At 70.0% G+C, this 55,252-nt stretch carries 54 protein-coding genes and 2 pseudogenes (2 of these 56 running past the window's edge); 27 read left to right on the forward strand and 29 right to left on the reverse strand.

Going from position 1 to position 55,252, the window contains the following annotated elements:
- Positions 1-431, reverse strand: partial view of an ABC transporter permease gene (locus tag QQY66_RS20990; protein ID WP_301981887.1) — the 5' portion only. The gene continues 391 nt to the left of window position 1, outside the view; only the first 431 of its 822 coding nucleotides appear in the window; the start codon lies at positions 429-431; its stop codon lies beyond the left edge, outside the window.
- Complete coding sequence (locus QQY66_RS20995; RefSeq protein WP_301981888.1) at positions 428-1,399, reverse strand: ATP-binding cassette domain-containing protein; 972 nt, start codon at positions 1,397-1,399, stop codon at positions 428-430. Before QQY66_RS20995 ends, QQY66_RS20990 begins: the two co-directional genes overlap by 4 nt.
- A gap of 89 nt (positions 1,400-1,488) precedes the next feature.
- Between QQY66_RS20995 and QQY66_RS21000 the strand changes: the two genes are divergently transcribed.
- Entirely contained in the window at positions 1,489-2,265 is a 777-nt protein-coding gene (locus QQY66_RS21000) for a TetR/AcrR family transcriptional regulator (RefSeq protein WP_301981889.1), read from the forward strand.
- A 140-nt stretch (positions 2,266-2,405) separates the two neighbouring features.
- Here the strand turns inward: QQY66_RS21000 and QQY66_RS21005 are convergent, their stop codons facing one another.
- On the reverse strand, positions 2,406-3,374 hold the full coding sequence (locus tag QQY66_RS21005; protein WP_301981891.1) for a WD40 repeat domain-containing protein: 969 nt from the start codon (positions 3,372-3,374) through the stop codon (positions 2,406-2,408).
- 88 nt (positions 3,375-3,462) lie between these two features.
- On the opposite strand from QQY66_RS21005, the gene QQY66_RS21010 reads away from it, so the two are divergent.
- On the forward strand, positions 3,463-4,137 hold the full coding sequence (locus tag QQY66_RS21010; RefSeq protein ID WP_301981892.1) for a GDSL-type esterase/lipase family protein: 675 nt from the start codon (positions 3,463-3,465) through the stop codon (positions 4,135-4,137).
- On the opposite strand, the gene QQY66_RS21015 is transcribed toward QQY66_RS21010, so the two are convergent.
- The gene (locus QQY66_RS21015; protein ID WP_301981893.1) at positions 4,019-4,870 is read right to left on the reverse strand and encodes an aminoglycoside adenylyltransferase family protein; all 852 of its coding nucleotides are present in this window, start codon (positions 4,868-4,870) and stop codon (positions 4,019-4,021) included. The genes QQY66_RS21010 and QQY66_RS21015 overlap by 119 nt on opposite strands.
- A gap of 90 nt (positions 4,871-4,960) precedes the next feature.
- Here QQY66_RS21015 and QQY66_RS21020 point away from each other — a divergent pair, with 90 nt between their 5' ends.
- Positions 4,961-5,551, forward strand: coding sequence for a Uma2 family endonuclease (locus QQY66_RS21020; protein ID WP_301981894.1), 591 nt, complete (start codon positions 4,961-4,963; stop codon positions 5,549-5,551).
- Between the two features lie 15 nt (positions 5,552-5,566).
- The gene (locus QQY66_RS21025) at positions 5,567-6,196 is read left to right on the forward strand and encodes a 1,4-alpha-glucan branching protein (RefSeq protein WP_301981895.1); all 630 of its coding nucleotides are present in this window, start codon (positions 5,567-5,569) and stop codon (positions 6,194-6,196) included.
- 1,308 nt (positions 6,197-7,504) lie between these two features.
- Here the strand turns inward: QQY66_RS21025 and QQY66_RS21030 are convergent.
- Complete coding sequence (locus QQY66_RS21030; RefSeq protein ID WP_301981896.1) at positions 7,505-7,924, reverse strand: hypothetical protein; 420 nt, start codon at positions 7,922-7,924, stop codon at positions 7,505-7,507.
- A 167-nt stretch (positions 7,925-8,091) separates the two neighbouring features.
- On the opposite strand from QQY66_RS21030, the gene QQY66_RS21035 reads away from it, so the two are divergent.
- Positions 8,092-8,814: a DUF5753 domain-containing protein gene (locus tag QQY66_RS21035; protein ID WP_301981897.1), complete on the forward strand. Its 723-nt coding sequence runs from the start codon at positions 8,092-8,094 to the stop codon at positions 8,812-8,814.
- A complete protein-coding gene (locus QQY66_RS21040; RefSeq protein ID WP_301981898.1) occupies positions 8,811-9,059 on the forward strand; it encodes a DUF397 domain-containing protein in 249 nt (82 codons plus the stop codon). Before QQY66_RS21035 ends, QQY66_RS21040 begins: the two co-directional genes overlap by 4 nt.
- On the opposite strand, the gene QQY66_RS21045 is transcribed toward QQY66_RS21040, so the two are convergent.
- A complete protein-coding gene (locus QQY66_RS21045; RefSeq protein ID WP_301981899.1) occupies positions 9,056-9,985 on the reverse strand; it encodes a nuclear transport factor 2 family protein in 930 nt (309 codons plus the stop codon). The genes QQY66_RS21040 and QQY66_RS21045 overlap by 4 nt on opposite strands.
- Positions 9,986-10,110: 125 nt before the next feature.
- Between QQY66_RS21045 and QQY66_RS21050 the strand changes: the two genes are divergently transcribed.
- Positions 10,111-11,106 (forward strand): aldo/keto reductase, encoded by a 996-nt coding sequence (locus QQY66_RS21050; protein WP_301981900.1) that lies wholly within the window; start codon positions 10,111-10,113, stop codon positions 11,104-11,106.
- A 121-nt stretch (positions 11,107-11,227) separates the two neighbouring features.
- On the opposite strand, the gene thpR is transcribed toward QQY66_RS21050, so the two are convergent.
- Positions 11,228-11,800 (reverse strand): RNA 2',3'-cyclic phosphodiesterase, encoded by a 573-nt coding sequence (thpR, locus tag QQY66_RS21055; protein ID WP_301981901.1) that lies wholly within the window; start codon positions 11,798-11,800, stop codon positions 11,228-11,230.
- A gap of 58 nt (positions 11,801-11,858) precedes the next feature.
- A complete protein-coding gene (locus QQY66_RS21060; protein WP_301981902.1) occupies positions 11,859-12,611 on the reverse strand; it encodes a hypothetical protein in 753 nt (250 codons plus the stop codon).
- A gap of 77 nt (positions 12,612-12,688) precedes the next feature.
- On the opposite strand from QQY66_RS21060, the gene QQY66_RS21065 reads away from it, so the two are divergent.
- Together QQY66_RS21065 and QQY66_RS21070 are read left to right on the forward strand one after the other, a co-directional pair.
- A complete protein-coding gene (locus QQY66_RS21065) occupies positions 12,689-13,219 on the forward strand; it encodes a GNAT family N-acetyltransferase (RefSeq protein ID WP_301981903.1) in 531 nt (176 codons plus the stop codon).
- 49 nt (positions 13,220-13,268) lie between these two features.
- Positions 13,269-13,432: pseudogene (locus tag QQY66_RS21070) on the forward strand (Uma2 family endonuclease); the annotation flags it as partial.
- A 5-nt stretch (positions 13,433-13,437) separates the two neighbouring features.
- On the opposite strand, the gene QQY66_RS21075 reads toward QQY66_RS21070, so the two are convergent.
- On the reverse strand, positions 13,438-14,802 hold the full coding sequence (locus QQY66_RS21075; protein WP_301981904.1) for an MFS transporter: 1,365 nt from the start codon (positions 14,800-14,802) through the stop codon (positions 13,438-13,440).
- Positions 14,803-14,830: 28 nt separating this feature from the next.
- Entirely contained in the window at positions 14,831-15,268 is a 438-nt protein-coding gene (locus QQY66_RS21080; RefSeq protein WP_301981905.1) for a MarR family winged helix-turn-helix transcriptional regulator, read from the reverse strand.
- A 154-nt stretch (positions 15,269-15,422) separates the two neighbouring features.
- On the opposite strand from QQY66_RS21080, the gene QQY66_RS21085 reads away from it, so the two are divergent.
- Entirely contained in the window at positions 15,423-15,605 is a 183-nt protein-coding gene (locus QQY66_RS21085) for a ribbon-helix-helix protein, CopG family (RefSeq protein WP_155059008.1), read from the forward strand.
- Between the two features lie 30 nt (positions 15,606-15,635).
- Here QQY66_RS21085 and QQY66_RS21090 read toward each other — a convergent pair whose 3' ends face one another.
- The 4 genes from QQY66_RS21090 to QQY66_RS21105 form a co-directional block, all read right to left on the reverse strand.
- The gene (locus QQY66_RS21090; protein WP_301981906.1) at positions 15,636-16,124 is read right to left on the reverse strand and encodes a hypothetical protein; all 489 of its coding nucleotides are present in this window, start codon (positions 16,122-16,124) and stop codon (positions 15,636-15,638) included.
- A gap of 99 nt (positions 16,125-16,223) precedes the next feature.
- A complete protein-coding gene (locus QQY66_RS21095) occupies positions 16,224-17,609 on the reverse strand; it encodes an RICIN domain-containing protein (RefSeq protein ID WP_301981907.1) in 1,386 nt (461 codons plus the stop codon).
- Positions 17,610-17,668: 59 nt separating this feature from the next.
- Positions 17,669-18,403 (reverse strand): Crp/Fnr family transcriptional regulator, encoded by a 735-nt coding sequence (locus QQY66_RS21100; protein WP_301981908.1) that lies wholly within the window; start codon positions 18,401-18,403, stop codon positions 17,669-17,671.
- A gap of 118 nt (positions 18,404-18,521) precedes the next feature.
- Entirely contained in the window at positions 18,522-19,973 is a 1,452-nt protein-coding gene (locus tag QQY66_RS21105; protein WP_301981909.1) for an NCS2 family permease, read from the reverse strand.
- A 138-nt stretch (positions 19,974-20,111) separates the two neighbouring features.
- Here QQY66_RS21105 and QQY66_RS21110 point away from each other — a divergent pair, with 138 nt between their 5' ends.
- The gene (locus QQY66_RS21110; RefSeq protein WP_301981910.1) at positions 20,112-20,396 is read left to right on the forward strand and encodes a DUF2530 domain-containing protein; all 285 of its coding nucleotides are present in this window, start codon (positions 20,112-20,114) and stop codon (positions 20,394-20,396) included.
- 104 nt (positions 20,397-20,500) lie between these two features.
- Positions 20,501-22,900 (forward strand): cation-translocating P-type ATPase, encoded by a 2,400-nt coding sequence (locus QQY66_RS21115; protein WP_301981911.1) that lies wholly within the window; start codon positions 20,501-20,503, stop codon positions 22,898-22,900.
- A gap of 9 nt (positions 22,901-22,909) precedes the next feature.
- Here the strand turns inward: QQY66_RS21115 and QQY66_RS21120 are convergent, their stop codons facing one another.
- The 3 genes from QQY66_RS21120 to QQY66_RS21130 form a co-directional block, all read right to left on the reverse strand.
- Positions 22,910-23,755 (reverse strand): hypothetical protein, encoded by an 846-nt coding sequence (locus tag QQY66_RS21120; protein ID WP_301981912.1) that lies wholly within the window; start codon positions 23,753-23,755, stop codon positions 22,910-22,912.
- 96 nt (positions 23,756-23,851) lie between these two features.
- On the reverse strand, positions 23,852-24,760 hold the full coding sequence (locus QQY66_RS21125) for a hypothetical protein (RefSeq protein ID WP_301981913.1): 909 nt from the start codon (positions 24,758-24,760) through the stop codon (positions 23,852-23,854).
- A 191-nt stretch (positions 24,761-24,951) separates the two neighbouring features.
- Positions 24,952-25,821, reverse strand: a complete 870-nt coding sequence (locus tag QQY66_RS21130; RefSeq protein ID WP_301981914.1) for a calcium-binding protein — start codon at positions 25,819-25,821, stop codon at positions 24,952-24,954.
- A gap of 407 nt (positions 25,822-26,228) precedes the next feature.
- Here QQY66_RS21130 and QQY66_RS21135 point away from each other — a divergent pair, with 407 nt between their 5' ends.
- Positions 26,229-26,609, forward strand: a complete 381-nt coding sequence (locus QQY66_RS21135; RefSeq protein ID WP_301981915.1) for a DUF6086 family protein — start codon at positions 26,229-26,231, stop codon at positions 26,607-26,609.
- A gap of 62 nt (positions 26,610-26,671) precedes the next feature.
- Here the strand turns inward: QQY66_RS21135 and QQY66_RS21140 are convergent, their stop codons facing one another.
- The 5 genes and pseudogenes from QQY66_RS21140 to QQY66_RS21160 all read right to left on the reverse strand — a co-directional run bounded on the left by QQY66_RS21140 (position 26,672) and on the right by QQY66_RS21160 (position 32,577).
- On the reverse strand, positions 26,672-29,791 hold the full coding sequence (locus QQY66_RS21140; protein ID WP_301981916.1) for a molecular chaperone Hsp90: 3,120 nt from the start codon (positions 29,789-29,791) through the stop codon (positions 26,672-26,674).
- A 133-nt stretch (positions 29,792-29,924) separates the two neighbouring features.
- Complete coding sequence (locus QQY66_RS21145; RefSeq protein ID WP_301981917.1) at positions 29,925-30,455, reverse strand: GNAT family N-acetyltransferase; 531 nt, start codon at positions 30,453-30,455, stop codon at positions 29,925-29,927.
- A 10-nt stretch (positions 30,456-30,465) separates the two neighbouring features.
- The gene (locus tag QQY66_RS21150) at positions 30,466-30,684 is read right to left on the reverse strand and encodes a DUF397 domain-containing protein (RefSeq protein WP_301981918.1); all 219 of its coding nucleotides are present in this window, start codon (positions 30,682-30,684) and stop codon (positions 30,466-30,468) included.
- A pseudogene (locus QQY66_RS21155) lies at positions 30,681-30,878 on the reverse strand (transcriptional regulator); the annotation flags it as partial. The gene QQY66_RS21150 and the pseudogene QQY66_RS21155, both read right to left, overlap by 4 nt.
- Before the next feature lie 772 nt (positions 30,879-31,650).
- A complete protein-coding gene (locus QQY66_RS21160; RefSeq protein ID WP_301981919.1) occupies positions 31,651-32,577 on the reverse strand; it encodes a DUF3027 domain-containing protein in 927 nt (308 codons plus the stop codon).
- 464 nt (positions 32,578-33,041) lie between these two features.
- Here QQY66_RS21160 and QQY66_RS21165 point away from each other — a divergent pair, with 464 nt between their 5' ends.
- From QQY66_RS21165 to QQY66_RS21180, 4 genes are all read left to right on the forward strand, one after another.
- Positions 33,042-34,466: an MFS transporter gene (locus QQY66_RS21165; protein WP_301981920.1), complete on the forward strand. Its 1,425-nt coding sequence runs from the start codon at positions 33,042-33,044 to the stop codon at positions 34,464-34,466.
- A gap of 181 nt (positions 34,467-34,647) precedes the next feature.
- Positions 34,648-35,127, forward strand: a complete 480-nt coding sequence (locus tag QQY66_RS21170; protein WP_301987436.1) for a DUF2771 domain-containing protein — start codon at positions 34,648-34,650, stop codon at positions 35,125-35,127.
- Positions 35,097-35,774, forward strand: coding sequence for a futalosine hydrolase (locus QQY66_RS21175; protein WP_301981921.1), 678 nt, complete (start codon positions 35,097-35,099; stop codon positions 35,772-35,774). Before QQY66_RS21170 ends, QQY66_RS21175 begins: the two co-directional genes overlap by 31 nt.
- The gene (locus tag QQY66_RS21180; protein WP_301981922.1) at positions 35,764-36,612 is read left to right on the forward strand and encodes a 1,4-dihydroxy-6-naphthoate synthase; all 849 of its coding nucleotides are present in this window, start codon (positions 35,764-35,766) and stop codon (positions 36,610-36,612) included. Before QQY66_RS21175 ends, QQY66_RS21180 begins: the two co-directional genes overlap by 11 nt.
- Positions 36,613-36,812: 200 nt before the next feature.
- Here the strand turns inward: QQY66_RS21180 and QQY66_RS21185 are convergent, their stop codons facing one another.
- Positions 36,813-37,196, reverse strand: a complete 384-nt coding sequence (locus QQY66_RS21185; RefSeq protein WP_301981923.1) for a cold-shock protein — start codon at positions 37,194-37,196, stop codon at positions 36,813-36,815.
- Positions 37,197-37,370: 174 nt separating this feature from the next.
- Between QQY66_RS21185 and QQY66_RS21190 the strand changes: the two genes are divergently transcribed.
- Positions 37,371-37,619 carry a hypothetical protein gene (locus QQY66_RS21190; RefSeq protein WP_301981924.1) on the forward strand — a complete coding sequence of 83 codons (249 nt, stop codon included), beginning with the start codon at positions 37,371-37,373 and terminating at the stop codon, positions 37,617-37,619.
- Here the strand turns inward: QQY66_RS21190 and QQY66_RS21195 are convergent.
- A complete protein-coding gene (locus QQY66_RS21195; protein ID WP_301981925.1) occupies positions 37,598-38,248 on the reverse strand; it encodes an HAD family hydrolase in 651 nt (216 codons plus the stop codon). The two genes, QQY66_RS21190 and QQY66_RS21195, sit on opposite strands and share 22 nt — an antisense overlap.
- A 40-nt stretch (positions 38,249-38,288) precedes the next feature.
- The gene (locus QQY66_RS21200) at positions 38,289-39,272 is read right to left on the reverse strand and encodes a hypothetical protein (RefSeq protein ID WP_301981926.1); all 984 of its coding nucleotides are present in this window, start codon (positions 39,270-39,272) and stop codon (positions 38,289-38,291) included.
- A 200-nt stretch (positions 39,273-39,472) separates the two neighbouring features.
- Here QQY66_RS21200 and QQY66_RS21205 point away from each other — a divergent pair, with 200 nt between their 5' ends.
- The 3 genes from QQY66_RS21205 to QQY66_RS21215 all read left to right on the forward strand — a co-directional run bounded on the left by QQY66_RS21205 (position 39,473) and on the right by QQY66_RS21215 (position 42,709).
- Positions 39,473-41,998, forward strand: coding sequence for a helicase C-terminal domain-containing protein (locus tag QQY66_RS21205; protein ID WP_301981927.1), 2,526 nt, complete (start codon positions 39,473-39,475; stop codon positions 41,996-41,998).
- 256 nt (positions 41,999-42,254) lie between these two features.
- On the forward strand, positions 42,255-42,386 hold the full coding sequence (locus QQY66_RS21210) for a hypothetical protein (RefSeq protein WP_301981928.1): 132 nt from the start codon (positions 42,255-42,257) through the stop codon (positions 42,384-42,386).
- 92 nt (positions 42,387-42,478) lie between these two features.
- A complete protein-coding gene (locus QQY66_RS21215) occupies positions 42,479-42,709 on the forward strand; it encodes a hypothetical protein (protein ID WP_301981929.1) in 231 nt (76 codons plus the stop codon).
- Here the strand turns inward: QQY66_RS21215 and istB are convergent.
- The gene (istB, locus tag QQY66_RS21220; protein WP_301981930.1) at positions 42,678-43,907 is read right to left on the reverse strand and encodes an IS21-like element helper ATPase IstB; all 1,230 of its coding nucleotides are present in this window, start codon (positions 43,905-43,907) and stop codon (positions 42,678-42,680) included. The genes QQY66_RS21215 and istB overlap by 32 nt on opposite strands.
- Before the next feature lie 164 nt (positions 43,908-44,071).
- Here istB and QQY66_RS21225 point away from each other — a divergent pair, with 164 nt between their 5' ends.
- Positions 44,072-45,715: a DNA repair helicase XPB gene (locus QQY66_RS21225; RefSeq protein WP_301981931.1), complete on the forward strand. Its 1,644-nt coding sequence runs from the start codon at positions 44,072-44,074 to the stop codon at positions 45,713-45,715.
- Positions 45,716-45,731: 16 nt separating this feature from the next.
- Here the strand turns inward: QQY66_RS21225 and QQY66_RS21230 are convergent, their stop codons facing one another.
- Positions 45,732-45,914 (reverse strand): hypothetical protein, encoded by a 183-nt coding sequence (locus QQY66_RS21230; protein ID WP_301981932.1) that lies wholly within the window; start codon positions 45,912-45,914, stop codon positions 45,732-45,734.
- 282 nt (positions 45,915-46,196) lie between these two features.
- Between QQY66_RS21230 and QQY66_RS21235 the strand changes: the two genes are divergently transcribed.
- Positions 46,197-48,236, forward strand: a complete 2,040-nt coding sequence (locus tag QQY66_RS21235; protein WP_301981933.1) for a UvrD-helicase domain-containing protein — start codon at positions 46,197-46,199, stop codon at positions 48,234-48,236.
- Positions 48,237-48,342: 106 nt separating this feature from the next.
- On the opposite strand, the gene QQY66_RS21240 is transcribed toward QQY66_RS21235, so the two are convergent.
- Both QQY66_RS21240 and QQY66_RS21245 read right to left on the reverse strand, forming a co-directional pair.
- Positions 48,343-49,035, reverse strand: a complete 693-nt coding sequence (locus tag QQY66_RS21240; protein WP_301981934.1) for a copper homeostasis protein CutC — start codon at positions 49,033-49,035, stop codon at positions 48,343-48,345.
- Positions 49,036-49,127: 92 nt separating this feature from the next.
- Entirely contained in the window at positions 49,128-49,793 is a 666-nt protein-coding gene (locus QQY66_RS21245; protein WP_301981935.1) for a maleylpyruvate isomerase family mycothiol-dependent enzyme, read from the reverse strand.
- A gap of 48 nt (positions 49,794-49,841) precedes the next feature.
- Between QQY66_RS21245 and QQY66_RS21250 the strand changes: the two genes are divergently transcribed.
- The 4 genes from QQY66_RS21250 to QQY66_RS21265 all read left to right on the forward strand — a co-directional run.
- Entirely contained in the window at positions 49,842-50,504 is a 663-nt protein-coding gene (locus tag QQY66_RS21250; protein WP_301981936.1) for a hypothetical protein, read from the forward strand.
- A 162-nt stretch (positions 50,505-50,666) separates the two neighbouring features.
- The gene (locus tag QQY66_RS21255; protein ID WP_301981937.1) at positions 50,667-51,581 is read left to right on the forward strand and encodes a GNAT family N-acetyltransferase; all 915 of its coding nucleotides are present in this window, start codon (positions 50,667-50,669) and stop codon (positions 51,579-51,581) included.
- Between the two features lie 158 nt (positions 51,582-51,739).
- Positions 51,740-52,144, forward strand: a complete 405-nt coding sequence (locus QQY66_RS21260; protein WP_301981938.1) for a hypothetical protein — start codon at positions 51,740-51,742, stop codon at positions 52,142-52,144.
- Positions 52,145-52,157: 13 nt separating this feature from the next.
- A protein-coding gene (locus tag QQY66_RS21265; protein ID WP_301981939.1) for a caspase family protein crosses the window boundary here: on the forward strand, positions 52,158-55,252 show its 5' portion. It continues 1,717 nt past the right edge of the window; the window shows 3,095 of its 4,812 coding nt (coding positions 1-3,095); its start codon is at positions 52,158-52,160; its stop codon lies off the right edge, out of view.

The following is a 55,252-nucleotide window of genomic DNA, read 5'->3' on the forward strand; positions in this document are numbered from 1 at the left end:
CAGCCCATCGCGAACGCCGTCAGCATCATGATGCCGAGTTCCGCGCAGGCCACGACGAGGTCGGTCACCCCGCGCCCGGCGACGACCGCGGACGAGGCCATCGGCATGGAGCGGAACCGGTCGATGACGCCCTTGGTGGAGTCGTACACCACGACGGTCGCCGTGTTGATGAAGCCGAAGGCCATGGTCATCACGAACATGCCCGGCATCAGGAAGTCCTGGTAGTTCCCGCCGCCGGGCACCTTCATGGCGCTGCCGAAGACATAGGCGTACAGGAACACGGACAGGATCGGGAAGCCGAGCTGCCAGGCGATGTTGACGGGCTGGCGCTGATAGTGGGTGAGGCCGCGGCGGACGATGTTCCAGCAGTCGGCGAGCGCCCAGTAGGTGCGGCTGCGGGCGGGGTGCCCGGTCAGGTCCAGAGCGCTCACTTCGCGGTCTCCTTCTCGGTCTTCTCCGTACGGTGTCCGGTCAGCCGCAGGAACACGTCGTCCAGGCTGGGCCTGCGCAGCCCTATGTCCTCGACCGGCACCCCTTCGTCCTGGAGCGTGCGGGCGACCTCGGTGAGCGCGGAGACCCGGTCGGTCACCGGCGCGTGCACGCGCAGTTCGCTCTCGTCGGTCTCGGGTTCGCCGTCGGAGACGCGGGCGACGACCTTCACCGCGCGCGGGATGTCGGCGCGTTCGCTGAGCACGACCTCGATACGGTCGCCGCCGACGCGGTTCTTCAGGCCGTCCGGGGAGTCGTCGGCGATGGACCGGCCCTGGTCGATGACGGTGATATGGGAGGCCAGCTTGTCGGCCTCCTCCAGATACTGCGTGGTCAGCAGCACGGTGGTGCCGCTCGCCACCAACGCCCGTACGGATTCCCAGACTTCACCCCGGCTACGGGGATCGAGTCCCGTCGTCGGCTCGTCCAGGAAGAGGACCGCCGGGGCGAGGATCATCGACGCGGCGAGGTCGAGGCGGCGCCGCATGCCGCCGCTGTAGTCGCCTACGCCCTTGTCGGCGGCGTCGGCCAGGTCGAACTGGTCCAGCAGTTCGGTGGCCCGCAGCCGCGCCCGCTTTCCGCCGAGGTGGAACAGCCGGCCGAACATCTCCAGGTTCTGCCGCCCGGTGAGCACCTCGTCCACGGCGGCGTACTGCCCGGTCAGCCCGATCCTCGCGCGCACGTCGCGCGGCTGTCGTACGACGTCGAGGCCGGCCACCGTCGCGCTCCCGCCGTCCAGTCGCAGAAGCGTGGACAGGATGCGGACGGCGGTGGTCTTGCCGGCGCCGTTCGGCCCGAGCAGGCCGTGCACGGTGCCCTCGCGCACGGTGAGATCGAAGCCGTCGAGGGCGTGCTTCTCGCCGTACCGCTTCTCCAGCCCTTCCGCCCGGACCGCGTAACCGTCATTCATGGGGTCCCCCTTCTTCTCAACTGAGTACACCGTACCCTATTACGCGTACACCGTACCCAATTTTTCCGCGAGGATCTAAGCTGAATGGCATGACGAGCGGCAAGGGCGGTACCGGCAGTACGGAGACCAGTGGCAGCGGCGACATCGCGCGCACGCTCGAACTGCTGTGGGACACCGGCCGACGCCCCAGCCGCGGCCCGAAGCCGGGGCTGAACCTGGAGCAGATCGTGGAGGCGGCCGTCCGGATCGCGGACGCGGACGGCCTGGAGGCGCTCTCCATGCGCCGCGTCGCCACCGAACTCGGCACCGGCACCATGTCCCTCTACCGCTATGTCCCCGGCAAGGGCGAGCTGCTCGACCTGATGCTGGACCGCGTCCAGCAGCCGTCCGAGAACCCGGCCGACCTCGGCGAGGGCGACTGGCGCTCGGCGCTGGAGGCCCTGGGCCGCGCCACCCTCGACCTCTACCGGCGCCACCCCTGGCTGCTCCAGGTCAACCAGGCCCGCCCGATCCTCGGCCCGAGCGCGCTCGACGGCATGGAGAAGGTGCTCACGCTCATCCGGCCGATGGGACTGACCGACCCCGAGCTGGTCTCGGCGATCATCATGATCGACGGGTACGTCGTCGGCGCCGCCCGCACGCAGCTGTACCAGCAGGAGGCGGAGCGCCGGACCGGCCTCACGGACGCGGAGTTCTGGCAGGCCCAGGTGCCGACGCTGGAGAAGGTCCTCGCGTCGGGCCGCTACCCGGTGATGGCCTCCCTCTCCGAGGACACCTTCGGCCCCGACTTCGACCACTTCGAGTTCGGACTCCAGCGAATCCTGGACGGCCTGGAGGTGTTCGTCGCCCGGCGCGGCGAAGGGTGACACAGCAGGCGATCGGTGCCTGTATGCAGCTCGGAGGACAAGCACACGGCCCGGCTGCTGCGGAAGAAGTACCCCTTCCTGCAAGGCGTGTTCGTGCCGCTGACCCACAAGGAGAAGCCGAAGGACTGAGGCAGGCGGGCCTACGACCGCCGCAGCAGCCGCCTGAACCAGAGGCCGACGCCGAGTGTCGCGACGACGGCGATGGCGCCGATCTTCAAGCCTTCGCTGTCGCCGTCACCGTCCCCACCCGCCGCCGAACTCCCGTTCCCGGAGGGCGACTCGGCCCCGTCCGGACGGTCGGGCGCGTCCCTGGCCTCCACCTCGCTGTTCACGCCCTCGCTCCCGAGCATCAGCTTCGTCCCGTCGACGCTGTAGCTGACGGACTCCCCCTGGCCGATCGGCACGCTGATCCGTCCCTGCCGCTTGATCTTCCCGTCGTTCCAGTCGTAGGAGATCCCGCCGAAGTATCCGCGTACGGCGAGCTGCCTGCCGTCGGGTGAGAAGGCGGCGTTGGTGGCCCACAGGTCGACGGCGGCGGCGGGCTTGAAGACGTTGCTCCCGGAGGCGGAGAGCTTGGCGGGCCCCTCGTACAGATGCCCGCCGTCCTCCTGCTTGTCGATGATGTAGACGCGCCCGGTCTTGGGGTGGACGACCATCGACTCCGCGTCCCGTGAACCGTTCGAGTACTTCACGACGTACTGCGTGGCCCGGACGGTCTGGTCGGTGAGGTTCTTGGGCTCGGGCAGCTGGTAGATCCACACATAGGGCCAGGAGACCCCGTCGTTGTCGCCGATGTCGCCGACCCAGATCTGGTTGTCCGGCCCGATGGCGATCGCCTCGACGTCGCGCGGCATGCCCACGCCGGTCATGGTGATCCGGGCGACGGTCTTGCCGGTGCTGCTGTCGACGGCGTAGAGGTAGGCGCCGTCGTCCTGGTCGTTGTGCGTCCAGTAGATGCCCGGGTGCTGGCGTGAGGCGGCGAGGCCGCTGGACTCGGTGATGCGGGGGTCATTGATGGTGAAGCTCTCGTCGCCGTCGGCGGCGGAGGCGGGCAGGGCGAAGACACCTACGAGGAGGACCCCGGCAAGAAACGCGAGCGATCGGCGCATGCCCCAAGACTGCCATCCCGAGCCCGCGTTCACGGAGCGTGTCGGGCTTCACATCCCACCGCGCCCGCTGATCGTCCATCATGAGCGGATGCTCAGGTTCATGCCCGTCGGCGACTCCCAGACGATCGGAAGCGCGGGCGAACACACATGGCGTTACCGGCTGTGGCAGCACCTGCGCGAGACATACGGCGGCCCGTTCAAGCTGGTCGGCCCGCGCGAGACGCTGTACGACCAGGCCACGGGCACCCCCACGTCGTACGAGTACGCCGACCCCGACTTCCCCCGCGCCCATCTCGCCGGCTGGGGCGAGGGCTGGCTGCACATGGCCCCGCTGATCGGCGAGGCGGTGCGGTCGTGCCGGGCGGATGTGCTCTTGGTCTCCCTGGGCCTGATCGACCTGGGCTTCTACACGAACGCCGACCAGACGGCGGAGAACGCACGGGCCTTCGTGGCGGCGGCGAGGGCGGCGAACCCGAAGGTACGGATGGTCGTGCTCCCCGTGATCCCGAACGTCCGCGCCGACACGGACGCTCCCTTCGCCGCACAGGTCACCCGCTTCAACGAACTGCTGGCCAAGGCCGTGGCCGACCTGGACGAGCCCCGCTCACCCCTGCTGCTGGCGTCGCCGCCACCGTCGTACGACATCAACTTCGACACCTACGACGGCACGCACCCGAACGCGAGCGGGGAGTACAGGATCGCGGCGGCGTTCGCGGACGCGATGCATCAGGCGTGGGATGTGGGCGAGCCCTACGAGGCGTGAGCGTAGATGGCCTCGACGAGGAACTCGGCGCACGGCAGCACACCAGGGAGCAGGTCATCCCACCGCTCGTCCTCTTCCCCAGGTAGACGGCGCGTGCGTGCGCGAGAACGGGCCGGTGCACGGCCGGGAGCCGCTCGATCGCCCAGTCGGCGGCAGCGTCCTTGGAGCGGATCCGGCCGGTGGCGAGGGTGGTCCACACACGGGCGAGGGTGAGCAGCACGTTCCGGGTGTCGGACTCCAACTCGCCCATCAGACCGGGCACTCCCGAGACGATCGCCCGCCTCAGGTCGTCGTGCGGAACCGGGTCGAGGAGTTCGGCGGGCGGTGGCCCGAAGAGCGGGGCGTCGCCGAGCAGCACCATGGTGAGGAGCGGGACGAGGTCGGGACTGGGCTCGGGAGCAGGGACGAGGCCACGCTCGTACTCCTCCCGCATCCACTCCCCGTACAGGAACTCGCAGGTGGGCGGAGTCCGCCAGGGCCGTACGTCGTCCTGTACGACGACGATGAGCTCGACGGGGCGGGAATCCCCGCCGGACACCTCCATCAACTCATCCACCAGGGCGCGGCGTTGGGGATGGCTGACGGGCCCGCTCACGACGACCAGGACGTCGATGTCGCTGTGCGGGCGGAGGCCGCCGAGGGTGGCGGAGCCGTGGAGGTAGATGCCGAGGACGGTGTCGCCGAGGATGCGGTGGAGGAGGGGGAGGAGGTGCGCGGCGCCGGGGGCTGGCATGTGAGGTTCCTCTCGGTGTCAGGTCACCGTGCGTATCGTTGTACTGCGCGACTGCCCTCGTCCGTGGGTCAGCCGGGGAGGAGCGCCACGATGACCGTCCTTGAAGACAGGATCGCGATGGCCCAGAGCGACGACACGTACTGGCTCGACGAGATGTTCGAGCGGCTCGAGAAGATGCCCGTCCCCGAGGGATACAAGGTCGAGATCGTCGAGGGGACCATCTACATGTCGCCGCAGCGGGACATCCACTGGGAGACCATTCGCAGGATCGTCCGAGCCCTTGAAGACACGTTTGGCATGGACGTCAAGGTGTTCTCGGACGTCCGCATCGACTTCCCCGGCCGCAAGAACGGTCTCGCCCCGGACGTGGCGAAGCTACGCGACGGTGCAGAGAAGAACTCCGAGGGCCGCTGGCGCCACGAGGACGTCGAATTCATCGCCGAGGTCATCTCCACGGACACGGCCAAGAACGACTACGGCCCCAAGAAGACCGCATACGCCCTCGCCGAAGTCCCCGTCTACCTGATCGCCGACCCTTACACAGGCAAGTGCCGCCTGTTCACCCAGCCCAAGGACGGCGACTACGTGAGCGACACGTCCATCACCTACGGCGGGGACGTCGACATGACCACCACTTTCCTCGGCCTCACCCTCAAGACCGACGAGTTCCCCCGCGACTGATGAGAGGGTGTGGCCATGGCCGTCATTCACCACACCACCCTCAAGCCGACCAAGCTGGAACTGCTGACCACCTGGCTGCCGACCCGCCCGTGGTACGTCGGCGGCGCAGGTGAACCGGTGTTGACGAAGGCCGGTGGCTTCCGGTTGGACGACCCGGAGGGCGAGGTCGGCATCGAGTTCATGGTGGCCACCGACGCCTCCGGCCCGCACCCCGCCTCCTACCTCGTGCCGCTCACCTACCGAGGCGCCCCGCTCGACGGCGCGGAGCACTCCCTCGTCGGCACGATGGAACACGGCGTGCTGGGCAAGCGCTGGGCCTACGACGGCTGCCACGACCCGGTCCTGGTAGCCCAGTTGCTGGCCCTGATCGAGGGCCGCGTCCAGGCCCAGGCGCAGAGCATCAGCGACACCCCCGACCGAGAGGTCACCCGCTCCTACACGGGCCACGCCCTCCCCTCCACGGCCACAGCGACGGACGACCAGGCCGGCACGGAGCTCCGCCTCGCCGACAGCACGGCCGTGCTCCGCCTGCACCGACGCCTGCGGCCCGGCACGGAGGCGCCCGAGGGCTCGCTCGGCCACATCACCGGCGCCTGGGAGTTGCCGGACGGCACGCGGGCGCGGGCGCTGTTCGCCACCCTCTGAGGCTGGCCACACCGTCCCCTGGGCCAGGGCACGTGAGCAAAGCCCCTGAGCGGACCCGGTGTTTGCACGTGACCGTAGGGGCCGCCCGCTTCTTGGCCAGTGTCGTGCTTCCGCGACCCGAGTAAAGGGCGCTCCGCTGCGCTACGCGTCGGCTGCGCCGATTCCGCTTCGCTCCACCCTTGACTCGGCTCACTCCAGCACGGGTGAGAAGCGAGCGAGCGGCCCGGAGGGATGGGTGGCCGACGTGCGTTTGCGGTGAGGTGGGATGCGGGCCGGGGTGAGCGGGCGCAATCGCGCCTCGCCTGCACGCCGGGTCGGCTTAGCGGCGAACGGCCGGTGGGGGGTGGGGTGCGCGACGGCGGGCTGGCGGCACGCCGAGCGGGCTAAGCGGCGAGCGGCAGGTGCGTGGGACGCGTCGACCGAGTGGGGGCACGCCGGGTGGGCTTAGCGGCTTGCGGCCGGTGGGGGGTGGGGTGCGCGACGGCGGGCTGGGGGCACGCCGGGCGGGCTAAGCGGCTTGCGGCCGGTGGGGAGTGAGGTACGCGACGGCGGGGTGGCGGCACGCCGGGCGGGCTAAGCGGCGAGCGGCCGGTGCGTGGGACGCGTCGACCGGGTGGGGGCACGCCGGGTGGGCTTAGCGGCTTGCGGCCGGTGGGTGGAGCGCATCAGCAGAGGGCGGCATGCCGGGCGGGCTTGGCGGCGTACGGCCGGAGGGCGGGGCGCATCAGCAGGGGGGCACTCCGCGTGCGCTTGGCGCCTGCGGCCTGTCAGGGTGCGGATGGTGGCTGGGCCTCAATTGGAAAGTTTGGGCCACTCTGGTCTCTGGCGGAGCCGGGAATTCTTGGTCAGCCGGTGGCCCAAATCTTCCAATTGGCCCCTGGAGAGCAACAGGCGGGGCCGGTGTGACTAGTGTGGCGCCGCCCGCTGCCTGCCGGACATCCCCCACGCCCCGCACGGCCCCGCCCACCCCGCACCTGCCGCCTGCCGCTGAACCGACCCGGCGTGCCGCCAGCCCGCCGTCGCGCACCCCACCCCCCACCGGCCGCAAGCCGCTAAGCCGACCCGGCGTGCAGGCGAGGCGCGATTGCGCCCACCCATCCCGGTCCGCATCCCGGCCCATCTCGCCGCAAACGCACGTCGGCCACCCATCCCTCCGGGCCGCTTGCTCGCTTCTCACCCGTGCTGGAGTGAGCCGAGTCAAGGGTGGAGCGAAGCGGAATCGGCGCAGCCGACGCGTAGCGCAGCGGAGCGCCCTTTACTCGGGTCGCGGAAGCACGACACTGGCCAAGAAGCGGGCGGCCCCTACGGTCACTGTGCAGCGCCGGTCACCTCGCCCACCACTTCCCACAGCAACTCCGCCCCCACAAAAGGCACTTCCGCCGAAGGAACCGATCGCCAGCCCAACGGCCATGTTGTCCCCGTCAGCGCGGGTACGCCCACGTACGCCAGGATGCCGTCACCGCGCGTGAGAGCGCGTACGCCGGGCGGCCAGCGGTACGTCGACGCGGTTTGCGGGGGCAACAGGAAGTACATGTTCCGTTCCCTGCTGAACTCCTGGACGACCGGGCCCGCGTTGAAGTCCGTGGCCGACATCAGCTCCTTGGCGATGCGTTCCCCCGCAGCTCCCCTGATGCGTACGGCGTCGAAGTGGATGCCGGCGTGACGAAGGGCGAGGCCGGAGGCGGGGATCCAGGTCGGGATCCAGGGGGCGGCGATTCTCTCGTTCATGCCGCAAATGGTTCCGGGTGCTCACATACTGTGACCAGGGGTTTGCAAGGGTGGTGCGGGGCTGTGCAGTTGGGGAGGTTCGTGTGCACTCCGGTGAACGCGGCTCGGAGTCTTTCGGGGCGCTGCTGAGGTTCTTTCGCGAGCGGGCCGGGATGACGCAGGAGGGCTTGGGCAAGCACGTCGGGTACTCCAAGTCGCAGGTGGCGATGGTGGAGCGGGGGGAGCGGTCACCCAAGGGCACGTTGGTGGAGATCGCGGACGAGGTGCTCGGTGCACGAGGTGCACTGCTGGTGCTGGCGGAGAAGGAGTTCGGCAAGGGCGGTCTTCGGCCGTGGACCGAGGACTACCTGGCGGAGGAGAGAAGAGCCGCCGCGCTGCACGTGTACCAGAACCATGTGATTCCGGGCTCGCTCCAGACGGAGGCGTATGCGCGGGCGATCTACAGCTGCCACGTCCCGGCGCTGGAGGACGACGAAATCGACCGGCGCGTGACAGCACGACTCGAACGACAGCAGCTCTTCCAGCGCAAGCCCAAGCCGATGGTCAGCTACGTACTGGAAGAGAGCACACTCACCCGCCCGTTGGGCGGCCCGGGCGCGCTCAAGGAGCAGCTGCACCACATTCTCGGCATCGGCCAGCTGCGCCACGTCGAGATCCAGGTCATGCCGCACAGCCGCCAAGCCCACGCCGGCCTGAACGGCGCCATGATCGTGCTGGAGACAGCCGAGCATCGCCAACTCGCCTACGTAGAAGGCCCGAGCGGCGGCTACTTCGTCAGTGAACAGCCCGACCTGGGGGAGCTGTTCGCGCGGTATGGCATTCTGCGAGCGCAGGCTCTCAACCCCGACGAGTCCGCGAAACTGATCTACGAGGTGGCAGAGGGACTATGAGCGCGGACCTCCACTGGTTCAAGAGCAGTTATAGCGGCGATCAGGGCGAGTGTGTCGAGGTCGCGCTGAGGTGGAGCAAGTCGAGCCGCAGCGGCAGCGAAGGCGAGTGCGTAGAGATAGCCCTCACCCCCACCACCATCCACATCCGCGACTCCAAAACCCCTGCCACCCCTGCCACCCCCGCCACCCCGACCGTCCAAGTAACCCCCACCACCTGGACGACCTTCCTCAACTCCCTGCTCTAGAACATCCCGTTGTCGTTCGCGGAGGTCGCCGGCACATCCTGGATCACATCCCAGTGCTCCACGATCTTCCCGTTCCGCACCCGGAACAGATCCACGATCGCCTGACCCCGCTCCCCCGGCGCGTTCACGTAGTGGCTGTGGACGGCGACCAAGTCACCCTCAGCGATGACCCGCTTCGGCGTGACCTTCAGCTGCGGGAACGCCTGGAAGAACCCGCCGAGTCCCGTCTTCGCGCCCTCCACGCCATCCGCGATGTTCGGGTTGTGCTGGTGGTACTCGGAACCCCAGTACCGGTCGAGGGCGGAAACATCCTTCTGGACCAGAAGCTGATCGACGGCCTTGGTGACCAGCTTCTTGTTGTACGCGGTCAGCCACCGCGGCCCCGGCTGCTCGGTCTGCGGCCAACTCTCCGTGGAGAACATGTCGTTGCCGCTGGCGGAACTCGCCGGCACCTCCTGCCCGACATCCCAGTGCTCGGCGATCTTCCCGTCCTGGAACCGGAAGATGTCGAACACGGCCTGCCCCCGCGCCCCCGGAGTCATCACGACGTTCGAGTGCACGAGCACAAGGTCGCCCTCGGAGATGACCCGCTTGACGTCGTACTCGGCGTCCGGGAACTGCTGATGGACCCGGACACCCAGGTTCTTCAACGTCTCCGCACCGTCCGGCGCCAGCGGGTTGTGCTGGATGTAGTCGGCGCGGACGTACCGGTCCACAACCTCCGTGTCGCCCTGCTCGAACACGCCCTTGAGGACGCGGACGGCGACGTACTTCTGGTAGGCGAGGCGGGCGGAATCGCCGTAGCCGGCGTGCTCACCGGAGGCAACCGGCACAGACGCAACGGCTGGCACCGCGGCGGCGCCCAGAAGCGCCGCGGACGCCAGCGCAGCGACAAGTGCCTTACGGACAGGCGTGGTGGGGGGCATGGCGCTCTCTTTCCGAGCAGGGAAATTGAAAGTTCAAGCTCACACTACCCACAGGTAAGCACTAACCTCAAGTTAGTTTAAAGACGCTTGCCTAGAGCGCACTCCACGCCGTTGGCTAGGCAGTTATGAAGTACACGCAACTCGGACGCACGGGACTCAAGGTCAGCCAACTCGTCCTCGGCACCATGAACTTCGGTCCGCAGACCGACGAAGCGGACAGTCACGCGATCATGGACGCGGCGCTGGACGCCGGCATCAACTTCTTCGACACGGCGAACGTGTACGGCTGGGGCGAGAACAAGGGTCGTACCGAATCGATCATCGGCAACTGGTTCGCGAAGGGCGGCGAGCGGCGCGACAAGGTCGTGCTCGCCACCAAGGTGTACGGGAACATGGCGGCGGACGGCACTCCCGCCTGGCCCAACCACGACAAGCTGTCGGCGCTGAACATCCGACGGGCGGTGGACGCGTCGCTCAAGCGGCTGCAGACCGACTACATCGACGTCTACCAGTTCCACCACATCGACCGCTCGACTCCCTTCGAGGAGATCTGGCAGGCGATCGACGTGCTGGTGCAGCAGGGGAAGATCCTCTACGTCGGGTCCTCCAACTTCCCCGGCTACAAGATCGCCCAGGCCAACGAGATCGCCGCGAAGCGCACCGGCACCATCGGCCTCGTCAGCGAGCAGTGCCTCTACAACCTGGCCGAGCGCCGCGCCGAGATGGAGGTCATCCCGGCCGCGCAGGAGTACGGCCTCGGGGTCATCCCCTGGTCGCCGCTGCACGGCGGTGTGCTGGGCGGGGTCATCAAGAAGGAGGTCGAGGGCGGACGCCGGGCCAGTGGGCGGGCCGCGGACTACCTCGCCAACCCCGCCACGCGCGCGCAGATCCAGTCGTACGAGGACCTGCTCGAAAAGCACGGCGTCGAGCCGGGTGAGGCCGCTCTCGCGTGGCTGCTCACCCGTCCCGGCGTGACCGGCCCGATCGTCGGTCCGCGCACCGCGGAGCAGCTGGAGTCCGCTCTGCGGGCGGTCGAGCTGGAGCTGAGCGAGGAGCTGCTGTCCGGGCTGGACGAGATCTTCCCGGGCCCGGGTCCGTCGCCGGAGGCCTTCGCCTGGTAACCGCCGGAGGCGCGCGGCGGCGTCACTTTCCGAGCGCCGCCGCCAGCGCCACCATCACGAACATCAACACAAGCGCACCGGCCATGATCCGGTTCCGGGTTTTCGGCTTCACGTATCGAGCCTAACCGGCCCCTCCGAGCGGCCATCGGGCGACCACCTCGTAGCGCGGCTGCTCACCCGGTACGCCCGATTTCGGCAGATTGCTACGGACCAGCGCCAGTTCGCCCACCGTCCACGTCCGACTGGTGAACCGGCCGAAGGCCTCGACATACGGCCGTACATCCACCGCGTCCCGACTCCTCGCCACCGTCAGATGAGCCTTGTACCGACGGTGCTCCCCCATCGGCACCCCCGCCTTCCGCGCGGCGGCCTCCGCCCGGTCCGCCAGCAGCCGCAGCGCCCCGACGTCCCCCTCCGCCCCCACCCACAGCGCCCGTCCGCGCCCGAACTGGCCGCCGCCCTGGAGTGCCAGCGGGAAGAGGTCAGTGCGGTGCGCGGCCCGCTCCAGCCTCGCCGACAGTTCCGGTACGAGGTCGTCGTCGACCTCCCCGTAGAACGCCATCGTGAAGTGCCACCCGGGCCGCCCGGTCCACCGCAGCCCGTCCGCCCCGGGCAGCTTCTGCAACTCGTCGATCTCGAGGGCGAGTTCACGGACGACGTCGTCAGGGGGCAGCACGGCGGCGAAGAGTCTCACGGACGCCACTGTTCCAGGGAACGGATCATCCGGCGAGCTGTCTCCCTGCCACGGGCCTTCAGACGTCGACGTCGAGGGCGATGGTCAGCTCGGCGCGGCCGGTGACGCGCAGCGGAATGTGCGCCGCCGGGTTCAGTGAGTCGTTGACGGCCATCAAGGCGCCTCGGAGGTCGGCCGGGGCCGGCAGCGTGATCAGGTCCAGTCCGGCTTCCAGCACCTCACGGAGTCCCGGGGCCGCGCACGTGAAGGGCAGCAGGCGGTCGTGCGTCGCGTGGTAGATGTGCAGCTCGACGGTCTCGGTGGCGTGGGCGGCCGCGAGGAACTCCTGGACGTCCCCCGCGCCGACCAGCATGGCGGTGTCCAGGTCGATGTCCATCGACGGCAGGGCGAGCGAGGCGCGCAGGAAGCCCGGGTGCGCGTCAAGGTAGAGGGACGCTCCGTTGTCCTCGATCGCCTCGCCCAGGTCGTAGAGGTTCCGGCGCTGGTCCCGTGTCAGTTCGACCACGACGGCCGCTCGGCCGCCGAGCCCCATGTAGACCACCGAGCCGGCTTCGGCATGCGTACGGTGACTCGACCCGACGTCCACCGGTCCGGTGCCGGCGGGAAACATCCGCCGGGTCTGCGCCGCCGTCTGGTCCGTGATGCTCGGGGCGATGATCGGGGGCAGCCGCCGGCCGCCGACCGTCAGTCCCGGACGCTGGAACGATCCCGTCACCGCTCCGGGATCGAACACGCTGACCACTACGGGCGCCTGCTTCTGTCCCGTCTGCTTCTGCCCCGCCTGCTTCTTCTTCCGTCGCCACCACGTCATGCCCCGACCGTAAACACACCGCCCCGGGACGGGGCCCGGCCTCAACAGACCGGCGCCGTACGGGAGACCATGGGGCCATGGACAGCGGGAGCACGATCAGCATCAGAGAAGGCGGACCCGACGACATTCCCGCGATACTCGCCATGCTCGACAGCTGTGTCGAGTGGCTGGTCTCGCAGGGGCGCACGGGGCAGTGGGGAACGCAGCCGCTGTCGCAGAGCCCGAAGACGGTGGAGTCGGTGGCGCGTTACATGGACGAGGGCGACGTCTTCGTCGCCGAGGTCGACGGCGGGCCGGCCGCCACCCTCACCCTCACCGACTCGCCCGGCCCCTACCTGGCCCACCTCCCGCCGACCGGCGAGCCCGAGCGGTACATCCACTGGCTCGCCTCCGACCGCCGCTTCAAGGGCCACGGCGCGGGCAGCGCCCTGCTCGCACACGCCGCCGAGGTGACCCGCCGGGCGGGCGTCTCGCTGCTGCGGGTGGACTGCTACGCGGGCGACGACGGCAAGCTCGTCCGCTACTACGAGAGCCAGGGCTTCGTCCGTACCGAGACCTACGTGGGCAAGGACGACTGGCCGGGGCAGGTGCTGGCGCGGAGGGTCTGATCCGCACTGATCGCCGACGGCGCACAGCGAAACGGCAACGGCAACTGGCCTGATCGTGGACCCGTACACCGCCGAATGGCACCTGCACACCCTGCCCAAGGACGGCGAGTACCACGCCGCCGTCAGCTTCGGCTTCGGCTTCGGTGACGACATCGACCTGACCGGACCGTCGTCGGCCTCACCCTCAAAACCGACGAGTTTCCCCGCGAGTGACGTCCCTACGCCACCGTCGTCAGCTCGTCCTCCCGCTGCTCGCGAGGCACGAACCGCACGCGCGGATGCCCGTGGTTCCACCCCACCGACAGCCGCAGACCCCCCACCCTGGCCAGAATCAGGCCGATCACCACAGCCGCAGTCGCCGCGATCGCGCCTCCGACGGCCAGGCCCACCCGGGCGCCGTACGTGTCGGTGATCCAGCCGACGATCGGGGCGCCAACCGGGGAGCCGCCCAGGAAGACCATCATGTACAGGGCCATCACACGGCCCCGCATCGCCGGGTCGGTGGCCATCTGGATGCTGGTGTTGGCGGTGACGTTGATCGTCATGCCGAAGAGGCCTATCGGGATCATCAGCAGGGCGAAGAGGTACAGCGACGGGGTCAGCGCCGCCACGATCTCCACCGTGCCGAAGAGCAGCGCGCCCGCGATCAGCAGACGCATCCGCGCAGTGCCGCGCCGCGCGGCGAGCAGCGCGCCGGTCACCGAGCCAACCGCCATCAGCGTGTTGAACATGCTGTACCAGCCCGCGCCGGCGTGGAACACGTCGTCCGCGAAGGCCGAGATGTAGACGGGGAAGTTGAAGGCGAACGTGCCGACGAAGCCGACCAGCACGATCGGCCAGACCAGCTCCGGCCGCCCGGCGACATACCGCAGCCCCTCCCGCAGCTGCCCCTTGCCGCGCGGGGCGCGCTCGACGGCGTACAGCTCACGCGCCCGCATCAGCAGCAGGCCGACGATGGGGGCGATGAAGGACAGGCCGTTGAAGAGGAACGCCCAGCCGGTGCCGACGCCGGTGATCAGGACACCCGCGACGGCTGGGCCGATGAGGCGGGCGGACTGGAAGTTGGCGGAGTTCAGGCTGACCGCGTTCTGCAGCTGGTCGGGGCCGACCATCTCGGAGACGAAGGACTGGCGGGCCGGGTTGTCGACGACGGTGGCGAGGCCGACCGCGAAGGCGGCTACGTAGACGTGCCAGACCTCGACGTGGCCGGTGATCGTGAGGAACGCGAGCGCCAGGCCCGTCAGGCCCATCGCCGTCTGGGTGACCAGCAGGGTCGGGCGCTTGGGGAGGCGGTCGACGAGGACGCCGCCGTACAGGCCGAAGAGCAGCATCGGGAGGAACTGCAGCGCCGTCGTTATACCTACGGCCGTGGAGGAGCCGGTGAGGCTGAGCACCAGCCAGTCCTGGGCGATGCGCTGCATCCAGGTGCCGGTGTTGGAGACGACCTGGCCCATGAAGAACAGGCGGTAGTTCCGGACCTTGAGCGAGCTGAACATCGAGGACTTGCGCTCGACGGGGTCGTCAGGGGTGGTGTCGTGGGTGGTCGGTGCGGGGGCGGAGTGTGCTCCGGGTCCCGTACTCAACAGCGTTCGCCTCCTCAAAACGGTGGGCTTACAGGTGTGCGAGCTTCTCCAGCACAGGGGCGGCGGCGCGCAGCTTCGCCCACTCGTCGTCGTCGAGGCTCTCGGCGAGCGAGGCCAGGAAGGCATTGCGCTTGCGGCGGCTCTCCTCCAGCATCGTCACGGCCTGCTCGGTCTGTGTGACGACCTTCTGGCGCCGGTCCTCGGGGTGCGGCTCCAGCCGGACCAGCCCCTTGGCTTCGAGCAGCGCGACGATGCGGGTCATCGAGGGCGGCTGCACATGCTCCTTGCGGGCGAGTTCACCCGGGGTGGCGGTGCCGCAGCGGGCGAGGGTGCCGAGCACCGACATCTCGGTGGGGCTCAGCGATTCGTCGACCCGCTGGTGCTTGAGCCGACGGGACAGCCGCATCACGGCAGATCGCAGGGAGTTCACGGCGGCAGCGTCGTCGCCATGGCTAAGGTCCGACATGTTCTTTAGGGTAACTCATTACCCTACCTAAAGACCACTGCCGCGCGTATAATTGCCCGCGCCCCGGGCCACTGAACCCTCAGATCACCCATCCGGGTGAGTTGGTTCCGGAAAGTGACGCGGCGCCCGGTTCGGTCCGGCAACCCTCGTACACATGGGGACCAGCGTGCTCAGCCTGCGGATAGACGGGGAGCTGCTCGAACGGCTCCGGGACCATGCGGCGAAAAGGGGAATGAGCGTCCAGGACTATGTGATCCGGACGCTCATCCGGGACGACTTCGACGAACGGTTCCAGGCCGCCGTCGAGGAGACGGAGCGGTTCTACGGGGTCACCTGACGGCGTCCGGCGGTCAGGTCGGGCAACGCTTCAGGACAACGCGGCTGACGCGATGCCCAGGCAGAGCATCAGGGCGGTCCACGGCGTCGCCCTCGCCAGCGCGCGGTTCTTGGCCAGGGCGATCGAGCCGAGGAAGCGGGCCATCACCCAGAGCTGTTCGGCCTGGGTCTGCGGGTCCCCGGCTAGATCCGCGTCCAGGCCTGTAACACCGAAGGGGTTCACGGGTGCCGGGGCGTGGGTGGACGGCCGGAGCGCCCGCACGATGTGGAAACCGGAGACGAGGAGAGTGACCGCGAACGCGAACAGGACGGTGCCGAGTACCGGTGACCAGCACGTTCCCGCTCCACCTCCCAGGGCTGCCGCCGCGGCGACCACCCCACCGGTGTGCACCACGACCATCACGTTCACCTTCGAGTCCGCCTGCTGCACATAGCCCTGAAAGATGGCCAGCGCGGCGAGCGCCACCTCGAGCGCCGGGTCTTCGGCGGCGTTCGGTAGGTCGAGCTGCCGGATTGCCATGAATGTCTCCCTGCCCTGTCGCTCCGCTCTTCACGGGAGGTTGGCACCTGGCGGCGAGAGTGGCTCACGTGGCCGTCATTTGGGGGGCGGAGTCCGGGGTCAGTGGAGGATCCACTCCTGCGACTCGTCTTCGTCCACGCAGGTACTGAGAGTGAGCGGCTTGCCCTTGCCGTGGGCGGTCAGGCACAGGGTCTGACCCCCGCTGGCCATCTGGAGGTACCAGGCGTTGACCGGACCGCCCGTCACGGCACTGCGTGTCCACGGGGTGGAGCCGAACTCGCCGCCGTAGGAGGTGCTCACCATCTGGGCAGCGTTGGTGCTGGTATCCAGGGACAGCGTGGTGGAGCGCGCGCTGTCCAGCTCGTTGTAGATGAAGAACTGGGAAGGGCTGAACGCGTATTCGGCTCCGTTTCCATTGGGTTTCACCCTCTTCCAGATCTGACTCTTGTCGGAACTGGCCGAGGCGAGGATGACAGGGGTCCCTGCTGTCATGGTGTCGCCGTATACGTCCACGACCAGTCCGTTCTCGACGTTCTGGATCATTCCCTCTGCGTACGTGACCGCTGCCGCCGTCGGACGCGTCGTCGCGGGGGCGGGAGCGTCGGACTGGCCGGCTATCGGAGCGCCGTCCGACGTCCCACCGCCGCCCTGCGCCCCGGAATCCGTTCGCGAGCGGCTGGGGCTGGGCGACGGGGAGCCGGAAGGGGAAGGGCTGCCGGACGGCGTGGCAGTCGGCGTCGGACTCGGATCCAGATCCGGGGAGGCCTCGGATCCGGTCAGCCCGGACCAAGGCGTCAACGCTCCGAGCAGGCCAAGCACGGCGACCACTACGGCGGCCACGCAGGCGGCCGGCCTGCCGTACCGCTGACGCAGGGCGGCGGACCGCACCCGGGCGGGCGCGACACCCGGCACGGTGATGTGGGCGGCCCAGGACATACCGTTCTTGTCCCGAAGCCTGACCGGCACGTACGCCCGGGGATCCAGCTCCTCCCAGCCCTCATTGACCGTGTCCTGGAACACCCGGTCGCTGATGATCACCACCAGCCCGCTGTCGGCGAGCTTTTCGGTCACGTACTTGCACGGCCGACTACTGACCAGCCGATCCGCCTCGATCGGCGGCCTGCCCGCGACACCCCCGGGCGCGTCCATGGCAGTGCCATAGGTCACCGCGAGGCGCAGGCGCAGCTTCGGGCGGTTTCCGCGGCGCTTGTTCGCCTTGTCGAGCGCGTCCGACAGCGCGGGAACGTATTCCTTGAGATAGGGGACGGGGGTGAGGTTCTTCCAGCACACCGACTCGCCGTCTCCGCCCTTCTGGATGCCGTCGGGCGGTCGGCTGATCCCCGACGTCCGCTCGGCCTCCGCGCGAACCTCCTCCAGGGCGTTCTGGACCTCTCGCCCTTGTTCGCCGGGCAGCTTGCTGTAGCCGGGGAAATCGTCGGTAGTCCAGAGGACGAAGCCGGGACCGCCCTCACGCTGCTCGTTCAAGTTTGCCGTCCTGTATGCGATCGCCGGGCCGCTGCGGCCGCGAGCGAGGGAAAGGGCTTTCACGAAGAGGGGGCGCCATCATAGGCAAGCGCGCGCAGCGCTTCGAGGTCGCGGACAATTGGCCGTCTGCGATGACGTTCGACAAGGCCGTGCCGTGCCAGCTCGGCCATGGCACGCTCGACGGTCTTCTCCGAGCAGCTGATCATGGCGCCCCATTCGACCTGGGTCAGATCCACCTGGATGACCGTGCTGCCGCGCAGAGGTGTGCCGAAGTCCTCCGCCATCGCGACGAGGGCTCGCGCGAGCCGTATCCGTGCCCTGGTCGAGGAGTTGTCGATCCGCCGCAGGGTTGCGGTCCGGAACTTGCCCAGGACCGTCCGTTCCAGCTGGAGCCGCACCTCCGGCCGGTCGGCCAGGTACTGCTCCAGGCCAGGCCCGCTGAGCCGCACGGCCCTGACCGGCTCCTGCCCGCATGCCGTGACGGTCGCGGTTCTGGGACCGCCGTCCCGCGCGGCGATCTCGCCGACCACGTCGCCTCCGGCACGCATCGCGAGGAGTGCCTCGCCGGTGCCGCCGATGCCCGCGGTCACCTTGACGAACGAGGACATGAGCAGGAAGACGTCCGTACCCCGTTCGCCCTCCATCATCAGTTTCTCGGCCCTGCCGAAGCCGACTGGTTCACCCGCCATGACGAGAGCCCGCAGAGCCGCGGGTTCCAGCGCTCGAAGGAAGCTGGCGGCGCGCCACGCCTCGCAGTTGTCCCGTATGAGCTCCCTGGCCCCTGCCTCGTCCATCCGTACCCCTGGAAGATTGACGAATCAAGGATCGAGCGTAGGGCGGTGGACAGCACTGCGTCCCCGGATTCCAGCTGAAGGCGGGCCGGGGACGGACGGGCTCAGCGGACAGATCAGGTCAGGTCAGACCCAACGCAGGCATCAGGTAGTAGAACGCGAACACCGCCGAGACGACGTACATCGCGACCGGGATCTCCTTGCCGCGGCCGGCCGCCAGGCGCAGGACGACGAAGGTGATGAAGCCCATGCCGATGCCGTTGGTGATCGAGTAGGTGAACGGCATCATCAGCATCGTCACGAAGGCCGGGATCGCGACCGTGTAGTCCGCCCAGTCGATCTCCTTGACCGAACCGGCCAGGATCAGGAAGCCGACCGTGAGCAGCGCCGGAGTGGCCGCCTGTGACGGGACCATCGTGGCGACGGGTGTCAGGAACAGGGCTACGGCGAACAGCGCGCCGGTCACGACGTTCGCGAAGCCTGTGCGGGCGCCCTCGCCGACGCCTGCCGTGGACTCCACGAAGCAGGTGGTGGCCGAGGAGGAGCTGGCGCCGCCCGCGGCGACCGCGATGCCGTCGACGAAGAGGACCTTGTTGATGCCGGGCATATGGCCCTGGGCGTCGGTCAGCTTGGCCTCGTCGCTGACGCCCATGATCGTGCCCATCGCGTCGAAGAACGTCGACAGCAGGACCGTGAAGACGAAGAGGGTGCCGGTCAGGACGCCGACCTTGGAGAAGCCGCCGAACAGGCTGACCTCGCCGATCAGGCCGAAGTCGGGCGTGGCCACCGGGTTGCCCGGCCACGTCGGGGTCGTCAGCCCCCAGGAGGGGATGTCCGCGACCGCGTTGATGACGACGGCCAGCACCGTCATCGCGACGATCGAGATCAGGATCGCGCCGGACACCTTGCGCACGATCAGCGCCAGCGTGAGCAGCGTGCCGAGGATGAAGATCAGCACCGGCCAGCCGGTGAGATGACCGTCGCCACCCAGCTGCAGCGGGACCGTGGTCTGCGCGGCGTCCGGGATGCGGGAGATGAAACCGGAGTCGACCAGGCCGATCAGCATGATGAACAGGCCGATACCGATGGAGATGGCCTTGCGGAGGCTGTAGGGCACGGCGCTCATGACCCGCTCACGCAAACCCGTGGCCACCAGCAGCATCACGATGAAACCGGCCAGCACCACCATGCCCATCGCGTCCGGCCACGACATCCGCGGGGCGAGCTGGAGCGCGACGACCGAGTTGACGCCGAGACCGGCGGCGAGCGCGATCGGTACGTTGCCGATGACACCCATGAGCAGCGTGGTGAACGCGGCCGTCACGGCCGTAGCGGTGACCAGCTGGCCGCCCGCGAGCTGGTTGCCGTACATGTCCTTCGCGCTGCCGAGGATGATCGGGTTCAGCACGATGATGTAGGCCATCGCGAAGAAGGTGGCGAAACCGCCGCGGATCTCGCGCGGCAGCGTGCTGCCCCGCTCGGAGATCTTGAAGAAGCGGTCGAGTGCGCCGTAGGCGGGCCCGGCTCCCGGCTGTTCGGGGGCGGGGACCTTGGCGGGGGCCGAGGTGGACATGTATGTGGTGGTTCCTACGAAGAGAAGTGGTCAGGCACAAACGGTTTCAGTATGAACATATAAGGTCGGGGTCGACCATCTCCGCGCGTAGATATCTCACTCCTCTCAGACACCCGATCGCCTCGTAAGCTGTCCCCCATGGCGAAGTGGACCCCAACACACGAGGCGCCGGAGCCCCTGGAGGGCCCCGTGGCCGGCACCGTCACGGGCGGCACGATCCTCTGGTTCGTCCTCTTCCTGGTGCAGCTGCCCTTCTACGGCTGGTTCGACGACCACGGCCACACCTGGTGGGTGTGGACCTGTCTGGCCGGCGGCGGGCTCGGGCTGATCGGTATCTGGTACGTCCGCAGGCGCGATGCCGCGCTCAAGCGAGCGGCCCTCGAGCAGCCCAAGGAAACGACCGGCGAACCCCAGTCGTCCTGATGTGTCCGCGCCCTACAACCAGGGCACGACACCCCTCCTCCCCAAGTCGGAACTTCCGCGCACTCAGCGGGTGAAGGCGTAAATCCGCACGTAACGTCGAATGCATGACGCATATCGACGCGGGCGCCGAACTCGAATCCGCGCACCCGATACCCACCGACGTGGCAGTGACCGGGCTCACCGCCGCCGAGGTGGCCGAGCGGGTCGCGCGCGGGGAGGTCAACGACGTCCCGGTGCGCAGCAGCCGGTCCACCGTCGACATCGTCCGCGCCAACGTCTTCACCCGGTTCAACGCGATCATCGGCGTGCTCTGGGTGATCATGCTGTTCGTCGCGCCCGTCCAGGACAGCCTGTTCGGCTTTGTGATCCTCGCCAACACCGCGATCGGCATCATCCAGGAGTGGCGGGCGAAGAAGACTCTCGACTCCCTGGCGGTGATCGGCGAGGCCCGGCCGACCGTACGACGGGACGGGGTGGCCGCCGAGGTCAGTACCTCGGACATCGTCCTGGACGACCTGATCGAGATCGGGCCGGGTGACAAGGCCGTGGTCGACGGGGTGTGCATCGAGGCCGACGGTCTGGAGATCGACGAGTCACTGCTCACCGGTGAGGCCGATCCGGTCGTCAAGCAGCCCGGGGACCAGGTGATGTCCGGCAGCTTCGTGGTCGCGGGCGGCGGCGCGTTCAAGGCGACCAAGGTGGGCCGCGAGGCCTACGCCGCCCAGCTCGCCGAGGAGGCCTCCCGCTTCACGCTGGTCCACTCCGAGCTGCGCACCGGCATCTCCACGATCCTCAAGTACGTGACGTGGATGATGGCGCCGGCCGCGATCGGCCTGATCATCACGCAGATGGTCGTCAAGAACAACGACTTCAAGGACTCCGTCGCCCGCACCGTCGGCGGCATCGTCCCGATGGTCCCCGAGGGCCTGGTCCTGCTCACCTCCGTCGCCTTCGCGATCGGCGTGATCCGTCTTGGCCGGAAACAGTGCCTCGTCCAGGAACTCCCCGCCATCGAGGGCCTCGCCCGCGTCGACACGGTCTGCCTCGACAAGACGGGCACCCTCACCGAGGGCGGCATGGACGTCACCGAGCTGAGACCCCTCCAGGGCGCCGACGACACGTACGTACGACAGGTGCTGGGCGCCCTCGGTGAGTCGGACCCCCGCCCGAACGCCTCGCTCCAGGCCATCATCGACGCCTACCCGGACGCCGACGAATGGCGCTGCACCGAGTCCCTCCCCTTCTCCTCCGCCCGCAAGTACAGCGGCGCCTCCTTCAGCGAGGGCAACGGCGAGTCCAGCGCCTGGCTCCTCGGCGCCCCGGACGTCCTCCTCGCCGACGACGACCCCACGCTGGCCGAGACGGACCGGCTCAACGAACAGGGTCTACGAGTGCTGCTGCTGGCCCGCGTCACCCGCGAGCTCGACGACCCCGAGGTCGCCCGGGGCGCCCGCCCCACCGCCCTGGTCGTCCTGGAGCAGCGGCTGCGCCCGGACGCCGCCGACACCCTGCGCTACTTCGAGGAGCAGAACGTCCGGCCCAAGGTCATCTCCGGCGACAACGCGGTGTCGGTCGGCGCGGTCGCGAGCAAGCTGGGCCTGTCCGGTACGACGGTCGACGCCCGCCGGCTCCCCTCCGACAAGGACGGCATGGCGGACGCCCTCGACGAGGGCACCGTGTTCGGGCGGGTCACCCCGCAGCAGAAGCGGGACATGGTGGGCGCGCTGCAGTCCAAGGGGCACACGGTCGCGATGACCGGCGACGGCGTGAACGACGTACTCGCCCTGAAGGACGCCGATATCGGCGTGTCCATGGGGTCGGGCTCGGAGGCCACGAAAGCCGTCGCCCAGATCGTGCTGCTGAACAACAGCTTCGCCACGCTGCCGTCGGTGGTGGCGGAGGGCCGGCGGGTCATCGGCAACATCACGCGGGTAGCGACCCTGTTCCTGGTCAAGACGGTCTACTCGGTCCTGCTGGCCATCCTGGTGGTCTGCTGGCAGGTCGAATACCCCTTCCTGCCCCGCCACTTGACCCTTCTCTCCACCCTGACCATCGGCATCCCCGCGTTCTTCCTCGCCCTCGCGCCCAACAAGGAGCGGGCGAAACCCCACTTCGTACGCCGGGTGATGCGGTACTCGATCCCGGGCGGGGTCCTGGCGGGCCTTGCGACCTTCGCGACGTACCTGATAGCCCGCAGCTACTACACCGGCGAAGGCTCGTTGGCAGCGGAGACCAGCGCGGCGACGCTGACGCTGTTCCTGATCTCCATGTGGGTACTGGCGATCGTCGCCCGCCCCTACACCTGGTGGCGGATCCTCCTGGTCGCCGCCATGGGCTGCGGCTTCCTGGTGGTGCTGATCGTGCCCTGGCTGCAGGAGTTCTTCGCACTGAAGCTGGTCGGGGTGACGATGCCGTGGATGGCCGTCGGCATCGCGGTGGTGGCGGCGGTCGCCCTGGAGGTGCTTTGGAAGTGGGTCGACCGCCGCTTTCCCGTCCAGCGGTAATGCCGTGTCTTACTGCACGTCGACGTAGTCACCGGCGACCGCAGTCGGCGCCGTGGTCGGGGAACCCGCGAAGGTGAAGCGGTAGTAGCCGTCCGTGGAGGCCGTGACCGTCGTCTTCAGGGTGCCGGTCGAGGTCGACGTGATGCCCTTGACGTTGGTGTAGTTGGTGGTGCCCGCCTTGCGGAACTGGAGCACGACCTTCTGGTTGGCGTAGCCCGCGTAGGTGTTGGTGTCCCAGTTGGCGCGGGACAGCTTGCCGGTGACGGTGATGGTCTTGCCCTTCAGCACCGGCTCCGGCGCGGCGTTGACCGTCAGCTTGGCGGCGCGAAGGACCTTGCGGGTGCCAAGGTCGCCCTGCCACTTGGTGTCCTCGTCGGCGGTGACGGCGAGACCGCCCGCCTTCCAGGTGCCGGCCTCGGAACTCGACAGCTCACCGTCGGCCGGACGGATGTTGATCACGGCCGAGCAGTTGAGGACCGTCGACGAGGCGGCGGTGCAGGTGCCCGGGTCGTCGCTGATGAGGACGTTGGTCGCCGACTCCACCGAGGTACCGCGGTAGATGAGGGGACCGCTGGCGAAGTTGTCAGCGCTGGTGTCGAGGTCGGCGGCGTGGGTCAGGGTGTACGTGACCGGCACGGCGACCTGGGCCGTGGTGCCGACGACGATCGACTTGCCCTTGTTGACCTGCATGTTGGAGAAGGTGACGTCGAGTTCGGCGGCAGCGGCCGTGGAGCCGGCCGTGCTCAGGGGGAGCTTGCCGGAGGCGGGAGCGTCGGCGGCCTGGGCGGCCGGGACGACGAGAGCAGAGAGGGCCAGGGCGCCGGTGACGGCGGCCACGGTGGTACGGATGCGCATGAACTTCCTCAGGTGGACCGAGCAAAAGGTGGGGAAACTGCCCGACCCGGGGCACGGGGGCCCCGGCGTCGGTGACGAACGCTTCTCGGGGACCGCTTACTTCACATCGACGTAGTCGCCCGCGACGGTGACCGGCGCGGTGGCCGTGGTGCCCTTGAACTGGAAGCGGTAGTAGCCGTCGATGGATGCCTTGACGGTGGTCTTCAGGTTGCCGGTCGTCTTGGTCTTGATGCCCTTGACGTTCGTGTAGTTGGTGGTGCCCTTCTTGCGGAACTGCAGCACCACCGACTGGTTGCCGTAACCGACGTACCTGCTGTTGTCCCAGTTGGCGTGGGTCAGCTTGCCGGTGATGGTGATGGTCTTGCCCTTCTTCACCGGCTCCGGCGCGGCGTTGACCGTCAGTTGGGACAGACGCTGGAACCTGAAGGAGTTCGTCGGGTCCTTCACCACGACGCCGACCTTGTCCAGGTCCGGGTCGTCGGGGTCCTCGCCGTTGTACGCGACCGCGAACGCGGCCGCCTTCCAGGAGGCGGCGTCGTCGTTGAACAGGTAGAACGGGTCGATCGCGACGGTGGCCTTGCAGGAGGCGACGGTCGCGGACGAGTCCGTGCAGGTGGCGTCGCTGCTCGTGAAGTCGGAGAAGGAGTCACCGAACGATTCGCCGCGGTACAGCTGGACGGCCGCGACGAAGTCCGCGGCGTGGATGTCGACGTCCGCACCATGGGTCAGCGTGAAGGACACCGGAACCTTGACGGTGGCGGTGGTGCCGACGACGACGTTCTTGCCGCTGTTCACCTTCACGTTGGAGAAGGAGGCGTCCAGGACGTACGACGCGCCGGCCGCGGCCGTGGCGAACGCCGACGTGCCGTCAGCCGCGGCCACGGCGTCGAGGGCGGCGGCCACGTTCGCGGGGACCTTCGGCTCGGCGGCCGTCGCGACCGGAGCGGCGACGGCGGAGAGGGCCAGGGCGCCGGTGACGGCGGCCACGGTGGCTCGAATACGCATGCGTTCCCCAAGTGGAGAAAGGGGGCCCCGGCGCTGGTCGTTCCCGACGGCTCGTCGTCGGCACGGGGCCCAAATGATCGCGGAGTCTGTTGACTCACGTGATCAGATCTGTGGCGGAGGGGAATGGTTGTACGGACGGTGCGAGATTTGTGCGGGAAATCTCAAGATCCCCCTCCGCCACAGGGTCGGGCTTAGCGCACGCCGACGTAGTCGCCGGTCGCGGTGGCCTTCCCGGTGCTGGAGATGCCCGCGAAGCTGAAGCGGTGGTGGCCGTCGACGGTCGCCTTCGTGGTCGTCTTCGCGGCGCCGCCGGTGGTGGAGTAGATGCCCTTCACGGTGGAGTACGCGCTGGCGGTCGACGCACGGAACTGCAGCTGCAGCGACTGGCCGCTGAGGCCGACGTACGTGCCGGTCTCCCAGTCGGCGCGGGTCAGCTTGCCGGAGACGGTGATGGTCTGGCCCGCGTTCACCGGCTCAGGCGCGGCGTCGGCGGTCAGCTTGGCGAGGCGCTGGACCTTGTGAGTCTTGTAGAAGTCGTTCCCGTAGACCTCGCCGTCGTTGGACGCGGCGGCCGCGGCGACGTGCCAGGTACCGGCCAGCGCGTTGGCGTACAGCTCACCGATGCCGTCGCCGTTCAGACCGGGGGACGCCGTGATGGTGAGCTTGCAGTTCGACGTCGTCTCGCTGGTCGCCGTGCAGGTGGCCGTCTCCTCGTTGGGCGGGAGCCAGCCGTCGGGGTTCTCGGGGTCCGTGCCGTACCAGAGGTCGATGTAGGCGTCCGCGATACCGCTGGAGTGGCTGGCGGTCAGGGACACCTCGAAGGTCCTGACGGTGGTGGTGCCGAAGACGAGTGCCTTGCCGGAGTTGACGGTCACGTTGGACACCTCGGGCAGGGCCTGGGCGGCGAACCCGGACTTGGCCGAGGAGGCCCCGAATCCCTCCTGGACGCCCGGCCTGTCGATGCTCACGGCGCCCTGCACGTCGGCCTGCGCGGCCGGCACAGCAAGGGCGGACAGGGCCAGGGCGCCGGAGAGGGCAGCCACAGTGGCTCGTATACGCATGCGTTCCCCACGTCGTATGCGGACCCCGACACCGGTCGTTCCTCACGGCTCGTCGTCGGCGCGGGGCCCAAGTGATGGTGGAGCCTGTTGACTCCGGTGAGGAGATTCGCGGCGGTGGTGAAAGGTTGTACGGATACGGTGAAGTGATGTTTACGAACTCACCGTAAATGAATGGGAGTTGAGCGGGAGGGGATGGCCAGGTGAACGACAAGAAGCTCGTCGAGAAGATCCGCGACCACCCCGAAAGGGTACGGCCTGAACGGCACCTACTGCCCGAGCACTACCGGAACGCCCCCGATCGGGTTCCGGTACACGCACGCGAACATCGATCCGCGGTTCAGGGCGGCGGTCGAGGCCCGGATCCAGCATCTGCGGGAGCAGTACCCGGACGAGGACATCAGGGTGAGGTGGGACCACTGAGCTACGAATTCGAAACGGCGGACCGGACCAGGACCCTCTGGGACCCGGCACTCCGGGTGGGGCAGCTGTACGTGTCCCTCGCGCAGGGCGCCGGCGAGCAGCTGGGGCTGCCCACCGGGCTGACGCCCAATGAGCGCGGCGGCGCCGACGTCGACCTGGAGACGTTCCGGAAGTTCACTCAGGGCCTGTACGACGCTTACTGCTCCACCAGGAACTTCCTCATGCACGACCTGATGCGGGGCCTGCTACTTGCCTCGATCGTGATGCTGGAGAACGGCGGCGGCGCGATCACCCGCGTTCCGGAACGCGAGGCGGGACTCCTGACGGAGTACGACGCCTACCAGCGCGGAATGTGGGTCGAGGACTGACAGAAGACCCAACATGGCGGCTGCCCCACTGGAGTCTCTCCGCTGGGGCAGCCGCCCAGTTCTCAGTCGAACCACCGATCCCGAGCCAACTCCTCCGTCCGCGAAGGATCCTCCAGCAGCGCCGCCACCTCGAACCGGCGAGGCCACTGCCGGGCCGCCCAAGCCAGACCCGCGGCGACGCCCTCAAGGGTCGAGGCGTGCAGGACGCCGTCGGTCGTCAGGCGCCAGTCGATCTCGACGCCGTCGACGACGAGTTCCTCGTGCTCGACGTACGACTCGGGTGTCCGCGCCCCCAACAGCACCCGCACCGAGTCCGGTACGGCGTGCTCCGTGCCCTCGGAGTCCACCGAGCCCGTCACGGACTCGCTCAGTCGCCGGACTTGGAACAGCTCGGCCAGTTCGGCGGCGCGGGAGGGGCGGACGGGGAGCAGGGGGACGCCGTCCGTGAAGGGGAGCAGGTCGGGGGAGTCGACCACGACCGCGTCGGCGGCGTCCACGACGGTCACCTCCCCGTCCATCACGGCCCGCAGGTCGTCCGGCAGGGTCACCTGCTCGGGGTCGAGGTCGGCCAACGCGCTGTACAGGGCGTGCAGTTGGGCGGCGGTGACCTCGCGGTCGGGGTCGGCCAAGCGGTCCAGCAGCTCGGCGGCGCCGCCCGGCTCGTCGAGCAGCGCGGACACCGACGTCCGTACGCCCAGCGCCCGCAGTACCTGCTCGTCCTCGAACCCGGTCGCGTCGGCCTCCTCGTACAGGCCGCGGAGGAGGGGGTCACCGCCCGCCGCCAGCAGACCGGCCGGGCGGCGGCCGTCCAGGACCGGGTTTCCGCGCAGCCACCATGCGGTGTAGGGACGTACGACCTCGTGGGTGCCGTCCGGGAGGAGGATCCGGACCGGCTGGACGATCGCGTCGCGCAAGGGGGGTTGCGAGAGGAGCGCCAGCGCCTGGGGCCAGCGGTCGTCGTCGATCAAGTCCAGGTCGCGTACTGCTACCAGCTCTGTGGCGACCGGCGGGACCGGCGTGTCCGGGAAGCGGTCCAGGATGTCCTCGCACCAGACGTCCACCGCGTCCAGCAGTCCAGCGTCGTCGGGTTCGGCGAAGTCGCCCTCGCGCGGCTCCAGTTCGTCCGGGTCCAGCACCACGTCCGTGGCCCGTACGAGCGCGAAACCGGCCAGTACTCCGCAGGCCGCCAGCGGCTGCTCGCCCCACTTCTCGGCCAGCTCGGCGTCCACGGTGGCGAGTTCGCCCTCCCGCATGACCTGGTGGAAGGGGCTGCCGGGGAAGACGAGTTCACCGGCGGGCACCAACTCCCCCTCCTCGTCGGGCAATGCCAGCGCGCCGAGCCACGGCTCGTCGCCGGGCTCCAGCCCGGCGTCCCGGACGAGCGCGAGGACGGCGTCCGCCAGCTCCTCGGCGTCGAGGGCGGCGTCCTCCTCCCAGGAGATCCCGCCGTCCTCGTCCAGGGAGGCGGCGACGGCGGCCCGTACCTGAGGGGTGGTGAGCACGGCGCGCGGGGTCGCGGGGAGCGCGCCCAGCTTCTCCAGGAGGGGATGCGCGCCGTCCGGGTGGGCGACCTTGAGGCCGAGCCGGGCGAGCATCTCCGGGTCGATACGGGAGGCGTCCGGGGTGGGGAGCAGGACCTGCCGGGGGCCGATCGTCGTACGGCCGTCGGCGAGCGGCACGGGGAGGCCGGAGAGGCGATCCGGGTCGACGCCCGCGAGGCTGTCGTACAGCCGCCGCCACCAGTTCGGCTCCTTCTCCAGCCCGGCGAGGCGGTCGATCGCGTCGGTCAGCGGGACCCGCGCGACGCCCAACGTCCGCAGCTCCACCCGCCGTTCGAGCCCGGCTGGCAGCAGCGTGGGCAGCACCTCGGCCAGCACGCGCACGGTGTCGGCGCCGGCGCCCTCGACGATCTCGGCGTCACGGGGGCGGAGCGACTCGGGCAGCTCGTCGTCCTCCGTGCCGTGGACCGCGGGGGGCAGGAAGGACGTACGGGGCAGCCGCTGGAGGATCGCCTGGCGCAGTGCCCCGTCCAGTTCGCCCTTGCCGAGCGGGCCGGGGACGAGGCCGATGATGCCGGTGCTCACCGGGCGCCAGCCGGCGAGCAGCTCGGCGTACGCGTCCGCCGCCTGCTCCACGAGGAAGTCGGTCAGCGGGCCGGGTGCCGCGTGTCGCCGGGTGGTGTCGAGGGGGAAGGAGGCGATGAGCAGGGCGGGGACGCCGAGGGGCTCGTCGCTGGGGGTGGGGGCGTGGACGACGGCGCTGGTGCGCGGGCGGGCCGGGGAGCCGTCGCTGTCGACCGGGACGGCCCAGGTGACGGACCAGTGCGGGCGCAGGCGCTCTTCGGTGGGCCGGTCGGCAAGCAGTTCGGGCGCGAGCGGCCCGTGCGCGGCGACCGTACGCCACCGGGTCGTGCCCTCCCTGGAGTCCTCTACGACCGTCAGGGCGCCCTCGGTGCGGCGGCGCAGGGTGCGGACGTCCTCGGTCTCGATCACGACCTCTTCGAGGCCGGGCAGGGCCAGGAGGAGGGCGTCGTCGACGGCGTGCAGCAGGCGCTCGGCGAGGTCGGCGGCGGCCGTGTCGCGCAAGGGCAGGATGACGACGGTGTCGTACGGGTCGGGGGCGGTGCCCTCGGCGGCGAACGGGAGACGGAGGAGCGGGACGTGGCCGTCGCGCCGGCGGATCTCGTCCCCGAGTCCGGGACTGTGCCGTGCGGTCTCCGCGGACAGCTCGCGTGCCTCGGCGAGGGACCAGCGGACGCCGCCGTGCCGGCCGACGACCGCGGGCTCGTCGGTGACGGCGAGGACGGCGGCGAAACCGACGCCGAAGCGGCCGATCGCCGTTTCCGCGGTCTCGCGCTTGGCGGAGGCGCGGAGCGTGGCGAGGGACTCGACGCCGGCCGCGTCGAGGGGCGCGCCGGTGTTGGCGGCGAACAGGACTCCGTCGCGGAGGGTGAGCCGGAGCCGTCCGGGTACGCCTGCCCTGGCCGCGGCGTCGGCGGCGTTCTGAGCGAGCTCGACGACAAGACGGTCCCGGTAGCCGCCGAGGACGAGATCTTCCTCGGCGTTGGCGTCCTCACGGAACCGGGCCGGGCTGGTCGCCCACGCGTCCAGCACTCCGCGCCGCAGACGAGCCGTCCCGAAGGGGTCCGCGCCTTCGGCGGCCGGCCGCACGAACTTGCTCACGTTGTCTCTCCTCATCGGCCCTCATCAGCGTGAGGATGAAGGTATCGCGCGATGCGGACGCCGCGGTTCGCCGTCCAGTCATCAGCCTGATGAGGGGTCGCCGCGCGGACGCTCCTCCGCAGCCTGAGGGGCGTCAGACCGCGGCGTCCAGGCTGAGGCGCATGCGTACGTAGTTCGCGTCACCCGGGCCGGGCCGATGGTGTCCGTCCGGCTTCCAGCCGTGTCGGGCGTAGAAGACCTGGGCTCGGCTGTTGCGCTCCCATGCCCCCAGTACGCCCGAGGAGAGGGACGCGTCGCGGAGGAAGCTCACGAATGCGGCGTGCAGGTGGCTGCCAACGCCTTGTCCCCACAGACCGGGGCGGACGTGGATCTGGTAGAGCTGACCCACTGTGGTGGCATCGACGCCGGCTTCGCAGGGTGGGCCCATCGACAGGATCCCCACCATCTCGCCGCCTCGTTCCGCGCACAGCACGGTCCTGTCGTCCCTACGGACGGCACGCATCCAGCTCTCCCGCCGATCAGAGCGCGCGCCGGAGGACGTGAGCTCCGCATCCGACAGCCCGCCTGCCTGGTAGTACGCCGCACGGGCCAGAGTGTGCAGGTCGGTGATCCTGTCCACGTCGCCGACGCTCGCCGCCCGCAGGAGTGTCCGGGAAGTCGTCACTTGCAGCCCTTCAGATCCGGGAACTCCGTGAGGCGTACGGCACGAAGTCGGCCCAGGCCTCCGGGGTGGGGGTGCGGCGGGGGCCGTCGGCGTGCTTGGAGTCGCGGACATGGATGGTGCGGGGCGCTTCCGCGATCTCGACGCAGGACTCGCCGTTGGTGCCGCCGCTATAGCTGCTCTTGAACCACGCCAGTTCGGAGGCGTCCCCAGGGGAGGCCTTGCGGATCATGTTTCTCCCAGCAGTTGTTCGATGAAGGCCGGCGACTTCCGTGGCGGGAGGGCCTGCGCCCGGATGGTGCCAGATTGCAGCTCCAGGATGCGGAGATGCCTCGGCTCGGAGCCGGGCCGACCGTTGAACAGGCCGTCGGCGCGCCCCACCGCCGTACCGTCCGGGAACTTCAGCAACTCGATCCTTCCATCCAGCCATGCCGACGAACACCGAGGCCCATGCTGCTGTCGCCACACCATTGTGAAGACCGATTGCCGGGCCAAACGAGCGGTCCTCGATCACGGCCCGCGCATGCACCGGCGTCTGCAACTGCGAAGGCTGCGAAGGCTGCGACCGCGCCTTCCGCTCACCGACCCCCGGACGCTGCCATGACTGCCGCACTCCCGTTGCCACCACCGCCTGAGACCGTTCTGTCCGGTTCCCTGCCCTCGGGCCGGATGATCTGGCCTGGGCACCCTCTGGAGGACACCATGAGCACTCAGGCCGGCGCAACGGGGCGCCGCTGACCTGGGCCAGGGACATCGAGATCGCCCGTCGGCCCGACCTGTCCGTCCGCTACACCCGGGCGAAGAGCGACCTGGAACATGAGGATCCGGCCCAGGCGCAGGCAGCTCTGCGCGACCTCAGTGCGGTCCTGGACGAAGCCATGAAGGCAGTCCGCGGGTGAGCTGGAAAGGGGAGTACGCCTTCGGAGCCGAGGAAGCCGCCCGTACCGCTCCGCCAGGATTCCTGGCCGCTGTGGAACGTAAGGCGAGCGAACTGGTCGGGCTGCCGAAGCTTTCCATGTCCACGGCCGATCCCATCGCCGAACTCACCGCACGAGGCCTGAGCAGCAACCGCCGGGCCGGTGCCGCGCCCAGGGCCCCGCCGAAGACACATCCTGCTCGGGCTGGAGCCAAGACCTGTGCTGCCTGCCAGCCAGGTGACCGCCCTGTGAGGTCTGCCTCTCACCCACCGCGCCCAAAGCTACGAGTGTCCCAACTCCACGGACTCCTCGTCCGCCCCGACCGGCACCGACCCGGAATCCGGGGAGGGCCGCAGCGGGAAGGGGTCGACTCGGGTCTCGTCGATGACCGGCGGGGCCGGCCGCGGCGGCTTGGGCATGACCGCCGCCTCCGAGTGGCCGCCGCAGCCGTAGGCGAGGGACACGACGTGGCCGTCCGCGGGTGAGAACTCGTTCGCGCACACCCCGAAGGCCTGTCCCATCGCCCCGCCGATCGGCGCGAGGAAGCCGCAGCTCACGCAGGACGCCGGTGCCGCCTGGGCCATCGCGGTCTTGGGGCCGTACGCCTCCTCCCAGCGGTCGGCGGCGACATGCAGGCCGTAGCGGGACAGGACGCGGGCCCGGCGCATGCCGAGTTCCTCCGCGACCGACGCGATCGAGCCGCGCGAGGGCGCCACGGAGAAGTTCGCCGGCGGGCCCGCCGTCACCTCCGCGTCCTCCGCCTCGACCAGCTCGGCCATCTCGTGCAACACGGCGGAGTTGGGCGGCGGCTCGTCCTCGCCGGAGTAGCCGGGCTCCAGACGCAGATCCTCCGCGTCGGTGGGGAGCAGATCGCCGGGGCCCATGTCGCCGGGGCGCAGCCGCTCGCTCCACGGCACCCACTCGGGGGCCAGCAGCGCGTCCGGGCCGGGGAGCAGCACCACCTCGTCCAGCGTGACGAACTTGGCGCGGGAGGCGCGCGCCACCGTGACGGCCCAGCGCCAGCCGCGGTATCCGAGCTCCTTGCACTCGAAGAAGTGCGTGACGACCCGGTCGCCTTCCGACACCAGCCCCGCGTGCTCGCCGACGACGCCGGGCGCGGCGGCCTCCTCGGCGGCGGCACGGGCGAGGTCGACGGCCTCGGCACACAGGCGGTCGGGGGTGCGGCTTCGCGTGATCGCTGCGCTCACTGGTATCGCTTCTCTCCTACGCCAGTCTCTCGGGTGCGCCTTTGCCTGAAGGCGGTCGGGCGGAACGGAGCGGACCTTGGGGCCGCGTCGACGTCCGCGCCCGATCGTGCTCGGGCGCACCTGCTCCATCCATTCTGCGGGATGACCGAGAGGCGCGCGGCCGAGAACGTTCGCCACGACGCGCTACGCACGCTACCTGTTCGCTGGCGCTGGGCCTACACCGACGTTGAGTTTCCGTGGGCTCTTCGGACACGGGGGTGTTTGATGCGCCTTCTGACGTGCCAGGACCTGCCGTCGGGCGGGTACTGCGCCGTGAGGGCTGGTCGCGCCCCGCGGCGGAGCCGCTGATCGATACAGCCCCGCGCCCCTTTGGGGCGCTTCCAGAAACCGTCGGTGTGCAAAAGTGCGGCGCCATCCGTGCCGTAACCGCACTACCCGTACCCATCTCGGGGCACTATGGCGGAATGGCAGGTGCAAGGACGCCCCACGGTGCCACCCGTGTCGGTGGGATCAAGGGGAGCAGCCGACGGAACGGGACGGGCCGGGTGGGTGGGCCGCTGCGTTCGGTGGGCCGTGCCCTGCATCTGCCGGTGACGGGCGCCGCCCGCGGTATCCGCAAGGCGACGCATGCGCACGGGGCGGGCGAGTCCGGCCTCGGCAAGCTGATCGAGCTCCACGGGGTGAACGGCGCCGGGGACATGATGATCACCGTCGCCCTCGCCTCCACCGTCTTCTTCTCCGTCCCCACCGACGAGGCCCGCGGCCGGGTCGCGCTGTACCTCGGCATCACCATGGCGCCTTTCACGCTGCTCGCCCCCGTGATCGGCCCGCTCCTCGACCGCATCCCGCACGGCCGCCGCGCGGCGATGGCGATGGCGATGCTGGCCCGGGCGCTGCTCGCGCTGATCCTGGCCGGTGCCGTCAGCTCCGGCTCCATCGAGCTGTACCCGGCGGCGCTGGGCGTGCTGGTCGCGTCCAAGGCGTACGGCGTGGTCAGAAGTGCCGTCGTGCCCCGGCTCCTGCCACCCCGTTTCTCCCTGGTGAAAGCCAACTCGCGGGTCACCCTCGGCGGGCTCCTCGCCACCGGCGTGGCGGCTCCGATCGGAGCCGGCCTGCAGTCCGTCGGGGATCGCTGGCCCCTCTACGGCGCCTTCGTGATCTTCGTCGCCGGTACGATCCTCTCCTTCTCCCTGCCGCCGAAGGTCGACTCGGCGAAGGGTGAGGACACGGCCCTGCTCGCCGCCGACGAGGAGCATCTGCACGGCCCGCACCGCAAGCCCGTCAAGCGTCCCGGGCTGCGCACCGTCGGGATCGCCGTCACCCACGCCCTCGGCGCCAACGCCGCCCTGCGCTGTCTCTCCGGCTTCCTGATCTTCTTCCTGGCGTTCCTGCTGCGCGAGCATCCGCTGACCGGTGAGAGCGCGGCGGTGTCGCTGGGCATAGTGGCGGTCTCGGCGGGCGCGGGCAACGCGATCGGTACGGCGGTCGGGGCGTGGCTCAGGTCACGCGCACCGGAGATCATCATCGTGACGGTGGTGGCGTTCGTGCTCGGTGCGGCGATCGCCGCGGCGATCTTCTTCGGGGCGGCGATGGTGGCGTGTCTGGCGGCCTCCGCCGGGTTCGCGCAGGCGCTGGCCAAGCTGTCCCTGGACGCGCTGATCCAGCGGGACGTACCGGAGACGGTCCGCACCTCCGCGTTCGCCCGCTCCGAGACGCTGCTGCAGGTGGCATGGGTGTTCGGCGGCGCGGTCGGCATCGTCCTGCCCCTCGAAGGCGGCTTCGGCCTCTCGGTGGCCGCCGCCATCGTCGCCGCCGGCTGGCTGACCACGGTCCGCGGCCTGCTCACCTCGGCCCGCCAGGGCGGCTCACCACGGACACGCGTGGCGTAGCCAGAGCACCGCGCCCCGTAAGGGGCGCGGTGCTGTATCGATATGCGGCTCCGCCGCGATGGGGGTCCCCCCGCTCGAGCGAAGCCGAGAGTGGGGGAGCGACCAGCCCCCACCGACCCGCAGGTTCGTCACCCCGCTTCCAGCGGAGCAAGGACGTGCCCGATAGCCTTCGCCCATGACCATGCAATCCGCTGTGCGACGCCGCCGCGCTGTCGCCGCCGCCGGCGCCGTATCCGCCGGACTGCTCGTCCTTTCGGCCTGTGACAAGCCGACCCCGATGTCCACGGTCACCGTCGGCACCTCCTCGGTCAGCGAGGAGGCCACCTGCGGCGGTGAGGGCGAGGCCCTGAAGTCCGCGGACCTGACGAAGTGCCTGAAGGAGACCGACATCAAGTCGATCACCGTGGACCCGGACGAGACCGTCCGCTTCGGTGTCGACCCCGAGGTCGCCGACAAGCGCTGGACGATCCTGATGAACGGTCAGCCGCTCACCGAGGACAGCGACAAGACGTACCGCACGATCCCGGGCAGCGTGTTCTTCAACGCCCAGTACGGAGCCCAGGGCGACTCGACCCTGGTCTCCATCAAGGCGGCCGACGGCAAGAAGAACAGCAACACGGTCACCGGCCTGTGGTCCTTCAAGCTGAAGAAGGACGACTGACCACGCCTGCCGTACGCGTCCTCGTAGCCACCGCCGTCCCGGCCGAACGGGACGCGGTGGCACGGGCGTTCACGGGCGACATCCTCACCGTCGGCGTGGGTCCCGCCCGCGCCGCCGCGACCACCGCCACGACGCTCGCGATGTTCCCGTACGACCTGGTCGTCTCGGCCGGAATCGCCGGCGGCTTCGCACCCCACGCCCCCGTCGGCTCCCTTGTCGTCGCCGACGAGATCACCGCCGCCGACCTGGGCGCCGAGACGCCCGACGGCTTTCTGCCGGTCACGGAGCTGGGCTTCGGCGCCGTCACCCATCGTCCGCCGGAATCACTCGTACGAGAGCTCGCGGCGGCCACCGGAGCCCGTACCGGCGCGGTACTCACCGTCTCCACCGTGACCGGCACCGCCGCCCGCGCCGCCGCGCTCCGTGACCGCCATCCCACTGCCCTCGCCGAGGCGATGGAAGGCTTCGGCGTCGCCGAGGCCGCCGCCGCGCACGGCGTTCCCGTGCTGGAGATCCGCGCCGTCTCCAACCCCGTCGGCCCGCGCGACCGCGCCGCCTGGCGCATCGGCGACGCCCTCGCCGCCCTCACCGAGGGCTTCGGGAAGCTCGCGCCCGTACTGGAGAGTTGGAACAGGCATGACCGCTGAGCCGCTGCAGATCGCCTACTCCCCCTGTCCGAACGACACCTTCGTCTTCGAGGCCCTCGCCCACGGCCGCGTCCCCGGCGCCCCCGCGCTCGACGTGACGTTCGCGGACATCGACATCACCAACGGCATGGCCGAGCGCGGCGAGTTCGACGTGCTGAAGGTGTCGTACGCCGTCCTGCCGTACGTCCTCGACGAGTACCGGCTACTGCCGTGCGGGGGCGCGCTGGGCCGGGGTTGCGGGCCGCTGGTACTGACGCGCGAGCCGGGCGTGGACCTCGCCGGCCGCACGGTCGCCGTGCCGAGCGAGCGGTCGACGGCGTATCTGCTGTTCCGTCTCTGGGCAGCGGACACGGTCGAGGACGGCGTCGGCGAGATCGTGGTGATGCCGTTCCACGAGATCATGCCGGCCGTCCGGGACGGAAAGGTCGACGCGGGACTCGTCATCCACGAGGCGCGCTTCACGTACCAGAACTACGGCCTGCACAAGCTCGCCGACATGGGCGAGCACTGGGAGAGCACCACCGGGCTGCCGATCCCGCTGGGCGCGATCATCGCGAAGAAGTCGCTGGGCGCGGACACGCTGCGGCTGCTCGCCGAGTCCATCCGTACCTCCGTGAAGGCCGCCTGGGACGACCCCGAGGCCTCCCGCCCGTACGTCATGGAGCACGCCCAGGAGATGGACCCGTCCGTCGCCGACCAGCACATCGGCCTGTACGTCAACGAGTTCACCCACGACCTCGGCGCGGACGGCTACGCGGCGGTCAGGGGCCTGCTGACCCGCGCGGCAGCCGAGGGACTACTGCCTCCACTCGGGCCCGAAGCCCTCTCGTTCCCCTGACCCCACCGAACACAGCAACCACCGAACGGAGCCCGCGCAGCAGCGCAAGGACGGCAGAAAGAGGCGCCACGGCCATCAGGTGCCTGCTGACCGGCGCGGCAGCCGAGGGACTGCTGCCTCCGCTGCGGCCGAGGGGCTGGTGTCGCCCCTCGGTCCGGGTGCGCTGGATTTCCCCTTGAAGTCCGGAAGATCTACGGGATCTAGACGTCGAGCTGGTCGGCGACCGCTCGCAGCAGGCCGGCGATCTTCGCGCCGGCGGCCTTGTCGGGATAGCGGCCCCTCTCGAGCATCGGCGTGATGTTCTCGAGGAGGGTCGTCAAATCCTGGACGATGGAGGCGAGTTCGTCCGGCTTCTTGCGAGTGGCGGCCGCGACGGACGGGGTCGGGTCGAGAAGCGTCACCGAGAGCGCCTGGTCACCGCGCTGCCCGGCGACGACCCCGAACTCAACTCGCTGACCCGGCTTGAGCGTCTCGACTCCGGCGGGGAGGACCGAGGAATGGACGAAGACGTCGCCGCCGTCGTCACGGGAGAGAAAGCCGAAGCCCTTCTCGCTGTTGAACCACTTGACCTTGCCGGTAGGCACGTCTGTCCTCGTCCTCGTACTCGTCGGAAAACTGCTTCGGAAAACGCCAGGGAACTGCTCTTGATAGCACTGGGGCGGGTCGTCGGGACCCGCCGGTACCAAGGCTAATGGTCTTCCACCCGGTGACAAGACGTCACCCGGTTGTTCCTTCGCGCAGGGAACTACCCTGGTCGGGTGCGTGACAAAACCCAAACGAATTCCGCCGCGCCCGGCGACCGCCTGATCCGTGCCGGAGCCATCGTCTTCTTCGTCGGTGCCGTGGCCACACTCGTCACCGTGGCCCCGCTCCTCCTCGGTACGACGCCATTTCCGACGTACATGTTCGGATTGAGCATGTTCATGGGCGTCGGCTTCCTGGTGGCGGGGGCCGGTGTCTTCCAGTCGATTGCGGCCGGCCGCCGTCAGGCCCGCGCCGGGCGGTAGTCCGCGAGCCAGGCCGGAAAATGGGTGAGGTCCGGCAGGACCACATCCGCTCCGGCCGCCCGCAGCGCGTCGCCGTCGCACGGCCCGGTCGTGACGGCCACGGAGAGCGCTTCGGCGGTACGGGCGCCGCGCACGTCGCCGATGTGGTCGCCGACGTACACCGCCGCGCCGTGCTCACGCAGCGCCTCCGCCTTCTGCTCGGCCCACAGGTCGCCCATCACCGCGTCGGCGTCGATGCCGAGGTGCTCCAGGTGCAGCTTGGCGTTGGGCTCGTACTTGGCGGTGACGACGATCGCCCGGCCGCCCGCCGCGCGCACGGCGGCGATCGCCTCACGGGCGCCGGGCAGGGCGGGCGTGGCGGCGATGGCGATCGTCGGGTACATCGAGCGGTACAGGTCGCCCATGGCCGCCACCTGCTCCGCCGGGAACCAGTTGATCAGTTCGTCCGCGAGCGGCGGCCCGAGCCGGGTGATCGCCAGATCGGCGTCGATGAACGTCCCCGTCCGCTCGGCCAGCGCCGTGTAGCAGGCGTGGATGCCGGGCCGGGAGTCGATCAGCGTCATGTCGAGGTCGAAGCCGACGGTGAGGGAGGCGACGGGAGGCAGGGCGGCTGAGGTCATATGGGCCATTGTGCCCAGGCGGGCGGCGATCAAGACGCCCGGTCCCGCCCTACCGCCGGCGCTGGGACCGCCACAGCAGGAACAGCGCGGAGGCGATGGCGGCGCCCCGGACGACCCACGGCCAGGTCTCGGAGACGGCGGCGTTCATGTGCCCCTCAGCGATGGGATCACCCCACCGCCCTGTGTTGCGTCCCCACAGCCAGACGATCCCGGCGGTGAGCGCCGCGCCCGGCAGCCACATGACCGCCACCTGCCGCTCCGCCTGCGTCAGCCGCCGGGAGGCGTAGGCGATGAGCCAGCCGAAGAGGAGCACGAGCAGGTTCCCCAGGAAGGCACCGGCGACGAGGAGGGACGCGCCGAGCAGGAGGAAGGGGTTGCTCCAGTTTCCGGGACGGGGAAGGCGGAGGCGGCGGCGCCGGGACGTGACCTCCTCGGCCTTCTCCACAGCGGCCGGCTCGTCCCGTACGACCTCCTTCTCCGCCTTCTCGATCTCTTTCGGCCTCTCTTTCGGCGGAGGAGGCTTCAGCAGATCCGGAATCTCCACCCCGCCGACGAACCCCGGCACCTCGTCCCCGACCCCGAACGGACTGCTGTCCACCCGCCACCAGTCGGGCTGCGTCGCACTGTTCCCCAGTTCGTCGGCACCGGCGAGGTGGGGCGGGGAGGGCGCATCCGCGGGGTCCTCGACGGGTTCGGCGGGCCGAGGCCGGGGCACCACGCGCCGCAACCCCTTGGCCCTGGGCCGCTCCTCCGCCCGGTCCGGCTGTACGGGCACGGAGGCGCCCGGCGCCTGCGGCACACCGCCGCCGCCACCGGCGTTGGCGACGACCTCATCGGGGCTGCCCAGCCGGGCGAGGATACGGCGCACGGCGGCAGGACTGTCCACCGGCGTCTTCGCCCGACGCCGGTCGATCTCGTTCCGCAACTCCGAGACCAGCCGCATCCGGTCGGACGACGGCAACTGCCGCTGCTGCGCCACGTCACCGACGCGGCTCAGATACTCGTAGACGACCTGGTCGCTCTCGATCCCCACGAAGTCCCCTCCGGGGCGGGTGCGTTGGATACCCCGTGATGACAGACGTTACCGCCAAGCTGCGGGCATGCGTGCCGCCTGGGGCGGCACGGGTGGGCGCAGGCGGCACCCCGTCAGCGCCGGGCTGCGCGACCCACCCCGCCCCGCACCCCCACGCAGCCGCAAGCCAAGCGTCATACACACCCGCTACCGTGATTCGGATGAGCACCGAGGACAAGCCGGCGGCCCCACGTTCCCTCGCGGAGGCACTCCGTGGACGGGACGACGCCGCCCTCGCCGCGCTGCTGCGCAGCCGCCCCGACCTCATCACCCCCGTCCCGACGGACCTCACGCAGCTCGCGACCCGCGCCGGCACCCGCGCCTCGGTCGTGCGTGCCCTGGAGCGGCTGGACCGCTTCGCCCTGCAGACGGCGGAGGCGCTCGCCGTCGCCGCTGACCCGGCACCGTACGAAGAACTCCTCGGCCTCATGACCGGCGACGAAGGGGACCAGGCCGTCGCCGCCGCGCTTCCGCACGCCCTCGCCACCCTGCGCGAACAGGCCCTCGTCTGGGGCCCCGACGACCGCCTGCGCCTCGTCCGCACGGCCCGCGAGCTGCTGTCCCCGTCCCCGCAGCACCCGTCCCCGACCGGCCTGGGCCCGACGGTGCAGGAGGCGACGTCGGGCATGTCGCCGGGCCGTATCCAGGAGATCGTCACGGCGGCCGGGCTGGCGTCCACGCACGACGCGGTCTCGGCGGTCGCCGCGCTGACCGCCCTGTTCAAGGACCGCAGGCGGATGACGGCCCTGCTGGCCGACGCCCCCGAGGAGTCCCTGGAGGTGCTGCGCCGACTGGTCTGGGGCCCGCCGTACGGGCAGGTCACCGCCGACCCGGCGGCCCGGCTGCGCTGGCTCCTCGACCGCGGGCTGCTGCTGCCGACGACGCCCGGGACCGTCGTACTCCCCCGCGAGGTGGCCCTGCGTCTGCGGGACGGCCACGCCCACCGTGCCACCGAGCCGCTGCCGCCCCCCGTCGAGCCCGTCGGCACGCACCGTCCACAGGTTGTGGACGCGACGGCGGCCGGACAGGCGTACTCGGCGCTGGCGACCGTCGAGGAACTGCTGAGGGACTGGGACGAGGGCGGCCCGACGGTGCTGCGGGCGGGCGGGCTGAGCGTCCGGGACCTCAAGCGGACGGCCGTCGCCCTGGACGTACCGGAGCCGATCGCGGCGTTCTGGGTGGAGCTGGCGTACGCGGCGGGCCTGATCGCGTCGGACGGTGAGGCGGACGAGCGGTACGCGGCGACCCCGGCGTACGACGAGTGGCTGGAGCAGCCCGCGGACCGGCGCTGGGTGCGGCTCGCGGAGGCCTGGCTGGCGGCGACCCGCACGGCGGGCCTGGTCGGCGGCCGGGACGCCAAGGAACGCACGATGTCGGCCCTCGGCCCGGGCCTGGACCGCTCGGCCGCGCCGGAGGTACGGCACCGGGTGCTGGCCCTGCTAGCCGAACTGCCGGAGGGCGCCGCGCCGTCCGCCGAGTCGGTGCTGGCCCGGCTGCGCTGGGAGCGCCCGCTGCGGGCACCGCAGAGGGACGACGACCTGCGCACCCGGCTCGCCCGGTGGACGCTCTCGGAGGCGGAACTGCTCGGCGTCACCGGCCGTGGCGCGCTGTCCGCGCACGGGCGGGCACTGATCGGAGCGCCGGCCGCGAAGTCGGCCGCGGACGAGCCCTCCGGCCCCGGCGACAAGCTCCCCGTCCACCACAAGCACCACAGGGTTCCGGTCCGGGAACCCCTCACCCCCGCCGAACAGGCCGTCGCCTCCGCCACCGCCGCCCGGCTCCTCGCCCCGCTCCTCCCGGAGCCGCTGGACCACGTCCTCCTCCAGGCCGACCTCACGGCGGTCGCCCCCGGCCCGCTGCAGCGCCCGCTCGCCGACATGCTCGACGTCCTCGCGGACGTGGAGTCCAAGGGCGGGGCGACGGTCTACCGGTTCACGCCCGGTTCCGTACGCCGCGCACTGGACGCCGGCCGCAGCGCGTCCGACCTGCACGCCTTCCTCGCCGCGCACTCGCGTACGCCGATTCCGCAGCCGCTGACGTACCTGATCGACGACGTGGCCAGGAGGCACGGCCATCTGCGGATCGGCGCGGCTTCGGCGTACGTCCGCTGCGACGACGACGCCCTGCTGAACGAGATCCTCGCCGACAAGCGCGCCGCCGCCCTGCATCTGCGTCGCCTCGCCCCGACCGTGCTGGCCGCCCAGGCCGACCCGGCGGCGCTGCTGGAGGGCCTGCGTGGGATGGGGTTCGCGCCGGCCGCCGAATCCGCCGAGGGCGACGTCCTGATCACCCGCGCCCACGCCCACCGCACTCCGCCGCGCACGGCCCCCGAGCCGGTCCCGGACGGCCCCCCGGCGCCCGACCCGACGCTCCTGACGGCCGCGATCCGCGCGATCCGGGCGGGCGACCTGGCCTCCACGACCCCGCGCAAGCAGACCCCCGTGACGAACGGCGAACTCCCCCGCACCGGCTCCGCCGAGACCCTCGCCACCATGCAGGCCGCCGTCCTCACCGGCGAAGCCCTCTGGATCGGCTACGTGAACGCCGAGGGCTCCGCCAGCCAGCGCGTCATCGCCCCCATCAAGGTCGAGGGCGGCTTCGTGACGGCGTACGACCACACCGCGGACGAGGTCCGCACGTATCCGCTGCACCGGATCACCGGGGTCGCGGAGCTGGCCGACGACTAAAGCGCCCCAAAGGGGCGCGGGGCTGTATCAATTTGCGGCTCCGCCGCGTGGGCGCGACCAGCCACGACGGCGCCGCGGACGACAGACAACCCGGCACGGCACTTCCTTCGCTCGGACGGGTGTACGCCCCGATTCATGCACGCCACGCCGGACACTTCCCACCCATGAGGGAACGCGCAGGTCGTCCCGCATTCCGGTGCGGAGGGCCGGGCAGCCAACGGATGTCCTGATCCGCAGTGAAAGGAAGTCCCCGCCCATGCGTGCAGCCCGTCGAGTCGCCGCTGTCCTGACCGCCACCGCCATGATGATCGGCGCCTTCGCCACCCAGGCCGCGGCCATCGGCATCGATGTCGGCGGCGTGATCATCGAGACGCCCGGCATCATCTGACCCGCCACCGCGACACCTCGGGCCGGTCCCGGCGCGCCCGGGACCGGCCCCCTCGATCGATTCACCCTCTGCGAAAGGCCCCTGACTCCCCCATGCGTGACAAGCTCAACCACCGCGCCCGCGCCGCCGTCGCCGTGTCCGCCACCGCACTGGTCTCCGCGGTCGCGCTCCTCGCCGCGCTGGCGCCCGAGGCCTCGGCGGCTCCCGCGCTGCCGCTGCCACTCCCGGTCGCCGGGGCAGGCGGCGAGCCTCTTCTCAACGTCGACGGACACGTCTTCGCCCAACCGCTGGTCAACAACCTCGACCTGTCCAAGCTGAAGTAGCCCGGCGCATCCGGTAGCTGTCCCCGTCCAGCCGCACGATCTCGGCGTGGTGGGCCAGCCGGTCCACCATCGCCGGGGCGGCCGGGCCGCCGAACACCTCGTCCCACCGCTCGAGAGGGCGGTCGCCGGTCACGATCAGCGACCCCCGCTCGTAGCGGTGCGCCACCAGCTGGAAGAAGAGCCTGGACGTGTCCGCGTCGAACGGTACGTACCCGACCTCGTCGACGATCAGCACCGGGCAGGAATCCAGCTCGGCCAGTTCCTCCGCGAGCCGTCCCGCGGCCTGCGCTCCGGCCAGCCGTGCCGCCCATCCGGCGGCCGTGTCGAACAGCACCCGGTACCCGGACTCACAGGCACGCACCCCGAGCCCGACGGCCAGATGCGTCTTGCCGGTGCCGGGCGGCCCGACGAACACCACGTTCCCGCAGGTCCCGACGAAGTCCAGCTTGCCGAGCCGCGCCACCGTCTCCCGGTCGAAGACCCGGGGATGCTCGGCGTCGTACTCCTCCAGCAGCTTCCGCGCCGGGAACCCGGCGTCCCGGATCCGCTCCTCGGCCCCCGTCTCGACGGCGGGCGCCCCCGCCTGGCTCGGAATCGGGGCGGCGGCCCGCGCCGGCGCGGGCGGTTCGACCGCCCTGTGCTCATGGTCCCGGTGCCGGCCGGCCCGCTCGGCGTGCGCGGCCATCGGCCCCGACATGTACGCCAGGATCGCCGCCGAGACGATGAACGCCATATGGATCACCGTCCCCCACAGCAGCGAGTGCCGTGCGGTGTGGTGCACATCCACGAACATCTGCAGCAGATGGACGGAGGAGATGCCGACGATGGCGGTGGCCAGCTTGACCTTCAGCACGTTGGAGTTGACGTGCGAGAGCCATTCCGGCTGGTCGCGGTGGCCCTGGAGGCCGATGCGCGAGACGAAGGTCTCGTAGCCGCCGACGATCACCATGATCAGCAGGTTGGCGATCATCACGACATCGACCAGCTTGAGCACGGCGAGCATGACGTACGTCTCGTTCGCCTGCCCGGTGATGCACCGGAGGATTAAGGTCCACAGCTCGTTGAAGAACTTGTAGACATAGACGCCCTGGGCGGCCACGAGGCCGAAGTAGAGCGGCGCCTGAAGCCAGCGAGTGGCGAACAGGGCGTAGCCCAGGGTGGTGGACGGCGTGGACGGATCACGAGTGAGGAGCTGCACGGTCGGCCATTCTTCGCATCCGCCGCCGTACAGGTGAAACCACACCACTCACAGGAATGAATAGACATCCAGTACGACCAGACACCCGCCCCGGCCCCGACCGGGAAACGATCAGGCACACTGGACGTTTGGCCGACCTCTGGCCTTAGGGAAGGAAGCCGCGCGTGAACGGTCCCCTCATCGTCCAGTCCGACAAGACGCTGCTCCTGGAAGTCGACCACGAGCTGGCCGACGAGTGCCGTCGGGCCATCGCGCCGTTCGCCGAGCTGGAGCGGGCTCCGGAGCACATCCACACCTACCGGGTGACGCCGCTCGGGCTGTGGAACGCGCGGGCGGCCGGGCATGACGCCGAGCAGGTCGTGGACGCGCTGGTGCAGTACAGCCGCTATCCCGTGCCGCACGCGCTGCTGGTCGACGTCGCCGAGACGATGGACCGCTACGGGCGGCTGACGCTGTCCAAGCACCCGGCGCACGGGCTGGTCCTGACGACCACCGACCGTCCGGTGCTTGAGGAGATCCTGCGCTCCAAGCGGGTCGCTCCGCTGGTCGGCAACCGGATCGACCCGGACACCGTGGCCGTGCATCCCTCCGAGCGCGGGCAGATCAAGCAGACGCTGCTGAAGCTGGGCTGGCCGGCCGAGGACCTGGCCGGGTACGTCGACGGTGAGGCTCACGCGATCGAGCTGGTCGAGGACGGGTGGGCGCTCAGGCCGTACCAGAAGCAGGCGGTGGAGAACTTCTGGCACGGCGGGAGCGGAGTCGTCGTACTCCCCTGTGGTGCCGGGAAGACGCTGGTCGGCGCGGGGTCCATGGCCCAGGCGAAGTCCACCACGCTCATCCTCGTCACGAACACGGTCTCCGCCCGGCAGTGGAAGCACGAGCTGGTGAAGCGGACCTCGCTGACCGAGGACGAGATCGGCGAGTACAGCGGTACGAAGAAGGAGATCCGGCCGGTCACCATCGCGACGTACCAGGTGCTGACGACCAGGCGGAAGGGCGTCTATCCGCATCTGGAGCTGTTCGACTCCCGGGACTGGGGGCTGATCCTCTACGACGAGGTGCATCTGCTGCCCGCGCCGGTCTTCAAGTTCACGGCGGATCTTCAGGCGCGGCGGCGGCTCGGGCTGACGGCGACGCTGGTGCGGGAGGACGGCCGTGAGTCGGACGTGTTCTCGCTGATCGGGCCCAAGCGTTTCGACGCTCCCTGGAAGGAGATCGAGGCGCAGGGCTATATCGCGCCCGCCGACTGTGTCGAGGTCCGGGTCAATCTCACCGACGCCGAGCGGCTGGCGTACGCGACCGCCGAGCAGGAGGAGAAGTACCGCTACTGCGCGACGACCGACACCAAGCGGAAGGTCACGGAGGCGCTGGTACGGCGGTTCGCCGGGCAGCAGATCCTGGTCATCGGCCAGTACATCGACCAGCTCGACGAACTGGGCGAGCACCTGAACGCCCCCGTCATCAAGGGCGAGACCTCCAACGCCCAGCGCGAGAAGCTCTTCGGCGCCTTCCGGGAGGGCGAGATCAGCGTGCTGGTCGTCTCGAAGGTCGCGAACTTCTCGATCGACCTGCCGGAGGCGACGGTCGCCATCCAGGTGTCGGGGACCTTCGGGTCGCGGCAGGAGGAGGCGCAGCGGCTGGGGCGGGTGCTGCGGCCGAAGGCTGACGGGCACCAGGCCCACTTCTACTCGGTGGTGGCGCGGGACACGATCGACCAGGACTTCGCCGCGCATCGGCAGCGGTTCCTGGCCGAGCAGGGATATGCGTACCGGATCGTGGACGCGGACGAGTTGCTCGCGGAGAGCTGAGCCGGGCGGGTCAGGGTCACCTGCGGCGGACGCCGGCTTCCTCGCCGTACTCGCCGAGGATGATCACGTCGAAGGCGGCGCCCGCGTACACCTTGAGGGCACGCAGGGCCTCGCCGAGGCGGTGGCGGTGGTGGGTCGAGGTGATGGCGGTCGCGCCTGAGACGCGGCCGGGGGCTGGGGTGAAGGTTGCTGCGCTCATGTATCCATGGTGGCTCTCCGGCCATGGGGAGGGCATCGGTCTGCGGGGCGAACCCGTGTCGTCCGTTGGTACACCTGAAGGGCTAGCCATGCCCCTTAGGGCGGAGAGGGCCGTCCCCTAGGGGATGACGCGACGCACGGGGACGGGATGACGCAACGCACGGGAACGGCATGACGCAACGCACGGGAACCCGGCGGCTCGTGGCACGGAAAAACCGTTGGCATCCAGCTCCGGCGGCGACCTAGAATCTCCGCTCTTGTCTGGATCCAACGGAGGCACCCCTTGTCCACGCCGTCGTCCGACGATCCCCTCTCCCGAGAGCGCTCCCATCTCGCCTCCTCCCGTGCCGCCCTGCGCGCCATGCGCGAGGACGTCGAGTCCCTCGACATCAGCGACGTCACCGCGAACTGGGTCAACGCCGAAGTCCTCGCCCATCAGATCGACGAGCGGATCAAGGCCCTCGCCGACCTCAGCGGCACCCCGCTCTTCTTCGGCCGGCTCGACTACCTGCACGCACCGGGCGCGGACCAGGCGGAGGGTGCGGAGGGCGAGCGCTTCTACATCGGGCGGCGGCATGTGCACGACCACGACGGCGACCCGATGGTGATCGACTGGCGTGCGCCGGTGTCCCAGCCCTTCTACCGGGCCTCGAAGAAGGCCCCGATGGACGTCGCGCTGCGCCGCCGCTTCGGGTACACGGGCGGCGACCTGACGGCATACGAGGACGAACACCTCTGCGACCCGTCGGAGGCCGCGCGGACGAGCAAGTTGCTCCAGCAGGAGATCGAGCGCCCGCGCGTCGGCCCGATGCGGGACATCGTGGCGACGATCCAGCCGGAGCAGGACGAGATCGTACGCAGCGGGCTGGGCGGGACCGTGTGTGTGCAGGGAGGCCCCGGGACCGGGAAGACAGCCGTGGGCCTGCACCGGGTCGCGTATCTGCTGTACGCCCACCGTGAGCGGCTCGCCCGCACCGGCACGCTCGTCATCGGGCCGAACAAGTCCTTCCTGCACTACATCGAGCAAGTGCTCCCCGCGCTGGGCGAGTTGGCGGTCCGGCAGGCGACGGTCGACGACCTCGTGGCGCACGTCGAGGTGCGGGGCACGGACGACGCGGCGGCTGCGGTGATCAAGGGGGACGCGCGGATGGCGGAGGTGCTGCGGCGTGCCGTCCGCTCCCATGTGACCATGCCGACCGATCCGGTCGTCGTCGTGCGCGGCTCGCGTCGCTGGCGGGTCCCGGCGTACGAACTCGAAGGAATCGTCCGGGAGTTGCTCGACCGCGACATCCGGTACGGCGCCGCCCGCGAGGCCCTGCCGCAGCGGATCGCGCACGCGGTGCTGGTGCAGATGGAACGTGCCGGCGAGGCGCCGGACGACCGGGTGCAGGACGCCGTCGCCCGCAACACCGCGGTGAAGGCGGCGGTGAAGGCGATCTGGCCGCTGGTCGACCCGGCGAAGCTCGTGCTGCGGCTGCTGACGGACGCGGACTTTCTCGCCGTACACGCGAAGGGGGTCCTCAGCGAGGACGAGCAGAAGAGGGTCCTGTGGGCGAAGCCGGTGCGGTCGGTGAAGGCCGCCAAGTGGTCTGCGGCGGATGCCGTGTTGATCGACGAGGCGACGGATCTGGTGCAGCGTACGCACTCGCTGGGGCATGTGGTTCTCGATGAGGCGCAGGATCTCTCGCCCATGCAGTACCGCGCGGTCGGCCGGCGGTGCAGCACGGGCTCCGCGACCGTCCTCGGCGATCTGGCGCAGGGTACGACGCCCTGGGCCACGCGGAGTTGGGACGAGGCGCTGGCCCACCTCGGGAAGACGGATGCCGTGGTCGAGGAGTTGACGGCCGGTTTCCGTGTGCCGACGGATGTGATCACGTATGCGTCCCGGCTGCTGCCGCATATTGCGCCGGGGCTGACGCCGGTGGCGTCGGTGCGGGAGAACCCGGGGTTCTTTGAGGTCCGTGAGGTGCCCGACGCGGGTGAAGTGGTGGCCGCGTGTGGGGAGTTGCTGCGGAACGAGGGGTCTACGGGGCTGATCGCTGCGGATGCGCGGATTCCGGCGCTGACGGAGGCGTTGGTGGCGGCGGGGATCGGTTTTCTCGACCCCGGTGAGGAGACGACGCAGGAGACTCGGCTGACGCTGGTTCCGGCGTCTCTCGCGAAGGGGCTGGAGTACGACTATGTGGTGCTCGACGAGCCCCAGGCGGTTGTTGATGGGGAGCCGGATGAGCGGACGGGGTTGCGGCGGTTGTATGTGGCACTGACTCGGGCGGTTTCGGGGTTGATCGTGACTCATGCGGCCGCGTTGCCGGCGCAGCTGTGATTGCCGCTTGAGGTTGCGTGGCGGGTGCGGGCTGGTGGGGGCTGGTCGCGCCCGCGCGGCGGTAGCCGCAAATCCAATACAGCCCCGCGCCCCTAGGGAGTTCCAGTCAGCCTTGGTCCAAGACCCGACGCCACTCCTCTACCGCGTCCGCCGACACTGGGGACGTCCAACCCTCCGGCCTCGCTGCCCCTCCGATATGGAAGGCATCGACACCTGCGGCTCGCAGCATCGGCACATGATCCAGCCGCAGCCCTCCCCCCACCAGGATCTGCTGCTCATACCCCGGCTCCCCCCGCCGCCCCGCCTCCGCAAGCAGCGTCGAGAGCCCGTCGTCCACCCCGTCCGCCGATCCGGCCGTCAGGTAGGTGTCCAGTCCGGGCAGGTCGGCGGCCTGTTTGCGTAGGGCGTCCCGGTCCGCCGCGTGGTCGATGGCGCGGTGGAAGGTCCATCGGCAGCCGTCCAGTTCGCCCACGACTCGCTTCACCGCGTCCAGGTCGACGTTTCCATGGGTGTCCAGGAATCCGAGCACGAACTGGTCGGCTCCCGCGCCGCGCAGCTCCCGCGCCGCCTCCGCCAAGCGCTCGACATCCCGCGCCGCGAATCCGTCCGCGAGCCGCAGCATCACGCGCAGGTCGATGTCGACGGCGGCGCGGATCGCGGTGAAGGTCGTGGTCGGCGGGGTGAGGCCGTCCGCTGCCATGTCGGTGACCAGTTCGAGGCGATCCGCGCCGCCGGCCTGGGCGGCGAGGGCGTCCTCTGCGTCGAGGGCGATCACCTCCAGAACTGCACGCTTGCTCATGGGACCCCATTCCTCGACGGCTCGGGACGACTAGGAGGTCTAGTCCAATGCCAGCCTACGCCGGGAAGGACGAGGTCGCGAGAAGATCGCCGTCAGCCGAAGATGTTGAGCTCGGCCTCCTTCACGCCCGCCAGCTCGTACGGCGCCCCTGCCGTCGTACGCCCCGAGTACAGCCGTACGAGCGTGGCGGCGTCCCCGATGAACCGTGCGGGTGTCCGCGTCCCCGACACATCGCCCAGCCGCACCGGTTCGTCGACGTCGTCGAGGTCGGCGTGCAACGGCACATGGCCCCGATCACGGGTCACCGCGGCCAGCAGCGTGAGCGCATACGGCAGGCCGGCTCCGGCGTAGGCTCCGGGCTCGCCCCACGCCTCGCGTACGTCCCCGGCGTGCACCCACTCGCCGAGCGCGACCCCGTCGAAGACGCCGCCCGCCGCGGCGATCACGGGGCCCGCGTCGGTCATCCCGCGCTCCAGTTCGTCGACGACGCGCGCGTTCGTCCAGTCGGCGCGCTGGGCGATGTCCCGGTCGTTGGCCTCGGGCGAGAACACGTCCTTCTCGAACCTGCTCTCCACGACCCGCAGCAACGCGGCGGAACAGTGGGCCAGCACGTCCCGCACGGTCCAGCCAGGGCAGGCGCCGACGGGCGTGGCGAAATCCGTGTCCGGTCGCTCCCGCAACAGCGGAATCAGCGCGTCGCGCTCGATGGTCAGCAGCCGTCCGGGCAGTTCGGGGTCACGTACCTCAGCAGAAGTCATGCGTCCCACGCTAGGGCGCGTGGCCCACGTCACGGGAGAATGGCGCACATGCCCGACCTCGAAGCCCTCGCCGCCCGCTTCACCGACGCCCTGCGAGCGGCCCGCGCCCCGGTGGACTCGCCCGACCCGGCGCCGTACGCCGACGATCTGCTCACCCGCTGGCAGGAACCCCAGCGCCGCTATCACACGCTGACGCACCTCACCGCGGTCCTCGACCACATCGACGTGCTGGAGAAGCACGCGTTGGACCTGGACGTCGTACGCCTGGCCGCGTGGTTCCACGACGCGGTGTACCTGCCCGAGCGCTCCGAGAACGAGGAGCGGTCGGCCCGGCTCGCCGAGCGGGCGCTGCCCGAGGCCGGTCTGTCCACCGCGAAGACCGCGGAGGTCGCCCGGCTGGTCCGGCTCACCGTCACCCACGCCCCGGCCGGCGACGACCGCGACGGGCAGGTGCTGTGCGACGCGGACCTGGCGATCCTCGCGTCGCCGCCGTCGGCGTACGCCGCCTACACCGCGGCCGTCCGCGAGGAGTACCACTTTGTCCCCAATGACGCCTTCCGCGAGGGCCGTTCAGCAGTCCTCCGCCAGCTCCTCGACCTGCCCCGCCTGTTCCACACACCGCATGGCGAGAGGGAGTGGGAGGCGACGGCGCGCTACAACCTGCGGTCGGAGCTGGAAATGCTGTCGATCGGCCGGCCTCCATCCGCTTAGCCTGCACGGCATGCGGAACACAGGGGGGACCAGGTACAGGAAGCCGTTGCGGGCTGCGTCGCTCTCCTGCGGACGGCCACGGACCGGGACTGGGAAGGGGTCAAGGCGGGTGGGCTGAGCTGGAGTTGCCGCGACACCGCGTTCCATGTCGCCGAGGACCTGATGGCGTACGCGAGCCAGCTCGCCGGACGCGCGCAGGACCGGTACGTCCCGTTCGACATCGTGCCCGAGGACGGCATCGACAACGACGGCGTCCTGGACGTGATCGAAACGAGCGGCGCGCTGTTCACGGCCACCCTGCGCACCACCCCCCGCGAGGTACGCGCCTTCCACCCATACCCCTTCCGCAGCGCGAACCGCGAGGGCTTCGCGGCGATGGGGATCGCGGAGGTGCTCCTGCACACGCATGACATCGCCGAGGGACTCGGCCTGTCGTACGAACCACCCGCCGAGCTCTGTGAGTCCGTCCTCACCACGATCTTCCCGGACGTCCGCCCCGGCCCTGCCCCCTGGCCCACCCTGCTGTGGGCCACCGGCCGCGGCGACCTGCCCAGCCGCGCACCCGTCACCCAGTGGCGCTGGCACAACAACCTGGTGCTCCCCACCGACCGCCTCACCCTTGAGGGCGTCACTCCGGCGGCAGCCGCCGACCTGCACACGGGCGGCGACGGCGGGTTCGAGTGGGTCGACGGCGAGCCGTTCGAGGGCACCCGCGTGGCCGCCGGGCTGCTGCTGAAGGCGTACGAAGAGGGCGTGCTCCGGCCGGAGTTCGGTGTGTTCGTGCTGGTGCGGCGGGAGGACGGGCGGGCGGTCGGTGCCATGGGGTTTCACGCGGCGCCGGACGAGGAGGGCCAGGCGGAGGTCGGCTATGACCTGGTCGCGGGCGGCCGTGGCAGTGGTTACGCCACGGAGGCGCTGCGCGCCCTGTCGGCGTGGGCCCTGGCCGGGGACGACGTCCGGCGGATCCTCGCGAAGGTCGACCACGACAATCTGGCGTCGCAGGGCGTGGTGACCCGCGCCGGATTCAGCAAGGTGAGCGAGGACGAAGGGCTGTTCGTCTACGAACTCCGTGGCTGAGCAGACCAGTTACTCCTCCCGTTGCTCCTCCCGGATTCGATGTCTGAACCTGCGCATCGCCGACCACAAAATCCTCCGTGGGAATTAAAGTTGGCTCTCCAGCCAATCCGCTGTCGCGCACGTCGGGGCAGAGCAGGTCCGAGGGGGACAGGGGACTCATGAGCGAGCACGCCATGGACCGGTTCGGGGGAGCCGAGGAGGCCGCGGAGGGTACGACGGTCCAGGCAGCGGTCGACGGGCTGACCCTGCCGTTCTGGGTGACGGCGACAGAGGAGGACGTCGCGGCGGCCGGGCCGGGCAGCGACACGATGGGCCTGTTCAGCCCCAGCGGTGATGCCGTCCTGCGCGCGGTGCCGCTCGGCCCGCTCCGCAAGAACCTCGCCGACACCGTCGACGCCCTGCAGCGCATCTTCCAGGAGGTCTCCGACCGCGGCGGCGCACTGCCGCTCGCCGAGGCGCAGCTCTCCTTCCAGGTGACCGCGAGCGGAGGCATCCAGCTCATGGGCACCGGGCAGTTGCAGGGCACCCGGGGGCTGACGCTGACCTTCAAGCGTTCCGCCTGACCAGGCATCAGCTATGGCCCAACACAAGGCACTGCTCATCGGCGCCAGCGAGTACGGCGACCCGAGCATCGGCCACCTGCCGTTCGTCCGCGACGATCTGCAGCGGCTGCGCGAGGTTCTGATAGGCCGCGGCTTCCAGCAGGCCGAGATTGTGGAGAGCCGATACGGCATCACCCAGAACACGGTGCGCGGCGCTGTCCATCGGTTCCTGCACGGCGCCGGCCGCGGCGACACCCTGCTCATTCTGCTGAGCGGGCACGGGGTCCACTTCGACGGCAAGGACTACCTGGTCCCGGAGGACGCCACCTCCGACACCCGGCCGTTCACCGACAGTTGCATCGAGATCGGCTGGCACAAAGATGTCGAGAGGTCCCCTGCGGAACGCGTCGTCTTCCTGATCGACGCCTGCCGCGAGGGCATGGAGCTGGACACCATGGCCATACCGGGGACCCGGCCGTGGCGGGCTCCCGCGATCATCAGCACGCTGCGCCGGAAGATCGCGTACGTGCACGCGTGCGCGAAGCCTCAAGTTGCCTTGTTTGTACGGGAGTCGGACGTGCTTCGCCCCGGCTTCGCCGTCGGGACCCAGGAGGGCGAGTCGTTCAGCATCTTCTCGCGTGCCGTGTCCGACGTGATTGCCGACGATCCGCACGCCCTGGGCCTGCGCGAGTTCGCCCAGCAGGTGCAGGAGCGGGTCGACACGTTCCACCGCGCCTACGGCAAGGCCCAGGCCCCGCAGCGGGTGAAGGTCACCTGCGAAACGGACGCCGGCGGCGGTGACTTCCTGCTGCTCCCGGGCAGCGACCGGCGAACCGAGGTCCACCCATGGGTACGCGGGGTCGACAAGCACCCCGTGTGGCATCACACCCCCGAAGGCCCCGCACGAGAGACGCTCCAGCAGATCTGCGCGGCGCTGGCGGGCCGGCTGGCGGTGGCGTACGACAGCGCCACAGCGGCGCTGGGCGATGACCCGTGGCACGACCCCCAACTGGCCACGCGGACACACGAGCGGCTGGGATTCCTGGTCGGCAAAGCGGACGGGGTACGGCTGTCGCCGACCGAGGCCGCGCTCGCGTTTCTGTTCCCCCTCGTCACCCAGACCTTCTGGGCGCAGGAGGGAGTCCAGCGCGTCGGCGTCCTCACCCCGGACGCGTCGAATCCGGGGCCCGATCAGGCCCGCTTCCACAAGTTCGCCCAGGGCTTCCCGCGGCTCAAGCGGCGGCTGCTCGCCCTGGAGCACAAGAGGACCGCGGGCGGCTCGAAGACGACGGCCGGCTCGAAGACCGCGGACGACTCCACGAAGCACATTCTGTGGTGGCTCTTCCGCCGCTGGCTGATCCAGCAGCCGGACCTGTACACGGCCGAGCGGCTCAAGGCCCTCCTCGGCGACGTGACCTCCGACGGCGAGCATCCGTGGGTCAGCGACGCCCTCTCCGGCGAACGAATGATGCGACTGCTGCGGGACCACCGGACCACCCCGTTCACCACGCGTCGGGCCACGACCGATCCGGTGCTGCACGGACCGGGCCCACACCAGGAGGACCGCGAGATCATCGCCGCCAGCGGCCTCTACGAGCAGGAGGTGCGCACACCCCTGGTCACCGCCCTGGTCAAGGCCGCATACGGCATGGCCGTGGACCCGATGGACCTGCCCGAGATCGTCGTCGAGCACCTCGGCGTCCGGGACAGCGTCGACCTCGATGCGCTGCGGACCACCGTGCAACGCTCCGACTGGCGCGTCTCCGGCCTGGGACGCTCCCTCAACGCCGTATGCACCCACCCGGCCGTGCAGGTCGCGCTGCGCGAACACGCGGCCCGCGTCGACCTGCTGCTGCGTGACATCAACCGCGGTGACAACCCCGTCCTCGCCCCGCTCAGCACGCTCCCGCCGTATGCCGACGGAAGCCGCGTACGGCTGGACGGCAACACCCCCGACCAGCTCTCCGACGGCATCCGCTTCCAGCTGGCCGAGGACCGGGTCCAGGAACTGCTGATGGGCGAGGAGCTGTACGGCGACAGCGAGCTGGCCGTCCGCGAGCTGTACCAGAACGCGCTGGACGCCGTCCGCTACCGGGACCGCCGTACCGAGTACCTGGAGCGCATGAACCGCCCGGTCTCCTGGGAGGGCGGCAGCATCGAGTTCGTCCAGGGCGTCCACCCCGACGGCCGCCCCTATCTGAAGTGCACGGACAACGGCATCGGCATGGGCATCACGGAGCTGAGCACCGTCTTCTCCCAGGGCGGTGCGCGCTTCGTCGATCTCCCCGAGTACATCGAGGAGCAGGCGGCCTGGGCGGAGCTGCCCGGCCCGAAGCTGGAGCTCCACCCCAACTCCCGTTTCGGGATCGGCGTGTTGAGCTACTTCATGCTCGCCGACGAGATCGTGGTACGCACCTGCCGACTGGACCGCGCGGGGCGGCCAGGGCGTCTACTGCAAGTGACGATCGCCGGGCCGGGCAACTTCTTCCGGGTGGACGACCTGGGGCCGGGGCAGGACGCCGGGACCGAGGTTGAGCTGCTGCTCAGTCAGGAGCGGCGATCGGTGTCGTGTGTGGATGCGTTGCAGAAGGTGTTGTGGGTGGCGCCTTATCGGACGGTGGCCAGGCATGGGGCTCGCAGCGACGAGTGGAAGCCCGGGCAGCTTTCTCCTGCCACTCTGGAGAGGTCTGACAGCTACCGGTTCTACACCCATCGACTCCGTACGCTCTGCATCCCATCGGGGGATCTCGACGTGTGGTGGATCGAGGGCGAAGGCGTTACCCTGGCGGACGGCCTGTTCGCAGAGAGTCGGCAGATCTCACACAAAGGTCCCCTCTACGGCGTCGTCGTCAACCTGCACGGTGAGCGGGCGCCCGAACTGACGGTGGACCGCAAGAGCGTGCGCTCCTACGACCGTGACCACGTGACTGCCCGGATGACCGCCACAGCCGCCAGTCTCACGCAGCCGGGGCTCGAACTGCCCACCGCCGACTGGCTGGAGGGCACGAGTCGGTGGTCCGTGGCCTTCGCCGACTGCGTGGCCGAGCACGCGCGCCGTGCCGGACTTCCTTGGCGGCTCCGCGACGATGTCTCGGCACCCTTCGGCCAAGTGGGCTTCTTCCGGCCCGA

Origin of the sequence: Streptomyces sp. DG2A-72, from assembly GCF_030499575.1 — a bacterium.
GTDB lineage: Bacteria > Actinomycetota > Actinomycetes > Streptomycetales > Streptomycetaceae > Streptomyces.

What these genes read in the sequence shown, in the direction of transcription:
- QQY66_RS20995 (WP_301981888.1), bottom strand. Translation starts at nt 1,399, where the DNA reads ATGAATGACGGTTACGCGGTCCGGGCGGAAGGGCTGGAGAAGCGGTAC.
- QQY66_RS21000 (WP_301981889.1), top strand. Translation starts at nt 1,489, where the DNA reads ATGACGAGCGGCAAGGGCGGTACCGGCAGTACGGAGACCAGTGGCAGC.
- QQY66_RS21005 (WP_301981891.1), bottom strand. Translation starts at nt 3,374, where the DNA reads ATGCGCCGATCGCTCGCGTTTCTTGCCGGGGTCCTCCTCGTAGGTGTC.
- QQY66_RS21010 (WP_301981892.1), top strand. Translation starts at nt 3,463, where the DNA reads ATGCTCAGGTTCATGCCCGTCGGCGACTCCCAGACGATCGGAAGCGCG.
- QQY66_RS21015 (WP_301981893.1), bottom strand. Translation starts at nt 4,870, where the DNA reads ATGCCAGCCCCCGGCGCCGCGCACCTCCTCCCCCTCCTCCACCGCATC.
- QQY66_RS21020 (WP_301981894.1), top strand. Translation starts at nt 4,961, where the DNA reads ATGACCGTCCTTGAAGACAGGATCGCGATGGCCCAGAGCGACGACACG.
- QQY66_RS21025 (WP_301981895.1), top strand. Translation starts at nt 5,567, where the DNA reads ATGGCCGTCATTCACCACACCACCCTCAAGCCGACCAAGCTGGAACTG.
- QQY66_RS21030 (WP_301981896.1), bottom strand. Translation starts at nt 7,924, where the DNA reads ATGAACGAGAGAATCGCCGCCCCCTGGATCCCGACCTGGATCCCCGCC.
- QQY66_RS21040 (WP_301981898.1), top strand. Translation starts at nt 8,811, where the DNA reads ATGAGCGCGGACCTCCACTGGTTCAAGAGCAGTTATAGCGGCGATCAG.
- QQY66_RS21045 (WP_301981899.1), bottom strand. Translation starts at nt 9,985, where the DNA reads ATGCCCCCCACCACGCCTGTCCGTAAGGCACTTGTCGCTGCGCTGGCG.
- QQY66_RS21050 (WP_301981900.1), top strand. Translation starts at nt 10,111, where the DNA reads ATGAAGTACACGCAACTCGGACGCACGGGACTCAAGGTCAGCCAACTC.
- QQY66_RS21060 (WP_301981902.1), bottom strand. Translation starts at nt 12,611, where the DNA reads ATGACGTGGTGGCGACGGAAGAAGAAGCAGGCGGGGCAGAAGCAGACG.
- QQY66_RS21065 (WP_301981903.1), top strand. Translation starts at nt 12,689, where the DNA reads ATGGACAGCGGGAGCACGATCAGCATCAGAGAAGGCGGACCCGACGAC.
- QQY66_RS21080 (WP_301981905.1), bottom strand. Translation starts at nt 15,268, where the DNA reads ATGTCGGACCTTAGCCATGGCGACGACGCTGCCGCCGTGAACTCCCTG.
- QQY66_RS21085 (WP_155059008.1), top strand. Translation starts at nt 15,423, where the DNA reads ATGGGGACCAGCGTGCTCAGCCTGCGGATAGACGGGGAGCTGCTCGAA.
- QQY66_RS21090 (WP_301981906.1), bottom strand. Translation starts at nt 16,124, where the DNA reads ATGGCAATCCGGCAGCTCGACCTACCGAACGCCGCCGAAGACCCGGCG.
- QQY66_RS21100 (WP_301981908.1), bottom strand. Translation starts at nt 18,403, where the DNA reads ATGGACGAGGCAGGGGCCAGGGAGCTCATACGGGACAACTGCGAGGCG.
- QQY66_RS21105 (WP_301981909.1), bottom strand. Translation starts at nt 19,973, where the DNA reads ATGTCCACCTCGGCCCCCGCCAAGGTCCCCGCCCCCGAACAGCCGGGA.
- QQY66_RS21110 (WP_301981910.1), top strand. Translation starts at nt 20,112, where the DNA reads ATGGCGAAGTGGACCCCAACACACGAGGCGCCGGAGCCCCTGGAGGGC.
- QQY66_RS21115 (WP_301981911.1), top strand. Translation starts at nt 20,501, where the DNA reads ATGACGCATATCGACGCGGGCGCCGAACTCGAATCCGCGCACCCGATA.
- QQY66_RS21120 (WP_301981912.1), bottom strand. Translation starts at nt 23,755, where the DNA reads ATGCGCATCCGTACCACCGTGGCCGCCGTCACCGGCGCCCTGGCCCTC.
- QQY66_RS21125 (WP_301981913.1), bottom strand. Translation starts at nt 24,760, where the DNA reads ATGCGTATTCGAGCCACCGTGGCCGCCGTCACCGGCGCCCTGGCCCTC.
- QQY66_RS21130 (WP_301981914.1), bottom strand. Translation starts at nt 25,821, where the DNA reads ATGCGTATACGAGCCACTGTGGCTGCCCTCTCCGGCGCCCTGGCCCTG.
- QQY66_RS21150 (WP_301981918.1), bottom strand. Translation starts at nt 30,684, where the DNA reads ATGATCCGCAAGGCCTCCCCTGGGGACGCCTCCGAACTGGCGTGGTTC.
- QQY66_RS21165 (WP_301981920.1), top strand. Translation starts at nt 33,042, where the DNA reads ATGGCAGGTGCAAGGACGCCCCACGGTGCCACCCGTGTCGGTGGGATC.
- QQY66_RS21170 (WP_301987436.1), top strand. Translation starts at nt 34,648, where the DNA reads ATGCAATCCGCTGTGCGACGCCGCCGCGCTGTCGCCGCCGCCGGCGCC.
- QQY66_RS21180 (WP_301981922.1), top strand. Translation starts at nt 35,764, where the DNA reads ATGACCGCTGAGCCGCTGCAGATCGCCTACTCCCCCTGTCCGAACGAC.
- QQY66_RS21195 (WP_301981925.1), bottom strand. Translation starts at nt 38,248, where the DNA reads ATGGCCCATATGACCTCAGCCGCCCTGCCTCCCGTCGCCTCCCTCACC.
- QQY66_RS21205 (WP_301981927.1), top strand. Translation starts at nt 39,473, where the DNA reads ATGAGCACCGAGGACAAGCCGGCGGCCCCACGTTCCCTCGCGGAGGCA.
- QQY66_RS21210 (WP_301981928.1), top strand. Translation starts at nt 42,255, where the DNA reads ATGCGTGCAGCCCGTCGAGTCGCCGCTGTCCTGACCGCCACCGCCATG.
- QQY66_RS21215 (WP_301981929.1), top strand. Translation starts at nt 42,479, where the DNA reads ATGCGTGACAAGCTCAACCACCGCGCCCGCGCCGCCGTCGCCGTGTCC.
- QQY66_RS21230 (WP_301981932.1), bottom strand. Translation starts at nt 45,914, where the DNA reads ATGAGCGCAGCAACCTTCACCCCAGCCCCCGGCCGCGTCTCAGGCGCG.
- QQY66_RS21240 (WP_301981934.1), bottom strand. Translation starts at nt 49,035, where the DNA reads ATGAGCAAGCGTGCAGTTCTGGAGGTGATCGCCCTCGACGCAGAGGAC.
- QQY66_RS21245 (WP_301981935.1), bottom strand. Translation starts at nt 49,793, where the DNA reads ATGACTTCTGCTGAGGTACGTGACCCCGAACTGCCCGGACGGCTGCTG.
- QQY66_RS21250 (WP_301981936.1), top strand. Translation starts at nt 49,842, where the DNA reads ATGCCCGACCTCGAAGCCCTCGCCGCCCGCTTCACCGACGCCCTGCGA.
- QQY66_RS21255 (WP_301981937.1), top strand. Translation starts at nt 50,667, where the DNA reads ATGGCGTACGCGAGCCAGCTCGCCGGACGCGCGCAGGACCGGTACGTC.
- QQY66_RS21260 (WP_301981938.1), top strand. Translation starts at nt 51,740, where the DNA reads ATGAGCGAGCACGCCATGGACCGGTTCGGGGGAGCCGAGGAGGCCGCG.